We start from the raw sequence: 52,603 nt of genomic DNA, 5'->3' as shown, positions 1-52,603 counted from the left end.
AATTTTTCGCAGCTGAGCGAGGCACCGCCGGTCCTACTGCGGCTCCGGCACCAGCACTTCGCGCTTGCCCACATGGTTCGAGGAACTGACCACGCCCTCATCTTCCATCTGCTCGACCAGACGCGCGGCCTTGTTATAGCCAATCGCCAGTTTCCGCTGGATATAAGAGGTCGAGCATTTGCGATCCTTGATCACAATCGCCACCGCCTGATCATAGAGCAGGTCATCACCTTCGGCCCCGGTCCCCGACGACAGGCCCATCACCGAATCAAGACGTTCGGCGGTGTCCTCATCCGGCCCTTGCAGCACCGATCCCACATAGGTCGGCGGACCATAAGCCTTGAGGTGATTAACCACCTCCTCCACCTCTTCATCGCTCACAAAGGGGCCATGGCAGCGCGTGATCTTGCCGCCCCCCGCCATATAGAGCATGTCGCCCATGCCAAGAAGCTGCTCGGCCCCCATCTCGCCCAGAATGGTGCGGCTATCGATTTTCGATGTCACCTGAAACGAAATCCGCGTCGGGAAATTCGCCTTGATCGTGCCGGTGATCACATCAACCGACGGGCGCTGTGTCGCCATGATAAGGTGAATACCGCTTGCGCGCGCCATCTGCGCCAACCGCTGAATGCAGGCCTCGATCTCTTTGCCCGCCACCATCATCAGATCGGCCATCTCATCGACGATGACGACGATATAGGGCATCTTCTCGGGTGCGAATTCTTCGGTTTCAAACACCGGCTCGCCGGTGTCATCGTCAAACCCGGTCTGCACCGTGCGGCTGAACATCTCGCCCTTTTTCAGCGCCTCCTCGACCCGGCCATTATAGCCGTCGATATTGCGCACGCCCATCTTGGACATCTTGCGATAGCGGTCCTCCATTTCGGCCACCACCCATTTGAGCGCAACCACCGCCTTTTTCGGATCGGTCACAACAGGGGATAGCAGATGCGGAATGCCATCATAGACGCTCAGTTCCAGCATCTTGGGGTCAATCATGATCAACCGGCATTCTTCGGGCGTCAGCTTGTAGAGCAGGCTCAGGATCATCGTGTTGATCGCCACCGATTTGCCCGATCCCGTGGTCCCCGCAATCAGCAAATGCGGCATCTTGGCAAGGTTGGCCACAATGGGATCACCGCCAATATCCTTGCCCAACGCCAAAGGCAGCTTTTGATTGCCATCGCCATAGGCCCGGCTTGACAGGATTTCCCGAAATCCAACCATCTCGCGGTTGTCATTGGGCAATTCGATCCCGATCACTGACCGCCCCGGCACGGTGGATACCCGCGCTGACAGCGCCGACATCGACCGCGCGATATCATCCGCCAGACCAATCACCCGGCTCGCCTTTAGGCCCGGTGCCGGTTCCAGCTCATACATCGTAACCACGGGGCCGGGGCGCACGCTGACGATCTCGCCCTTCACGCCGTAATCATCCAGCACATTCTCCAGCATCCGTGCGTTTTCTTCCAGCGACTCGTCGCTCAGATGATGGCGCTGAATATGCTCGGGGTCCGCCAATAGGCTGAGCGGCGGCAATTCATAAACCGGCTGCGCGGGGGTCTCAAAACGCAGCGCTGGCTGCGCTTCGGCCATGGCCCGCGACGACGGCTGCAAGGGCTTGCGCGGTGCATGTTGCACAACCTTGCGCGGCTCAGGCATCGGAATGCGCGGCGCAGGTGCCGCCATCTCGGGCGCATCATCTTGCCCAAACGCCTCGATCATCGCGTCGAAATCGTCGTCCTCCGTCACCTCCAACATGGGCGCGGCCATGCTCACCGGTGCGGCGGCGGCGGCGCGCAGTAACGGCTCGGCTCTCAGCGGCGTTTGCACCACATGACGCGCCGTCAGCGGCGGCTCGGGCGGCAAAACACCACGCGGCGCGGTGTTCAGGATCAAAGGATCAGGCCCACGCCCCCGACCCTTGGTCAGGGGGGCCACAGATGCGATCTGCACCGCCGGGCTTTGACGCACCCGCGCCTTGATCACGTCGGAAATCTTGGCCCGGATCCGGTCATCGCCAGGCATCTCGGCCTCGCCCTCAAAGGTCGCGGCCTCTACCAATTCCGGCTCGGGCATGACCTCGGGCTTGCGCATCAGCATCGGCATCCGCGCCAACAGCCCACCGGGCTTGTCCACCGGCTGCGCAGGCTTGGGTGCGACCGGCGCGTGCCGCTGGGCTGTCAACGGAACGGGATCTGCGCGGCGCACCCGCGCGCCGTCCAGCGCAGGCTCTGCCCGCAGCGGCACCGCCGCGCGCGCAACAGCCGCCTCACCCCGGCGTGCGCGTCGTTCCGCCATCATGGCCTGCATCGCCTGCCCCGCTTGGGCTGCACCTCCCGCGCCACGACCCATCGCTTTCATCAGCGCGGCATAGCACAGGATCACCCCCACCAGCAGAAAGCGGCCCATGCGCTGCAACTCTACCCGTGTAAAGCCCAGCACAAACGCCCCCATCCCAAGCACGCCAACCCCCAGCACCAACGACAAAAGCTTGAGCCCCACACTCGCCCCGACCGGCAGAATACCCAGCAAGGCCCCCAAAACCGTGTCCCCAAAAAGCCCGCCCAAACCGAAACTATGGGTCTGCGCCCACTCCGCCCCCGGCGTCAACGACGCGGCATAGAGCGCCAATATCGCAAGCCAGATCGGCGCGAAGATAAGCCGCCCCATCGCCCGGTCCTCGCCCCGATGCAGCGCCATGCGCGCGCCCCAGACCCCCAGAACAATGGCAAATCCCCAGGATCCCCAACCGATGATCATGAACAGCGGCGCCGCCACCGACGCGCCCAAACGGCCCATCCAGTTCTGCACCGGCGCATCCGTGGCCGACATCCAGCTTGGATCGTCCGGAGTGTAAGAGACCACCATCGCCGCCGCCATCAGCGCCACCGCCATCAGCACAAGACCCAGCAATTCCTTGCCGCGTTTCTCGATTGCCTCAGCCATGTTGCTGTCCAGCAAGGGGTCGCGCCCGCGCGTCTGATATGCCATCTCGTCCCTCGTCCTCAATCATCCATAGAGACAGGCGCGCAGCCGTCTCAAACCATCTGCCATCTCATCCTTGGGGGCCACCATCGCGACCCGAATATACCCCTGACCGGGGTTCACGCCGCCTGCCTCTTGGCTCAGATAGGCCCCCGGCAACACCCGCACGCCGGTTTCCTGCCAAAGCCGCAGCGTCGCCGCCTCGCCATCCTCGACCGGCAACCACAGGAAAAATCCTGCCTCCGGGCTGCGATAGCCGGGCAGATTGCCCAGAATCTCATCGGCAATCTCATATTTCTCGCCATAAAGACGGCGATTTTCGATCACATGCGCCTCATCCGCCCAGAGCCGCGCGGCCGCATGCTGCAACGGCATCGGCAAGGGCGATCCGGCATAATTGCGCAACTGTTTCATCTGCGCGATATTCTTGGGGCCAGAGGCAACAAAGCCCGAGCGCAGCCCCGGCAGGTTCGACCGCTTCGACAGGCTGTGAAACGCCACGATACGCTCAGGATCAGCCCCCATCTCCTGCGCGACCTCCAGAATACCCACCGGCGGCGTATCGCGGTAAATCTCGGCATAGCATTCATCGGCGAAAATGCGGAAATCATAGCGCTCCGCCAGCCCGATCAACTCGGCCCAATAGGCGCGGCTCGCCACTGTGCCCTGCGGATTGGCGGGCGAACACAGATAGGCCACCGTGACGCGGTTCAACACCTCTTCGGACAGCGCCGCGAAATCCGGCAAATGCCCCGTTTCATGGGTGGCGTTCAGGAAAATCGGCTCCGCCCCCACGCTCAGCGCCGCCACCATATAGACCTGATAAAACGGGTTCGGTGCCAGCACGACCGGGCGCTTGCCGCCCTTCACTTCGGGGCTGAGCGCCATCATCGCATTATAAAGCCCCTCGCGTGTGCCGTTCAGCGCCATGATCCGGCTTGCCGGATCAAGCGTCACGCCATAGCGCCGCCCCACCCAATCGCCGGCCGCCTGCAACAACTCAGGCATGCCCTCATTGACGGGGTAAGAGTTAAAGCCATCGGCATTTTCTGCAATGACATCAACGATCCAGCGCGGAAACGCATGCTTGGGCTCGCCAATCGTCATATGCACGACCTCGCCGCCGGGCGCATGAGCGTCAAGCAGGGTCCGCAGACGCGGAAACGCATAGGCCGGTAGGTTCGCAAACCGCTCGGGAAACATCTGATACTGCCTCAAGGTTCGGGATCATTCGCGTCCCGTTTCCCTGAATCTACCCAAGCCCTGCCCTCAGGTCCAGCAAAACCAAGGGCCTAGCCCCCGAATTGTGGCATTTTTGGCAAGGCGCTCAGCTTTCATCGTTCTGAAAAACCGCATTGCGACCCGGCCCCACGCGCTCTGGCCACGGTATGAGCGTTTAGGCCGCAGTTAATTGCCCGCCCTGCCAGCCCGTCACACGCGCCCGCACAATCTGGCCTTCGGGGTGATCGCGGTCGAAAACCACCTCGGTGAATTGCTCGGTCCGACCCATGCGCGGGGCCTCCATCAGCACGGCATGCTCGCGCCCCTGCTGTGCGGCCAGATGGGCGGCAACCCGCCCCTCACCGGCGGCCCGCAACCGCGCGGCACGTGCCTTGATCGCCGGGCCTTTGACTTGCGGCATCCGGGCGGCTGGCGTGCCGGGGCGAGGCGAATAGGGAAACACATGCAGCCATGTCAAATGACACTCCTCGACCAGCCGCAGCGAGTTTTCAAACGCCGCTTCGGTCTCGGTCGGAAAGCCTGCGATAATATCCGCGCCAAAGGTCATCTCGGGCCGCAAGCGCCGCGCCTCTTCGGCAAAGCGGATGGCATCGTCACGCAAATGCCGCCGCTTCATCCGCTTGAGGATCAGATCATCGCCATGTTGCAGGCTCAGGTGCAGATGCGGCATCAGGCGCGGCTCTGTGGCAATCGCCTGCATCAGGTTTTCATCCACCTCGATGGAATCAATCGACGAAATCCGCAGGCGCGGCAAATCTGGCACCAGCCGCAAAATCCGCATCACCAGATCACCCAGTTTGGGTGCCGCGGGCAAATCCGCCCCCCAGCTTGTCAGGTCCACGCCGGTCAGCACAACCTCGTTATACCCCGCCCCCACCAAGCGCTTGATCTGCTCGACCACGACGCCCGCAGGCACAGAGCGCGAATTGCCCCGGCCATAGGGGATGATGCAAAAGGTGCAGCGATGATCGCAGCCGTTTTGCACCTGCACATAGGCGCGGCTGCGGCTGCCGAATCCGTCAATCAGATGCCCCGCCGTTTCGCGCACCGACATGATGTCATCAACCAGCACGCGCTCGGTCTCGCCGATAAAATCGCCCGCCAGCCGCGCCCATGTGTCCGCCGCCATCTTTTCGGTATTGCCGATGACCGCATCCACCTCGGGCATTGCCGCAAAGGTTTCCGGCTCGGTCTGCGCGGCGCATCCGGTCACGATCAACCGCGCCTCCGGGTTCTCGCGCCGCAAGCGCCGGATTTCTTGCCGCGCCTTGCGCACCGCCTCGGATGTCACAGCACAGGTGTTGACGATGACGGCATTGCCCAGCCCCGCTTGGCCCGCCAACTCCTTCATCGCCTCGGTCTCATAAGCGTTCAGGCGACAGCCCAGCGTGGTGAATTTCGGCGCTTGGCTCATCTCTGCGCCGCCAGAAACGCGGGCGTGAACACGCCGCTTGCCACATGTGCGGTCTCGCCGGTCATCCAGACGCCATCCTCGCGCCAATCCACATGGATCGTGCCACCATCCAGATCAACCCGCACCGCGCGCCCCGTTAGGCCCCGCCGCGCCGCCGCCACCGCCGTCGCACAGGACGACGAGCCAGAGGCCAGCGTCACCCCAACCCCCCGCTCCCAGACCCGCATGCGGATGTGATCGGGGCCAATCACCGTGGCCACCTGCACATTGGTCCGCTCCGGGTAAAGCGGGTGATGCTCATAGCGCGGCCCGAATTGCGCCAGCGGCACCGCCTCGGCATCGGCCACGAAAAACGTGCAATGCGGATTGCCCATGCCCGTGGCCACCGGCCCGCCCTCGATGGGCAATTCCAGCGTATCCATCGCCTCAGCCAGCGGGATTTCGGCCCAGTCAAGCTGCGGCTGCCCCATGTTCACCGATGTCAGCCCGCCACCGGCATCCACGGCCACCAGCGCGCCGCGCGCCGTGCTCAGCTCCAGCCGCGCCTTGCCGCTCTCGTCCATCAGGTGCCGCGCGATACAGCGCGTGGCATTGCCGCACGCCGCAGAGGTCGAACCGTCGGCGTTGTAAAAGGTCAAATGTGCATCGCCCATGCCTTGAGAGATCACCGCCAATTGATCGAATCCAATGCCCCGATGCCGGTCGGCGATGGCCATGATCAACGCAGGCGTCAGCCCCAGATCGCGGCCACGCCCATCCAGCACGACAAAATCGTTTCCCAGCCCATGCATTTTGAAAAAGGGCAGCCCGGTATGATCAACTTGGTCCATCCTCGCGCATATAAACCGCGCCTCGCGACGAATCCAGCAGATCGCCGAATAATCTTGCACTTTCGGGGTTGACCCCCCGCCCCGCTCTTTCTAGATAGCGCGTCTAGTGGGCCGTTAGCTCAGTTGGTAGAGCAACTGACTTTTAATCAGTGGGTCGCAGGTTCGAATCCTGCACGGCTCACCACTACTCAAAACATGGGCGTAAGAAACCCGATGCGATGTGCCGTTCAGCGTGCGTGCAATAGCGCTGAATGGCCAAGAGCGGCGACCGTTAAGTCGCCGCCCTCTCGTGGTTTTTGGGCCTATCGGCTCAATCTGGGGCGCAGATCTGCGCCACGCCCCATATCGCCGCGCTAAGCCAGATCAATCGTCCAGACGCTCGACCACGGTTGTTGCATAGGCATCGACCAGGGCCGCGTAAAAATCGTCTTGCGACGGCTCGATCGTGACCCAACCTTCGGGGGCCGGGGTATCGCCGCTGACAGCCGTCATTTGCAACGCATAGCTGCCGATCTGTTCATCGGGATTCTCCAGGCTATCGGCATTGGTGGCAACGGCATCGTTAAGCCCCTCAAAGGTCGAAACCGTCCCTTCCAGCTGGTTGAACTCGCCGGTATCCGGCAGGATCGTATCGCCATCAATCGCCACTTTGTTGATCTCAACTGCGATTCTTGGCGCGTCAGCGGTATCATTCAGCGTCACTTTCGACGCAATCGCCGTGGCAAGGTCCGCCTCAAGGGTCGGCCAATATTTCAGGACATTGTTGTCCGCGTAAGCGCTGAGATCCACCTTGACGTCAAGGCCCGAGAGGGTCTTGTCCATGGCCAGAACTGGGCCAACGCTGGCCAAAGTCATCCCGGTGAAAAGTGCTGTCGTAAGAAGCCGTTTCATTGCAAAGTCTCCTTCTATGGGTCGTATCAAACCCGCAATGCATCAGATGCGGCGGGCCGGTGACACGCACGCCTGTGTGGCGTGATGTGATCAAAGAACGCGCGCCCTCTGGTATGGTTCCCAAAAACCTGAATACTCCGCCAAAACCGATGCATGCCGGACCCACCCAACGCCGGAACCACAGGGCCACCACGGCGTTATTCTTCCAAACAACGACTACAGGCCAGAGCAGGAGCACAGCGCCAGACATGCCAAAGGATGCAGCACCGGATCATGAAACAGCGGCCGATCTGGTCGAGCAGGGATGGGATGCGCTGACCGGGGATTACACCTGCGTGGGGGATATCGTGGATACGCTCGGCCGCGCCAATTTCGCACCTCTGCTGATTCTGCCCGCCTTGGCGCTGGTCTCGCCCCTCAGCGGGGTGCCCGGCTTTACCACCCTGTGCGGGCTGATCATCGCGGCGGTCTCTTTGCAGCAGATGGTCCACCGCTCATCGCTCTGGCTACCACGCTGGAGCCGCGCTGCCCGCCTGCGCACAAGCCGCGTGCGAGAGGTCTATCGCTGGTTTCGCATCCCCGCGCGCTGGCTTGACCGGGTCACGCGTCGGCGGCTGCACATTCTGGTGACAGAGCCGCTGGTGATCCTGCCACAGCTGTTCTGCCTGATCTTGGGCGCGGTGATGCCATTCCTCGAACTGATCCCCTTCACCTCGTCGATCTTGGGCGTGGTGATTACCGCGCTCGCCGTTGGCATGTTTGTCGGCGACGGTCTCTTGGTCTTGGTCGGGATGCTCTTGGCTATAGGGGTCGCGACCGGCGTCGCAACCCTCGTGATGTCGTGACCGTGGCCCACCCCTGAATGCACCTGAGGCGCCCATCAACCCGATGCGCGCCTCATATGTCTTGCAGGGTCGGATCAAACGGTCAGCTCTGCACATCCTGCGATGCACCCGTCACCGCCTGTCCGGCATCCTCGATGTCGCGACCGGCACCCTCGACCGTCTCGCAGCCTGCCAGAACACCCATAAAGAGCAGCGAAATGAGGGAAAGTTTTGCACGTGTCATTGCGTTCTCCGTTTGATTTCTTGTGCAATGACAACGCAGCACGGCCTATTCGGTTCCCTCCGCTCCGCATATTTCCGGCAAACTCAGGCGTCGTCCTCGTCTTGGGTGGGCCATGTCATCGGAAAGACAACATGCAGCTCATACCGGTCCGGTTGCGGCGAAATCTCAAGCGTGCCGTTCAACTGGGCCACAAAGGATTCAATCAGCTTCGATCCCAGCCCCGACCCATCAATCGGCGTGACCTCAGCCCCCTCCGCAGCCTGCCCATCTGGCGCGCGCGAGTTCACAACGCTCAGGCAAAAACGATCCTCCGACACCGCTTTCAACGCGATGTTGATCCAGGCATCGGTGCCACTGGTCATGCCGCAATATTTCACGGCATTGATCGCGGCTTCTGTCGTCAAAAGAGACAGGGGCACCGATTGATCCGGGCTGATTTCCACAGGCTCCAGCGCGGTTGTCACCGCGATCTGCCGCCCCCTATCGTCCAAGGTTCCGACGATAACCAATTGCTGAATGATATCTTCAAGCAGCTTGTCGGCCCGTACCAGCGACAGCTTGCGCGCCAGATAAAGGTATCGGTGGATCGCCGACAGCGCCATCACCCGATCCTGCACCCGCCGCAAAAGATGCTTGGCCTCAAGACTGCCCGTCGCGCGGATCTGCATGTTGAGCATGCTTGAGATAAGCTGAAGATTGTTTTTGACCCGGTGATGCACCTCGCGCAACAGCACGGTTTTCTCGTTCAGGTCTTCTTCCAGCCGCCGTTCCTGCTCTGACAGCCGCCGCGTCATCGCCCGAAATGCCTCGGCCACCACCTCCAACTCTTCGGGCGCATTGTCCAGCCGGGCCTTGTCCAGATCGCCACGCCCCGCCGCGTATAGCCGCATCCAGGATCGCAGACGGCGCACATGCCGGATCACCAGATGATTGACCCCGATATAGGCCACGATGATCGTGATCACCCACATCGCCAGCGGCAGATAAAGCGCAAAGGTGCCCTCGTACCCCGGCAGCAATCCGCTCCTGTGTCGCGGCTCCCAACTGCCCAGCGCCAATACCCGGTCGCCCACAATCGGCACCACCGCAAAATCGCGGGTATTGCCATCCTGATTCACATCGCGAAACGTCTGCCGCCCGGTATCGGCCAGATCCTGCAACCCATGCGAGGCCGGCAAAACCGAGCGCCGAAAATCCGAAAACTCCGCCGTGGCGACAATCTCGCCCTCGGATTGAAACAGCACCAGATCAACATCGGGCACCACCGTCGACAGTTGGTCATTCAAGGCGCTGATCGGCACCGCGATCCAGACCGTTCCCCGAAATTGCCCCGCCGCGAACACCGGAACCGCCACGCTGACCGTGGCAATCCCCCCAATGAACTCCAGCGGATGCATCAAAATCTCGGTCCGCCGCCCCGTAAGCTCAGAGCGGATGGACGCAAGATTGCTCAGGTCCTGCCGCCCGCCGTTCGAGGCACAGACCAGCGACAGCGCGTCATCGACAAATCCCGCAAAACTATAGATCGGGCTCTCTTCCACAACCCGCGCCATCACCGCATCGCAGGTCGCCTCAGCGGTATCAAAGACCGATACCGTGATCGCCAGCGTCTCGGCTGTGCTCAGCGCGGATTGGATGATGTCGCGGCTCTCTGACACGGCCTGCTGGGTCTGCTCCAAAAGCGCGGTTTCCGACAGGGCCTGCCGTTCTTCCAGAACCTTATAGGTCTGATAGACCGACACAAAACCAAGCGGCAGAATGGCAAGGCTCAACCCAATGCCCAATTGCAGCGCCAGATTAGGCGTCCAGAGCCCGCTCAGCGCGGCCAGACGCAACCTCATGCAACAGAGGTTCCAGTTACGACGGCCATCGTCGCGGCATCGGTCATCGCCAACTCATCCTCATCGTCCAGATGCATCAACTCCGCCAGCCGTTTGCGCGCGCGGTTGGTGCGGCTCTTGATCGTGCCCACCGCACAGCCGCACATTTCGGCGGCCTCCTCATAGGAAAACCCTTCTGCGCCCACCAGAACCAGAACCTCGCGCTGCTCATCGGTCAATTGCGCAAAGGCTGCGTGAAAATCCGTCATCGCCAGATGCCCGTCATGCGCGGGCTTTTCCGACAATTGCCCAGCCATCTTGCCATCGGGGTCTTCAACCTCGCGGCGACGCTTGCGATACAGGGAATAATAGGTGTTGCGCAGAATGGTGAACAACCACGCGCGCAGATTGGTGCCGGGCTTGAACTTGTCAAAATTGCCCCACGCCTTGACCACTGCATCCTGCACCAGATCATCCGCCGTCGCGGAATTGCGCGTCAGGTTCAACGCAAAGGCGCGCATCGCAGGCAAATGCCCGATCAATTCGTCGCGCGGGTCCATTTGGGGCGCCTGAGAATCCATCACGAGTCGTCACCAGACGGCTTTTGCTTCTCGCCCGACTGCTCGCGCAACTGCTCCAGCAGCTTGATAAAGCGGTCCGGTACGGGCTCCTTGGCCGTGTCCGCATAGGCACGCCGGAGATTCTCGTCGATCGTTTGCGTCAATTTCTTGGTCCTGCGATTCTTTTCCATTTCGCCTATTCATCTGCCACTAAGAGAACGGCACTTTTCTGCACCCGGTCGGGAACATAACACGCAGCTCGGCGTTTGGTTCCCTCAAAGGATACATTTTTGAGGACAGACATGACGGACACACCGCGCCAGCCAGACCTGAGCACTCAGATCGCCGAACACCTCCCCTATCTGCGCCGCTATGCACGCGCCCTGACCGGCAATCAGCAGACGGGCGATCATTACGCGCTCGCCACGCTCGAGGCCCTGCTCGAGGATCGCACTGTCTTCAATGCCGGTCTTGCGCCGAAACCTGCGCTCTTCCATGCCTTTCATAAGATATGGGTGTCTTCCGGTGCCCCCATCGCCGAGGCTGACAGCGCCTCTTCCCCCGAGGCACGCGCGCAATGGCGGCTGTCCACCCTCACCCCGAACACCCGCGAGGCGCTGTTGCTGCACAGCATCGAGGGGTTTCGCGTCTCGGATATCGCCCAGATCATCGGCGGCACCGCAGACGAGGTCAGCACGCTCCTCAGCATCGCCCGCACCGAAATGACCAATGCGATCAGCGGGCGGATCATGATCATCGAGGATGAGGCGATCATCGCCATGGATATCCGCGCCATTGTCGAAGATATGGGCCATGACGTCACCGGCATTGCCCGCACCCGCGATGAGGCCGTGAAACTCGCCCGTCGCGACCCGCCTGATATGATCCTCGCCGATATCCAACTGGCCGATAAATCCTCTGGCATCGACGCGGTCAATCACATCCTCAACGAACTGGGAGAGCGGCCCATCGTCTTCATCACCGCCTTCCCCGAACGGCTCTTGACCGGCGAACGGCCAGAACCGGCCTTTCTGATCACCAAACCCTATAGCGAGGAACAGGTGCAATCCGCCGTGAGCCAAGCCATGTTCTTTGCCAGCACCGAAACCCTTCAGGGCTGATCTGGCCAGAAAAAGACCCCGCGCAATGGGCGCGGGGTCTTATGCCGTCTCACTCACGGCGCGCGGCCACGCAAGGCCCGTGCGATCATCGCCACGACAAACAACACAAGAAAGACCACGAACAGGATCTGCGCAATCCCCGCCGAAGCCGAGGCAACGCCACCAAACCCCAAAACACCGGCGATCAGCGCGACCACCAAAAAGACAAGCGCCCAATAAAGCATTGGAATCTCCTTTCAAAGCAACATGGTTTCGATTGCTAACCCAACGGTCACAGCCCTGTTTGGTTCCCGCCGCACCGTCTTTTCCCTCAGAAACCGCTTTTTTCCAGAATTCCCGGAACCTCGCGCGCCCCTCCGCGTTGACCCATCGTAACAACATGAAAGGACGCCCCAATGGCACAGGCAAAATCCGCCGACACATCGCCGCAAGACGAGATGGATCACCTCTCCCAGCAGATTTCGACCTTGAGAGAGGATATTTCGGCCATTTCCAAAACTCTCGCAGGCCTTGGCGGCACCACCCGCGATGCGGCGGTGGATGGCGCACGCCGCAAGGTGTCACAGCTGCGCGACGCCAGTTCCGAACAGCTGCACGCCGCACAGCACCGCGCCGAAGACATGGGCCAACAGGCAGCCGACGCCGTGCGCAACCAACCCGCAGCGGCGGTTGGCCTTGCGGTCGGGGTGGGCTTTTTGCTCGGGTTCCTCACTGGCCGGAAATAACCGATGAGCGGCCTTGTCTCTCACTTCCGCCGTCGGGCGCGCCATGCGGCGCGCGCGGCGGCCTTTACCGTCGCAGGCGTGATTTTTGGGATGGCGGGATTGGCCTTTCTGACCGTGGCGCTCTGGATTCTGATCGCCACCTATGAGAGCGCGCTTGTCGCCCATGCCGTGATCGGGGCTCTCTATCTGCTCCTTGGCATCTGCTTTCTGGCCTTTGGCGGTCAATCAACCGACGCAGAGACCGCCCCGCAGCCCGCCGCCCCCAAAGAACCGCTGCTCCAGGTCGCCGAGGCCTTTGCCGTGGGTTTGAACGCCGGTCGCGCCGCGCGCGCCCCACGCTCCTAGGCGCGTCACGCACCCTTGACCAAGGGCTGCAACACACCGCGCACCATGTCATCGGTAAACGGGCGCACAAGCATGGCCCAGCCTTGCTTGACAACCTTGATCTCGTCGTCTTCGCCCATGGTCAGCACGATCCGCGCGCCCCGCAGGGCGAGCGCGCGGTCCAGCTCCGCCTCCAGCACCTGATCATAGCGCATTTCCAGAAACGCCGCCGAAATCCGCGCCTCTCCGTCCAGCACGCGAATCAACTCATCCGGGTGCGGCACATTGAGAACACGACAGGGGCCCGCCGCCTGCAGCGACCCGCAAAGATCCTCTGCAATCAATATGTTGCTGTCCATGACGATATAAACCGGCGGCTCCGGCGGCGTCGTCTCATCATAGGGCATAAGGGGCTCTTTCATCGTATCAGGTCCAAACATCCCTCATTCTGGAACATATTCCGACCTTCTGCATTAAACTATGACATCTCGACGGAGTTTTCCCATGGTTACAGATTGTCAGAATTGCCCGCTGCGCAGCCGCGCCATCTTTGCGCCAATGACGGACGCAGAGGTGGCCTTCATGCAAAGCTTCAAAACCGGCGAGCTTGAGGTTGAAGGCGGCGCCACCCTGATGATGGAGGCCTCCAACAGCCCGCAACTCTACACCGCCCTGCGCGGCATGGGCCTGCGTTACAAGACCCTGCTCTCGGGCGAACGACAGGTCATCAACTTTGTGATGCCCGGCGATTTCATCGGGCTACAGGCGGGGGTGATGCAGGAAATGCAACATTCCGTCGAGGCGACAACAGATATGAAACTCTGCGTCTTTGACCGCAAACGCCTTTGGGCCTTGTTTCGCGACCATCCCGACCGCGCCTATGACCTGACCTGGATTGCTGCCGTCGAAGAACACCTTCTAGGCGAGAGCCTTGCGATCCTCGGTCATATGAGCGGGATCGAGCGCATCGCGCGCGCCTTTGTGCGCCTTTTTGATCGCGGCGCGGCGATTGGCCTGACCCGTGGCGCAGACATGCCCCTGCCCTACCGGCAACAGGATCTCGCCGACGCGCTTGGCCTCTCGGTGGTGCATGTCAACAAGATGCTCAAACGCCTGCGCGAACAGGGGGCCGCCACATGGCAGAACGGTCGACTGACGTTGCATGATCGTGACCGTCTTTGCGATATTGCCCAACTTGACCGCGACCGTACCCCGATGACCCGCCCGCTGATCTAAAACCGTCACAGGTTCATTTCCTGCACCACGGAACCAATCGCACGCTCATGCGTTCTCATCGTCATGCACAGATTATTCGTCAACGATGACCCGACTCTTCGCATGGCGGTGATCGTGATCGCCCTCATCCTCAGCTTTGCCGCCCTCAAAATCGGCGGGGATATCTTCGCACCGATGACCTTGGCCATCGTCACCGGGGTCATGCTCGCCCCCGTCACGGATGTCTTCGAGAGGATCGGATTTTCCACAGGTCTCGCCGCCTCAACCGTGCTGATCCTCGGGGTCTCGGCCATTGGCATCTTGGCCATACTGGCCGAACCCGTGATCTGGCAGATCGCCGAAGAATTGCCGCGCATCCAATACGAACTCCGCTCGATCATCGCGGAATTCAGCAACCTCATTCGCGGTCTGCAAGAAATCAACCGAGAGGTCGAAGCCGCACTTGGTGCCGCTCCAACCCCCGCAAAGGACGCCGGGGAAGGCGGCAGCCTCCCAAGCATCACAAGCGCGCTCTTCATGGCCCCTCTGGTTCTGGCGCAGGCGCTGGTCTTTTGCGGTACGCTTTTCTTCTTTTTGCTGACCCGCAAGGGCATGTATGCTTGGCTGTCGCTCTGGATCGGCACCCCGGACGATACCGCCGACATTCTACGCCGCTTTACCAATGCCGAACGGCTGGTGGCCCGCTATTTCCTTGCAATTTCCAGCATAAACGCCGGCCTTGGCGCGGCCTTGGGCGGGGCACTCTTGTTGATCAACCTGCCGGGGCCTTTCGTCTGGGCCATGGTCGCGGCCTTGCTTAATTTCGTGCTCTACGTCGGGCCGATGACCGTAACTGCGGGGCTGCTCGTGGCTGGCATCGTGGCCTTTGACGATCTGATGGTTCTGGCCCCCCCGGCGATCTTTCTCGCGCTCAACATGCTTGAGGCCCAGTTTGCAACGCCCGCCCTTGTCGGACGCCACATTTCTGTAAACCCGCTCCTGATCTTCGTGTCACTGGTGTTCTGGCTCTGGCTATGGGGGCCCATCGGCGGCATCATCGCCATTCCGGTTCTGGTTATCGCCCTGGCCCTGCTCGACATCTTCGCAGTCGACGGGGAACCAGACAAGAGCGGGCCTTAAACCACCTCTTCGGGCATGCCCGGCAGGGGCATGGCAATCGCCTTGGCAACATCGGAATCGTAATCCACCAGAAATCCCTTACGATGCCGGGGCGGCAACACGCTATTGCTGCCAACCATGCCCTGCCACGCGCCAAAGGCCGTTTCGAGATCCAGAAACGAGGCATCCGCCTCTTTTGGCAACCAACAGCCCATGACCTTTGCCCGAATCTCGGCCACCTGATCGCGCCGGGTCACATGCAGCCCCGCTTCGGTGTCCCATCTCATGCTGCGCCCATTGAGATTGGCCGAAGACACAATTGCCTCCGCCTCATCAAAGATCGAAACCTTGGAATGCACATAGATCAGGGGGGCGCCCTCCAGCGCATCCCGCGCGGCGCTGTCGCTGGCGCGCGGCTGCACCGGCGACGCGATCACCAAACGCTCCGGCCCGAACGCCGCCTTGAGATAGGCCAGCGCGCGCGCCTGCTGATGCTCGCCAAACCGCCCATCCAGCCCCGGATCACTCGAAAACGCCACCTCCTCGGGGGCCGCTGGCAGCACAAGGATCAGGCGCAGCTCCGGGCATTGCCGCGCCCGCCGCGCCAAGGCCCGCGCCAGCGGCACATACCGAAAATACTGCGTTTCCAGATAAATCAGCCGCTCCGCCTTGGCGATGGCCGCCAAATGCGCGCTCTCGATCTCGCGCAGCACCGTATGCGGTGACAACCGCATCGGCGCGCTCAACCGGCGACGCGACAGCGTGCGCAAAAATCCCGGAACAGAGGGCGGCGGCGCGGATTTACGCGCAACCGCCGCCAGAAACCCCTCCAGATGTGCCTGTGCTGCCTTGGCAACCGGGCCCGTCGCCAGAACCTGCACATCATGCCAGGTCTGATTCGGCTCTTGGCGATGTTGCTTGGTATCATACCGCCGCTCATTAAGATCGAGACCCCCGATATAAACCAGACGGCGGTCGAACACCGCCAGCTTCTGATGATGTGTCGCCGGATGCAGGTCCATCAACCGCGCCGGAAAACACAGTTGATCCCGGTCATCCACCCGGCAAAGGCTGCGCAAGCGCGGCGTCTCAACCCGGAACCGCTCGCGTTCCGGCTTGGTCATGTGGCACCAGCGGTCCACCATCTCGCGGATTTTCATCCGCACCAGCGGATAGAACAGCACGCGGGGGAATATCCCGCTCTTGGCCTCATGCAATGCCACGGTAAAGTCGAGCCGCGCCTCTGGCTGCGCCATTTCCCGCACCGCCGCGATCTGGCGCAGTGTTTGCGACGCCAACCGATGCAGATGCACCGCCGCGATCGGATCGAAATCGGATACGAGCAGACGGATCGACACCCCGCGATCAAGCGTGTGAACGACAAGATCAAACCACGTCGCGCCAATCGCGCGCGCCTCGTCCGAGCGCAGCCGCGTCCGCAAATCAAACACCCGAAAACAGGCCGAAATCTCTGTCTGCGCCTCCAAAAAAGCACGCTCCAAAGCCGGATACGCCTCTTCTGCGGTAATCAGAACCTTGAGGTCTGTAATCGCATCTGCCGCTGTATCACCCTGCGCGGGCCTGCTCTGGGTCATGGTCCTGCCGATCAGAGGTTGAATCCAAGGCCGGTTTCCCGGACGATCTGTCGTAAATGCCCCCGCCGGGACAGGCGGGGGCAAGCACCCTAGGGACACGGGCCGGGTGCGGCAGAGCTTGGCTTGCATCTGGGGGATGACAGTCAGGCTCCGGACAGTCAGCGCCTCACGCTGACCATGCTCTTCTAACGCGCCTCCCCCCGTTCGGTTCCCTGAAAAATTCGGCAACAGCAAAGACAAGCGGCCCTAAGCCTTGGCACAAAGACGGCGTCACACCCGCCCAGACCGCGGCCCGAACAACAACCACAGAATAAAGCCCAAGAGCGGCAGCAACAGGATCAACACAACCCAAAGCACCTTCTTGCCTGTCGTCGCCCCCGACCCAACAACCGAAATGATAGCCCAAATATCGAGGATCAACAGAATGATCCCGCCAATGCCGGTAATCTCAAGCATGTTCAAAACTCCAATCTTGCAGGGCGCGCCACATCTGGAACCCGTCAAGGCCAGCCCGCAACAGGCGGGGGCACGTCCCCGAGAAACGCACAAAAGCCCTCAAAGTTCCCTCAGGATCACAAGTATATTTTGACCGATTTTTGAAACCTTCTGCGCCTCTGACGGTTGGATTGACAGGGCGCCGCTTCTCTGCGGCCTCTCATCACAGCAGGACAAAGGAGTTCCTCCATGAAACGCATTCTCGCAACCACCGCAATCGTCGCACTCAGCGCAATGCCGGTTCTGGCGCAGTCGGACACCACCGATCAAACCGCCCCAAGCGCGACCGAATCCTCTGACATGACCACCGGCCAATCGGGGGCCAACTCGACCCCAGAGGCCAATGCTGGCGCCACGTCAGACACAACCACCAATGCCGACGCCGCAACCATGCCGGAACTGTCCGGCGAGGAACGCGCGGCCCTCACCGCCGAGGATCTGCAAGGCGTGGCGCTCTATGACAGCGCAGACGAGCATGTCGGCGAAATCTCGGACATTGTCGTGACCGATGATGGTCAGGTCGAGCATGTCATCGTCGATGTTGGCGGCTTTCTCGGGCTGGGCGAAAAGCCGGTCGCCGTAGACTTTGACGACATCACCCTGACCCACGACGCGGACAGCGTGACGTCTTCGATCCAGGCCACGACCAGCCTCACGGTCGAGGACTTCGAGACCATGCAAGAATGGCAAGGCTAACCCCCCTCGCCACATACTCTCTTGGTCGGGCCGGGCATCTTTGCCCGGCCCTTTTTCTTGACGCGGCGGTTTTCCTAAACCGTAACCCACATTGGCCTCAAAACGGCACCGCCGCCCGAAACTTGACGCCGGCACCGCCATCCGGATGGCGCAGACGCAATTCCTCGGAATGCAGCATCAGGCGCGGATGCTCCCGCGCCGCGCCGCTCGCATAAAGAGGGTCACCCAAAATCACATGGCCCAGCGCCAGCATATGCACCCGCAACTGATGGCTGCGCCCGGTCTTGGGGCTCAGTCGCACCCGGCTTTCTTCGTCGCTTGCGCGCAGCACCCGCCATTCCGTCAGGGCCGCGCGCCCGGTCTCATGGCACACCTTCTGCAACGGGCGGTTGGGCCAATCCACGATCAAGGGCAGATCAACCACGCCCACCTCCGGCTCCAGCCGCCCCCAGACCCGCGCCACATAGGTCTTGCGCGTCTGCCGCTTTTCGAACTGCAGGCCCAGATGCCGCTGCGCATGCGGCGTCAGCGCAAAAATCATCACGCCCGATGTATCGCGGTCCAACCGATGCACCAAGAGCGCGGTGGGAAACACATCCCGCACCCGCGCCATCAGGCAATCGGCCAGATGCTCACCCTTGCCCGGCACACTCAAGAGGCCCGCAGGCTTGTTCACCACGACGATCTCATGATCGTCATGCAGCACCTCGAGCGGATCGGTTGGCGGATCATAGTCACTCATGGCCGCGCCTTACACGACCCGCCCCGCCATGACCACTCCCACATTCATCTGGCCCGAAATACCTTGGGGGCGTCGCCATTGTCGCGCCATTGGTCCAAGCGACAATGGCGCCGGGGCAGCGCCCCCACCCTGTTCAGGCCTTCACGCGCTCGGATTTGGGATCATACATTGGTTTCAGTGACGCCTCCGCCTTTACCCGCACCCCGGCCACATCGACCTCATAGTTCGAGGCCAAAACCTGCTCCGCGCTCTCGCCCGCGCAGGGCACATAGCCAAGGCCCATCGCGCCCCCCAGATGATGGCCGTAAGCCCCCGAACTCAGATAGCCCACGATCTCGCCATCCCGCAGCAAGGGCTCATTGTGATAGAGCATCGGCTCAGGGTCCGTCAGGCGAAACTGAACCAAGCGCCGCTCCAACCCCGCCGCGCGCTTGGCCAGCACCGCCTCGCGCCCGATGAAATCGGCTTTTCCTGTCGCCACGGCAAAGCCAAGCCCCGCCTCCAGCACATGATCTTCGCAGGTGATATCATGGCCGAAATGCCGAAATGCCTTCTCGATCCGGCAACTGTCCATCGCGTGCATCCCGCACAGGCGCAGGCCATGATCCGCACCCGCCGCGTGCAGCACCTCGAACATATGGCCGCACATATCGGCACTTACATAGATCTCCCAACCCAACTCGCCCACATAAGAGACGCGGTGCGCCCGCGCGACACCCATGCCAATCTCGATCTGCCGCGCCTGCCCAAAGGGATGCGCGTCGTTCGAGAAATCATCAGGCGAGACCGCGCGCAAAAGATCGCGCGCCTTCGGACCCATCACCGCCAACACGCCCTCGCCCGCCGTTACATCGGTGATCACCACAGGGTGATCCCCGACATGCCGCCGCAGCCATGTTTCATCCGCCAGCCGCGTCGCCGCCGGTGTCACCACCAAATAGGCCGTCTCGCTCAGCCGCGTCACCGTCACATCCGCCTCGATGCCGCCCTTGGCATTCAGGAACTGCGTATAGACAATCCGCCCCGGGGCCACAGACATATCCGCCCCGCAGACATGGTTGAGAAAGGCCTCGGCACCGGCTCCCTCAACCCGCAGCTTGCCAAAACTCGACATATCGTACATGCCCACGGCCCCGCGAATGGCCCGCACCTCCGCCGCCGTGTTCTCAAACCAATTCTGCCGCTTCCAGCTATAGCGATACTCCCGCTCCTGCCCGGCCTCGGCATACCAATTGGCCCGCTCCCAGCCTGCCAATTCGCCCATGACAGCACCTTGGGCCAAGAGTTGCGCATGAAACGGCGTGCGCCGCACACCGCGCGCCGTGGCCTTTTGCCGGTAGGGGTAGTGATCGGCATAAAGCAGGCCCAGCGTCTCCTTGGAGCGCTCGAAAAGATACGTCTTATTGCCCTGAAAGGGCTGCATCCGTGCCACATCCACATCGCCCAGATCAAACGGTCGCTCCCCCGCATCCATCCAGAGCGACAGCGCATGCCCTGCCCCCCCGGCCGACTGAATACCGATCGAGTTGAACCCGGCCGCCACCCAGACATTGTCCATCTCGGGGCAAAGCCCCAGATGATAGGCATCATCGGGGGTAAAACTTTCCGGACCGTTAAAGAACGTGTGAATTCCCGCCTCGGCCAGCATCGGCATCCGGTTCACCGCCGCCTCCAAAATCGGCTCGAAATGGTCGAAATCCTCGGGCAGCTGGTCAAACTCAAAACTCTCCGGGATGCCCTTCATCCCCCAGGGTTTCGAGACGGGCTCGAACGCGCCCAGCATGATCTTGCCCGCATCTTCCTTGTAATAGGCGCATTCATCCGGCACCCGCAGCACCGGCAATTGGCGAAGGCCCGCAATCGGCTCGGACACGATATAGAAATGCTCGCAGGCATGCAGCGGCACATTGGTGCCCGCCATCCGGCCCACCTCATGCCCCCACATGCCCGCGCAATTGACGATCATCTCACAGGCGATATGGCCGGCACTGCCATCCTCGCCCTGCCAATCCACGCCTGTCACCCGGCGGCCCGCACGGGCAATCCGCGTGACCTTCACGCGCTCCTGCACCCGTGCGCCGCGGTTGCGCGCGCCTTTGGCCAGCGCCAGCGCGATATTGGCCGGGTCCGCCTGCCCATCGGTGGGCAGCCAGACACCGCCCGTGACCCCGTCAAGGTTGAGATGCGGATAGCGCACCTTGATCTCCGCCGGGCTCATTTCCTCGACCGGCACGCCAAAGGCCCGCGCCATCGCGGCATTGCGCTTGAGTTCCTCCAGCCGCTCGCCCGTCAGCGCGACCGACACCGATCCCACCTGCCGGAACCCGGTGGCAACGCCTGTCTCGGCCTCAAGCCCGGTGTAAAGCTCTGCCGAATAGCGCGCGAGCCGCGTCATATTGGCCGTCGCGCGCAACTGCCCGATCAGCCCCGCCGCATGCCAAGTGGTCCCCGACGTGAGCTGCTTACGCTCCAAAAGAACCACATCGCGCCAGCCCAGCTTGGTGAGATGATAGGCCACAGAACAGCCCACGACGCCGCCGCCGATGATGACCACACGGGCCTGAGTTGGAAGATCGGTCATTCATAACCCCATGAAACGATGATGAAAGGTACGAGGGTGGGGGCGCTGCCCCCACACCCCCGAGGTATTTTCGGCCAGATGAACGCCTCAGACGATGTCATGCCCAGCCGCCCGCAACCGCCGCGCCAGTTCCTCGATATGCGCAGGCCCCACTTCGCAACAGCCGCCCACGATACTGGCCCCTTGATCCACCCACCCCATGGCAAACTCGGCATAGGCAGCCGGGGTCAGATCATGCCGCTGCTCCAGCGCGTCGACCGTGGGTGCCGCCCCAAGAAAGCCCGCGCTGATACAGGTGAACCCATTGGCATAGGCCCCAAAGGGCAGGCCAAACCCCTTCACGATCTCCAACCCCGCCGCCACGGATTCAGGCCGCGTGCAGTTGATCAACACCGCCTCGGGGCCAAACTCGGCCACCAGCGCCACCAGATCCCCCAGCGCCTCGCCCGAGCGCAGCCGCGTGCCGTCATCATCCATAACCGTCACCCCCAGCCAGACCGGCAGGCCACTCAGCCCCGCTGCCATCAACCCGCCCCGCGCCTGATCGACCGAGGACATGGTTTCCAACAGGATCAGGTCCACCCGATTCTTGAGCAGCGCAACATTCTCGGCATAAAGCGCCGCCGCTTCGGACGCAGGCGGGCAAAGGTCCGGGCGATAGGATTGCACCAGCGGCCCGATGGCCCCCGCCACCCGGCCCGACCCATGCGCATCGCGTGCAGCCACGGCCGCCCCCACCGCAACATCCGTGAGCCGCGCCACCTCATCCTGCAATCCCACCCGCGCCAAACGATCCCGCAGAACCGCGTAGGTATTGGTCGAGGCCACCGTGGCCCCCACCGCGAAATAATCGTCATGCACCAGGCGCACGATCCCGGGATGGTCAATCATCACCTGTGTCGACCAGAGCGGCGTCGCCCGGTCGCCCGAGCGTTTCACCAATTCCTGCCCGATAGAGCCATCGAGCAGCGTGATTTCGGTCATTTTTTGTCCTCCGGGGGTAAAAGCACCAATTTCCCAGCATGGGTCTTGGCCTGAAAATCCGCCTGCGCACGGGCGATGTCGCGCAACGGGTAGGTGGCGGCGATCCGGGGGCGCACGCGCCCCGCGCGCGCCATCTCGATCAGCCGGGCAAAGACCTGCGGTGCCTGATAGGTGCAGCCATGCAGCGTGATATCACGCAGGTAAATCCGCCGCAGATCAACCGTGATCATTGGCCCGGCAATCGCCCCCGCCACGGCATAATGCCCGCCAGGACGGAGCGCATCAATCAGCGTGACACCCCCCGCCCCTCCCACTAGGTCAATCACCGCGTGAAAATGGTCCTGCGGCAACGGCGCGTCGCGCGCGATCACCGCCGCTGCACCATCCGCGCGCACTATCGCCGCCTTGGCAGGGGCGGCGATGCCGGTGACGCGCGCGCCCATCGCCGCTGCAAGCTGCACCGCCGCAAGGCCGACATTGCCCGAGGCCCCGGTGATCAGCACCTCTTGACCCGGCCCAACGCCCGCCCGCTCCAAGAGGCCCAGCGCCGTGCCAAACCCACAAGGAAGCGCCGCAATCTCGATATCCGAAAGCGGCACATCGCTCACGTCATAAAGATCAGCCGCCGCCATCCGGCAATATTCGGCAAAGGCCCCGTCAATCTCAGACCCGAGCGCGACAAAGCCCACCGGGTTTTCCTCGGTCGGGCGCGGGATGTTGATGGGGCAGGTCACACGCGCGCCCAGCGCCGGGGTCTCAACCCCCGGCCCCCGCGCCACCACAACGCCGCACAGGTCACCCCCTTGGATACGCGGAAACCCCAGCGCGCCCGCCCAGCCGCCACGCGCCACACCATCCGCCGTTTCGCCCGTGGCCCCTGTCACCTCTGCCGCATACCACCCCTCACGGGTGTTGATATCGGTGTTGTTGACGCCCGCCGCCCGTACCCGCACCAAAACCTCACCGGGGCCGGGCCGTGGCAGCGGGATATCCTCGCGCCATTCCAATGCCTCGGGTCCTCCATGACGGGTGAGGATCACACCGCGCATGGTCGCGGGCAGGGTCATGCCCGCAACCGTTCATTCTCAGGGTCCCAGAGCGGTGCATCCGCCTGCACCACAGCAGCGCAACGCTCGCCGTAGATTTCCACCTCGATCCGCGTTCCCGGCACCGCCAGATCGGCGCGCAACATGCCCAAGGCCACGCTGGCATTCACCCGGTAGCCCCAAGCACCGCTCGTGGTCTCGCCCACGATCTGCCCCTCATGCCAGAGCGTCGACATATAGGGCGCATCCGCCGCCTTGGCCTCGACGATCAGCGTGACAAAGCGCTTCTTCACGCCCGCCTGTTTCTCGGCCAAAAGTGCTGCTTTGCCGGTAAACTCCTGCGGCTTGTCGAATTTGACGAACCGCTCCAGCCCGCCTTCCAACATCGAATAATCGGTGCTCAGATCGCCTTTCCACGCGCGATAGCCCTTCTCGATGCGCAAGGAATTCAGCGCGAACATGCCAAAGGGTTTCACACCTGCGCCAATCAACGCGTCATAGATCGCAGGGATCGCCGCGTTTTCGGCATGGATTTCCCAGCCCAACTCGCCGGTAAAGCTGACCCGCGCCAGAAACGCCTTTTGCCCAGCAACACTCGCATGCTGATGGCTCAGCCACGGCAGGCTCAGATCGGCATCGGTCAGCCCCGTCAGGATCTCGCGGCTTTTCGGCCCCGCCAGGAGCAGCGCGTCGCGCTCCGCCGTTGTCTCGCGCAGGCTCAGCCCCTCGGGCAAGGCGCGGCGTACCAATTCGCCGTCATGCCATTGCGCGGTCGAGGCCGTGATCAGCACGAAACTATCCTCTTGCAGACGGATGCAAGAAAACTCCGTCACGATGCGACCGCGTTTATCGGCCACGTAAACAAGGTTCATCCGCCCGACCTTAGGCAGCCCGCCGGTCACAAAGCCGCGCAGCCAGTCATCGGCCCCCGCGCCCTCGATCCAGAGCCGGGTGAACCCCGGCAGATCCAGCACGCCGCAGGCATCGCGCACCGCCTCGCATTCCTCACGGATACGCGCCTCCCACGGCCCCGCGCGGTCCCAGGTCTGCGTCGCCGCCTCAGATGTATCATCGCCCGGTTGCGCAAACCAATTGGCCCGCTCCCAGCCGTTATAGACGCCCATCACGCCGCCCAAGGCCTTAACCTTGTCATGCACCGGCGACACCTTGCGATCCGGTGCCGCAGGCCAACGATGCCACGGGAAATGCATCGCATATTCATGCCCATACACCTCCATCCCCTTGGCCACACAATATTCCGGGTCGGTGTAATCAGTGTAGCGGCGCGGATCACAGGCCCACATATCCCATTCCGTCGCGCCTTCTGTCACCCATTCCGCCAGCACCTTGCCGGCCCCCCCGCCCTGCGCGATGCCAAAGGTAAAGACACAGGCCTCGAACGCATTCGGAACCCCCGGCATCGGGCCAATCAGCGGCAGACCATCGGGCGCATAGGGGATCGGCCCGTTGATGACCTTGGCAATCCCCGCCTGTCCCAGCAACGGCACCCGCGCCATCGCATCCTCGATATACCAATCCAGCCGCTCCAGATCGTCGGGGTAAAGCTGAAAGCTGAAATCCTCCGGCATCGGATCCTCGGGCTTCACCCAATGCGCCTTGCAATTGCGCTCATAGGGCCCAAGGTTCAGCCCGTGCTTTTCCTGCCGCAGGTAATAAGAACTGTCGACATCGCGCAAAAGCGGCAATTTATGCCCCTGCTCCCGGCTCCACGCCTCTAATTCCGGGATTTCATCGGTCAATAGATACTGATGGCTCATCACCATCATCGGCACGGTGCGCCCGCCATAGGGCTTGAACCATTCGCCAACCCGCTGCGCATAATATCCGGCGGCGTTGACCACATACTCACACCGGATCTCGCCCTTTTCAGTCGCAACAATCCACTCCCCGTTTTCGCGCCGCACCCCGGTCGCGGGCGTGAACCGCAGGATCGTCGCCCCCATGTCGCGCGCCCCCTTGGCCAGCGCCTGCGTCACCTGTGCGGGATCAATATCGCCGTCATTGGGATCATAGAGCGCGCCTTGCAGATCATGCGTTTCCAGAAACGGATAGCGCGCCGTGATCTCATCCACGCCCAGAATATCAAGGTTCATCCCCTGATACTTGCCCATCCCCCGCGCGCGCTGAAATTCCTGCATCCGCTCGCGGCTATGCGCCAGACGGATTGACCCCGTCTGGTGATAATTCATCGGATACTCCACCTCCGACCCCAAACGGGCGTATAGCTCGGTGGAATAGCGCTGCATGTTCATCACCGACCAGCTTGTCGAGAACGTCGGCACATTGCCCGCCGCATGCCATGTGCTGCCAGCGGTCAATTCGTTCTTTTCCAAGAGAACACAATCCGCCCACCCCGCCTTGGCCAGATGATAGAGGCAAGACGCGCCCACCACCCCCCCGCCGATGATCACAACCCGTGCCGTGCCCGGAAATTCCGCCATGTCCCTCTCCCTCAATCCGTTTGCGGCACGCCGTCCGCGATGTCGTAATAATCACCCTTGTCCTTGACAAAGATGTGCTTCTCCAACCGCAGCCCGGTCGGCGCCTCCAGCGCCCCTAGCGCGAAACTGATGGTGTCCTCCGCGTGCGCGGCCCAGAACAGGAACGAGCCGCATTTGGGGCAAAACCCGCGCTTGGCGATGTCACTCGCCGCATACCAGCTCACCGGTCCGGAAATGCTCAACTCCGCCCGTGCCACATAGGCCGAGGCCCAGACATGCCCCGATTGCTTGCGGCATTGCCCGCAATGGCAGGCACTCGCCCCTTCCGGGGGTGCGGTCACAACAAATGTCACATCTCCACACAGACACGATCCCTTGTGCATCATCCTCTCCCCGGTGTTGCGGCGCTGCCCAAGGCCAGGCCATAGATCACGAAACAGGCGGCCATCCCCCGCCGCAGCCAGACATTGAACACAGCGCCCAGCGCCGCCCGGCCAAGCCCCGCCCCAAGCGCGCAATAGCCCACATAACTCAGCGTCGTCAGGCTCAGCGCGGTGGGGAAAATCACCCACATCTGCGCGCCAATCGGCACATCAGGCTGCACGAATTGGCTAAATGCCGCGAGATACCCCGCCACGCTCTTGGGGTTGATCGTGGCAATCGCCAAGGCCCGCCAATAGACCGAGCCTTTCGGGGCCTCCCCCGCCTCAACAGGCCGCCGCGCCATGATCCAGCCGCGCACGCCAAGGTAAATCAGAAACCCCGCCCCGATCAGCTTGCCCACCTGAAACGCCACCGGCGAGGCCGCGATCAGCGCAGTGATCCCCGCCGCCGACAGGCTCAGAAACAGCGTCGCTTGCGTCAGGATTGCCAACACTCCCCACAGGCTGCGCCGAAACCCGAGCGTCATGCCGTTGGTGACGCAATTGACCGCATTCGGCCCCGGCGTGGTGACAAAAACCACCCAGAAGAGCGCAAAGACAGTCCAGGCTTGATAGCTCATGCCATCCCCCTCAATACACCGGCGGGGCGATCACCCAGATCGCCACGCAAGGGATGTCATAGGGATTGGCCCAGCCATAGGGCTCACCGCGAAACCGGAAACTGTCGCCGGGGCCAACGGTGAATTTCCGCGCGCCAATACTCAGGTCCAGCCGCCCCGACAGGATATAGCCCACCTCCTGCGTCGGGCGCTGCGCCGGGCGCTGCATCTTGGACCGGGGGCGGAATGTCGAATGGATCACTTCGAAATCATCCGTCAAGTCCGGTGAGAGCAGTTCCTCGATCAGCCCTTCCTCGCCCGATCCCATCGGTCGCCGCGCGCCCGCGCGCACCACATAACCCTGTTCCTCGGCGGGCGCGCTCGCATGGCCGAACAGCAACGACATCGGCACGCCCAGCACTTCAGCCACCTGCCGCAGATCGCTGATCGACGGTTCCGACAGATCGCGCTCGACCTGAGACAGCCACCCAACCGACCGCCCCAGCATTTCGGCCAGTGCCGCCAGCGTCAGCCCGCGCGCCTTGCGCAGGGCGCGCAGGTCCGCGCCAAGGCTGCGCATCGCGTTGATCTCGGTCTGCTGCATGGAGGGTCTCGTGAAAATTTCCGCTCAATTTTCACGCTGCGCCGATTCCGTGAAAAAATCAAATGAAATTTCACGGGCGCATCGGCTTTCCTTCAGCCGCGCGGTCGCCGACCCGCGGGGTGGCGATCCGACGCGTGTGAGGGGCAGTTTATCTCGGCAAAGCCTGCCCTAAGTCCGTGGGTGCCAAAACCTCAGCCAATCGCCGCCCCGGGGGGCGGGTCGGCGATCGCGCGGCGGCCTTCGGCCTTGTTCCGCGCGAAGAAAAACGCCGACCTTACAAAATCCCCTTACAAACCTTACGAATCGTAAGGTCTAGGCCTTCGCCGCCACCTTGGGCCGCAGCACATGCGGCATGACCGGATCATAGAGCGCGCTATCCTTGAAATCCGTGATCTCGCCCAGAACTTTTCCTACCATAATCAAGGCAGTACGGGTGATTTTCTCGGCGCGAACCTTGGCGTGGATATCCGCAAGCGTACCCCGGATAAACATCTGATCCGGCCACCCCACGCGATAGGCCACCACAACGGGGCAGTCATCACCATAGTAAGGTGCCAAAATTCTGTGTATTTCCCGTAGGTTACGGATACCAAGGTGGATCGCCAGCGTCGCCCCGGTGCGCGCGAAATTCTCCAGCGTCTCACCCTCTGGCATCGACGTGGACTTCATGGAAACCCGCGTCAAAACAATGCTTTGCGCGATTTCCGGCACGGTCAATTCCTGCCCCAGTGCCGCCGCCGCCGCCGCATAGGCCGGAACCCCCGGAATGATCTGATAATCAATCCCATCCGCCCGAAGTTTACGAATTTGTTCCGCAATCGCACCATAGAGTGACGGATCGCCTGAATGCACCCGCGCCACGTCCAAGCCCTTGGTATGGCTGTCTAAAATGACCGCATGGGTATCCTCCAGCGTCATCGGCGCGGTGTCCATCACCAGCGCGCCCTCGGGCGCACCGGCCACAACCTCAGCTGGCACAAGGCTCCCGGCGTAAAGGCACACGGGGCATTGCCCGATGATGCGCTCTGCCTTCTTGGTCAAAAGCTCCGGATCACCCGGCCCTGCGCCGATGAAATAGACAGTCATTTCAATGCCTTCCCTGTTCTGACCTCAGCCAGATCACCATCAATCTTGCGCGCATAGCCGCGCGGCGTGAACATGCGCGGCCCTTCGCCCAACTGCGCCAAACGGCTGTTGGACGACCCCACCAGCACCACCGTTAACATATCCACCTCATCCACCTGCAAATCGGCCAAACGCCTGTAACGCAAGGATTCTTCCGGTCGCCCCAGCGAGCTTGCCAACAGCACAGGTGTATCCGCCGGGCGGTGTTTGAGCAAAATATCCCGCGCCTCCGACAATAAAGTGCGCCGCGTTTTGGATACCGGATTATAGAAAGCGATCACAAAATCGCCCTCTGCCGCAGAATTCAACCGCCGAATGATATCTTCGCGCGGCGTTAATAGGTCACTTAACGAAATCGTACAGAAATCATGCCCAAGTGGGGCCCCCGCCCGCGCCGCCGCCGCCTGAAGCGCCGACACACCGGGCGAGCACACAACCTCCACCCGCCGCGCCGCGTCACTCACGCCTTGCGCCTCCGGCCCTCGGTCAAGCAGCTCGAAAACCAGCGCCCCCATCGCGTAAATACCTGCATCTCCTGAACAAATTAGCGCAACACTCTTTCCCTGCCCCGCCTGTTCCAACGCATATCGGCACCGCGCCTCCTCGCCTCCCAGCGGAAAATCACTGCGACTCTTACCCGCCGCCAAGGGTCCTAGCAGGTCGATATAAAGGCCATAGCCCACCAACTCATCCGCCTCAGCCACAAGCCGCGACACCTCCGGTGTCCGCCAGCTTGCCTGACCGGGGCCTATACCCAGCACGCTCAACCGTCCCCGCGCCCGCCCCGGCATCTCTGTAATGACCGCCTCAGAGCGGCTCAGCGCACAGGTTGCATTGGCAGTTTTCCGTTTTTCTACAACCAGTTGCCCACCACAAGCCAGCGCCGCCCCCTCGGACACGCCATGGCATCCGACCTCGGCAAAGACCACCTCGGATGGGTTTGCCAACTGCCCGGCATAGGCTTCCAACTCTGCCGCCGAGAACAGGCGAAACGGCACACCCAAGCGCCGCGCCACCGCATTCATCGCCGCCTCATCGGCCTTGAGATCAATCGAGGCCACACAGGCCACAGCCCCCGGCGCAATCCCGGCCTCCTCCAACGTCCTGCACACCAGATCCCATAGTTCCTCTGTCTCACAGCCCCGCGCACAGCCCAGCCCAAGTGCGTATCGCTGCGGATGATAGACCAAGCGTCTATCGCTTCCCGCAACCGGTGCCTCGCTCACTACCAACTCAACAGCACCGCCCATATCCTTGATATCAAAGATATTCTCTCCAGTGACCCGGACACCTTCCCCCGCCAACATCGCCGCCATCGCCGCCTTGGCGTCGCCGGGATTGGCCAGCCGGTAACCCAGAGGGGGCGCATCGAGCGCCACGCCCATCGCCACATCGCCCGCCGTCGTCACCGCCGCCACGGCCCCCAACCCTTCGGCGATCATCGCTGCCAACCGATTGGCCCCCCGGTGCCCGCCCAAGAGCGGCACCACAACCGCCCCGTCGTCACTGACCGACACCACCGGCGGCTCGCCGCGTTTGTCGCTCAAGAGCGGCGCCACCGCCCGGATCAAGATGCCACTAGCACAAACCCCCACCACCGGCACCCCGGCGGCAAATAGATCGCGCGCGTGATCCAGCGCATTGGGAAACCACGCCGCGGCGTGGTCTACTCGCCCGTCGCGCCCATGCACATCGCCGTCAATCAACGCGGCTACACGGTGCGCGACGGCTTCACCCGACCGGCTCAGCGCCAGAACAACAGGTCTCACAGCCATGGATCGGCCCCTTTCGTGAGCAGAATCATTGAAAAATACGGAGCCTTTTCAGGTGCTTGCGCCAAGGGGCAGACAATTTCCTCGGCAAGGCTCGCGCGTTCGACATAGACAGCCTCGGCAGTCAGGCCCAAACCTTCGATCACCCCCCGGATCTTGGCCAGATGCCGCCCCACCTTCATGATGGCGACACTCTCGGCCCCTTCGATCCGCGCCCGCAACTCGGCCTCGGGCAAGGGGCCGGGCAACACCGTCAAGCGCTCGTTGCGCGCCACCAATGGTCGCCCCGCCCGCGCCGCACAAGCGGCGATCGAGGTGACACCGGGAACGACTTCGACCTCGTAGCGCCCGCTCAGCCGAGCAAAGAGATACATGAATGAGCCATAAAAGAAGGGGTCGCCTTCACAGAGGCACACCACATTGTCGCCCCCGTCAAGCGCGTCAGCTATTTCCGCGGCTCCCCGATCATATGCCGCCTGCGCCGGGGCGCGCTCGACACTCATCGGCACATCCATCACGATCTCGCGTGCGCCCGGCGCAATTGCGCCCGCGGCAATCGCCCGCGCGAAACTCTCGCCGCCCGCCAATGCCGGATAGGCCACCACTGTCGCGCCAGCGATCAGCCGATGCGCCCGTAGCGTCATCAACTCGGGGTCCCCCGGCCCAAGGCCCACGCCATAAAGCTTACCGGCCATGCGAGACCCTACCTTTCATCGTTCCAGAACTACTCAAATCCGACGCCCGCCGTTCATCGCTTCACCAGGCTCCATTGCGTGACCGGCATAAGGGGGCGCCAGCCGGTCAAGCCCCCCACCGGTTCGGCCCGGCTGATCTGCAACTTGACCAATTCGCCGCCGTGTCGCTTGTAGAGCGCCACCAGCACCGCCTCGCTCTCGAGCGTCACGGCATTGCACACCAGCCGCCCCAAGGGGCGCAACGCGGCCCAAGCGGCGTCAAACACCGCCTCGGTCAGCCCGCCACCGATGAAAACTGCATCAGGTGCCTCGAGACCGTCCAATGCCTCGGGCACGCGGCCTTCGATCAGTTCCAACCGTGGCACACCGAGTGCCAAGGCATTCGCCGCCGCCATCGCGCGCCGATCCGCGCGCGGCTCAATCCCGATCGCGCGGGCATAGCGCGCGCCGCGCATCCATTCCACCGCAACCGAACCACAGCCGGTGCCGATGTCCCACAGTAGCGCGCCGCGCATCGGCATCAGCTTGGCCAGCGTGGCGGCCCGCACCTCACGCTTGGTCATCGTGCCATCATGCTGAAAGAGGTCATCCGCCAGCCCCGGCACCCGTGGCATCAGCGCGGCATCGGGGGCTGCCACACAGTCGACGGCCAGCGTGTTAAAGGGCGGCACCACATGCGCCCAACTTTCGGCCAGCCCGTCAAACCGCGCCTCTTCAGCCCCGCCCATATTGGCCAGCACTGTCATCCGAGATTGTCCAAACCCCCGCTCAGTCAGAAACTGCGCAATCTGCGCGGGCGTTTCAGCCCCCGTGGTCAGGATCAAAAGCCGGGCATCAGGTTGAATAAACGCGATCATCTGCTCGACGGGGCGCCCATGGACCGTCAATGTCTCAAGGTCCGCCATGCTCCAGCCCATGCGCGCGGCCGCCAGTTGAAAGGCCGAAAGCTGCGGGTGATACACGATCTCGGAGGGTGGCAAAGACCGCCCGATGCGCGCGCCCACCGAGAACCAGAGCGGGTCGCCCGTGGCCAGCACCACGACGCGCCGCCCCCGCAATCCCGCCAATAGGCCTGTCAGCGCGTTAAAAGGCGAGGGCCAAGCGATCCGCTCTGCCGTCACAGCCTCGGACAAAAGGTGATGCCGCTCACCGCCGACGATCACCTCTGCGGCCTCTAGAATGGCGCGGGTTGCAGGCAAAAGTCCGGCCATCCCATCCTCGCCAATGCCCACAATATGCAGCCAAGGATCCGCAGTGGTCGTCATGCGCCCACCTCCGGCAAACCGGCAGACAGCGCATTGACCGCTGCACTTGCCATCGCCGATCCGCCGCGCCGCCCGCGCAAAGCGACAAATTCGCAGCCGCGCGGATTGTCTGCCAGTTCGGCCTTGCTCTCGGCTGCCCCAACAAATCCCACAGGAAAGCCAAGGATCAGCGCCGGACGCGGTGCCCCGTTATCGAGCAGTTCCAAAAGGTGGAAAAGCGCCGTGGGCGCATTGCCAATCGCGACCACGGCCCCCTCTAGCCGCTCTGCCCACAACTCAACTGCCGCTGCTGAACGTGTATTGCCGATCTCCGCCGCGATTCCGGGCACCCGCGGATCGTTCAGCGTGACAATCACCTCATTGTTGCAGGGCAGATAGCGGCGGATGATCCCGGCGCCAACCATCTCGCAATCACACAACACGGGCGCACCGGCCTGCAAGGCGGCATGGCCCGCGGCATAGGCCCCGCTGGAAAACGCCAGCCGATCCGCCACCTCGACCATTCCACAGGCATGAATGAGCCTTATCGCAAGGCTCTCCATCCCTGGGCCAAACCGATCCAGCCGCGCCTCTTGGCGTACCGTGGCAAAGCTCATCTCATAGATGGCCGAGGGGTTCTTTTCGTAGGGGCGCAAAATCAACCCTTTGCGATTGCGGCCGGTGTCGGAGCCTCCGGCGGGAGTATTGTCACCAAGAAGAAAGGCAGTCAGGCCTTGGTCCGCCGCGCGCTTTCGGGCCCATGCGGATGGCGGGCATGGGGATAGGGCGCGTGGTGATGGTCGTGACCATGGTCATGGTGGTCATGGGGATGACCGTGATCATGGTGGTGGTGATGCCCGTGATCATGGTCATGGTGGTGATGCTTCGCCTGCGCCTCCAACCGACACAGACCGGTGCAGAAGGTGTCGCACAGCGTGCAATCCGCCACGTTCGAGCCAGGCGCAGAGGCCCCCTGCCCTTCGACATGGTGGTGATGGCTTTCTTGCACAGCGCCAACCTCGGCCTCAAAGCCCAGAATTTGCGTGCGATATTTACACATGACGCATGTGGGCGGCGGCACATCGCCAAAGGCCGGATGCCCGGTGCCCCGTGCCTCGGCCAAGGCGGCGCGCTGTTCGGGCGTGATCCGCTGCACCGCGCCGCCCTCGATGGCGAGGATCTGCGTGCGATACTGACAGGTGCCACAATTGGGGGGCGGCACGGCGCTCAATTGCTCTGTCACACGCTCGGCAAAGGTTTCCAGCACCTTGGGATGGTCGCCCAAATACCCTGCTTTGACAAATTGCATGCCCGGATGTTCATCTGCGACGCGGTCGGTAAAGCCATAAATGCGGTCTATCAAGATGCCGGAAAAGAGGAAGTAGGGGAACACCACAACACGCTTGTAGCCCAGTTTGACCACATGTTGCAGGCATGGCTCGACCAGTGGGAAGGTGACACCGGAATAGCCCACTTCGCACCAGCCAAAGCCGATACCCTCATGCAAAAGGCGCGCAATCTTGGCGACATTGGCATTGGCATCGGGGTCAGACGCGCCGCGCCCAATCACCACAAGGCACGTGTCATGCACCCCGACCTCGCCGTATTTCACATTGGCGCGGTCAATCGCTTCGCGTATCCGTGCCCCTGCGGCGGCGATCATCTTGGGGTCCACCCCCAATTCGCGACCATAGCGCACCTCGATACCATGCGTTGCGGCATAGGTATTAAGCACGGTGGGAATATCGTTTTTGGAATGCATCGCCGCAAAGAGCATCCCCGGCACAGCTAGAATTCGCTCGCAGCCAGCCGCGCGCAACCGGTCAAGACCGTCACGGATCACCGGATTGGCAAATTCGAGATAGCCATATTCCATCAGCCAGTCATCCGGCAGATAGCCCGGCAGTTTATCCGCCAATACGCTGAATTCATCCACCGCCGATTGACTGCGCGACCCGTGTCCGCAGATCATCACACCCGTCTTGACCATGCTCATGCCTCCTGCGGCGCCTCGTCGGCGGCCTCTTCTTCGTTCTCTTGCGTCTCTGCCCGCTCTTTGCGCGCGCGCAGACCGGACCAGAGGCCAATGGCAATCGCGGCCCCAAGTGCGGCTGCCCCCAACCAGTGGCCATGCCCCGCAACCTCTGCCAGATGGCCCGGATGGGCATAGGCGGCAGTTCCGCTCAAGAGCGCGGTCAGAATGGTGGCAAGTCGCATGGCAGTCCCCTTATCCTCGGTCGCGCAACAGGGGGAAAAGGGGCGATCGGGCCAAACGGCCCCGACGACGCGCGATCTGCCCCCGACATGGGTCAGCCGATCCGTGCACACCTTTCCGGCCCGGTTGCGGGCTTCGTCATAGGCCGTGTATAGGCGCAGCGCCCCAAGGCTGCAAACGAAGAAACGAAGCCCCCGGCCCCGTTCGCGACATGTGCAGCCCTGCACGGGCGCTGCGCGGTGCTGCGGATTACTGGGGCCAGCCCATGCCCCTAGATTGATGCCAAAGAGGAGTAATCACATGGGTCAACTGGTCAACGGTAAATGGCAAGACACTTGGTATGACACCGAATCAACGGGCGGAAAATTCGTGCGCTCGACCGCGAAATTCCGCAACTGGATCACCGCCGACGGCACGGCTGGCCCCTCGGGCGACGGCGGCTTCAAGGCGGAGAGCGGGCGTTATCACCTCTATGTCTCGCTGGCCTGCCCCTGGGCGCATCGCACGTTGATCTTTCGCGCGCTCAAAGGGTTGGAAGATCACATCGACGTCTCAATCGTGCATCCCGATATGCTGTCAGAGGGTTGGGAATTTCGCACCGATTTCCCCGGTGCAACCGGCGACCGTCTTTATGGTCTGCCTTACGCACGTGACATCTACCTCAAGGCCGACCCCGACATTTCCGGTCGTGTCACCGTACCCATCCTGTGGGACACAGAGCGTGAAACTATCGTCTCGAACGAGAGCGCCGAAATCATCCGGATGTTCAATTCTGCCTTTGACGACATCACCGGCAACACACTCGATTTCTGGCCAAAAGATCTGCGCGCCGCCATCGAGCCTGTGAACGCGCGTATCTACGACACCGTGAATAACGGCGTTTACAAGGCCGGTTTTGCCACCAGCCAAGAGGCCTATGAAAGCGCCGTACACCCGCTTTTCGACAGTCTCGACTGGCTCGAAGGCCGTCTTGGCCAACACCGCTACGTGATGGGCGACAACGCGACCGAGGTCGACTGGCGGCTCTTTACCACGCTCATCCGGTTTGATCCGGTCTATCATTTGCATTTCAAATGCAACCGGGCGCGTATCGTCGACTATCCGAACCTATGGGGCTATCTGCGCGACCTTTACCAAAGGCCGGGCGTGGCGGGGACGGTCAATTTCGAGCATATCGCACGCCACTATCACTATAGCCATGACACCATTAATCCCAAACGGATCATCCCGATCAATCCGGTGCTGGATTTTGATGCGCCACATGGTCGGGGCTGAGCATCGCCCCGACCAAGGCAAAAAGGCTCAGGATGACTGCGGCCAGACAAAATCAGGGCGCAGCGCGGCATAGACCGGGCGGCCATCGCTAGGTTTGGGCGTGCCTGTGGCCGGATCATAGAACGCATGATAGCTTGCGGCACCGATCTGGTCACCATAGCCCATCAGGTTGGGCACGATCACCCGGATGCGATGCTGCTTGTCATCCAGCATGATGGGCGCGCCACACGTCCCGCAAGTACAAAGCTCGAGCGGACCATCGGGATTGTTAGCATTGAACGGCTGGCGGTTCATCCCCGCCTCATTGTCCGCAACAACATCACCATGGTTGTAAAACACCACATGCGTGGTGTCTTGACCTGTCACGTTCTTGCAGACGGAACAGTGGCAGGTGTGATTGTCGATCGGCGCGTGTTTGGTATGGGTGTGAATGTGGTCGCAACCACCAGAACATTGGTCAGACATCGGCCTTCCTCCTCAAAGCGATGCGGATGGGTGATCCAAGGCGAAAGCCCTCGGCTCAACCCCGGCTCTGAACCTATCACGCCCCACGTCCGAGCCCGGCGCTGATTCTGGTCGGACGCGACTAAAGGATGACAGCGGCGCAAAATGCAAAACGCCCCGATCCTTTTGGACCGGGGCGCTTTTGTGCGATGGGCTGGGATACTCCAGCCGGAGCGGATTTAGCCGCGCTCTTCGATGATCTTAACTAGATGCGGCAGCTTGTTGACCATGCCACGCACCGAGGGGGTATCCTCGAGCTCGCGGGTCTTGTGCATCTTGTTGAGGCCCAGACCGATGAGGGTCTGACGCTGATCTTGAGGGCGGCGGATCGGGCTGCCGATCTGCTTGACGACGATGGTTTTTGCCATTTGTCCGGTTCCTTACGCTTCTGCCGCTTCAGCAACTGGCGCTTCGTCACCCTTTTTCAGGATGTCAGCCACCTTCTTGCCACGGCGCTGCGCCACCATACGCGGGCTGGTCTCTTTGCGGAGACCATCGAGCGTGGCGCGGATCATGTTATAGGGGTTTTGCGACCCGGTCGATTTCGCGACCACGTCCTGAACGCCCAACATCTCGAACACGGCGCGCATCGGACCACCGGCGATGATGCCGGTACCATGCGGAGCTGTGCGCATCACGACTTTGCCGGCGCCATGGCGACCTTCCATGTCGTGGTGCAGGGTGCGGCCCTCGCGCAGCGGCACGCGGATCATTGCGCGCTTGGCAGCTTCGGTGGCCTTGCGGATCGCCTCGGGAACTTCCTTGGCTTTACCTTTGCCAAAGCCGACGCGGCCCTTTTGATCGCCCACGACCACCAGCGCCGCGAAGCCAAAGCGCTTACCGCCCTTGACTGTCTTGGACACACGGTTGATCGCGACGAGACGATCGGCGAACTCCGGGGCTTCCTCGCGTTCGCGACGGTCGCGGCGGTTGTCTTCTCTTGCCATTCTCTCGTCTCCTTAAATCTTCAGGCCAGCTTCACGCGCGGCGTCGGCAACTGCCTTGACACGCCCGTGAAACAGAAAGCCGCCCCGATCGAAATAGGCCTCGGTGATGCCGGCCTTTTGGGCCCGCTCGGCAATCGCGGTGCCAATCTTGGTGGCCGCCTCGACATTGCACTTGCCCACCAGGCCCAGATCCTTTTCGAGGGTCGAGGCCGCCGCGAGCGTCACACCGTTGACGTCGTCGATCAGCTGCACGCTGATGTTCTTGTTGGAGCGGAAAACGCTCAGGCGCACGCGCCCTGCATTGACCTTGCGGAGTTTGTTCCGAACGCGCAGGCGGCGTTTGAGGAACAGTTTTCTTTTGCTGTTTGCCATCTGTCGCGTCCTTACTTCTTCTTGCCTTCCTTCTGGAAGATGTACTCGCCTTTGTAGCGGATGCCCTTACCCTTGTAGGGTTCGGGACGCCGCCAGTCGCGGATATTTGCCGCGACCTGACCAACGAGCTGCTTGTCCGTGCCTTCAACCACAAGCTCAGTCTGCTTGGGTGCGGTCACGGTTACACCGTCCGGAATGGGGAAATCGACATCATGGCTGAGGCCGAGGTTCAGCTTGAGCACGTTGCCCGCCATCTGGGCACGATAGCCCACACCACGGATTTCCAGCTCTTTCTTGAAGACATCCCGAGCGCCGTGCACCATGTTGGCGATGACCGTACGGGTCATCCCCCACTGCTGGCGCGCACGCTTGGATTTGCCGCGCGGCATTACCGAGATCGCATTTTCCTCGATGGTGATGGTGACATCATCCGTCGCGGTAAAGGTCTTGGTTGCCTTGGGGCCTTTGACTTCGATCTTCTGTCCCGACAGCGTCACAGTGACGTCGGAGGGCAGGGGAACGGGTTTCTTGCCGATACGTGACATGTCTGGTCTCCTTAGAAGACAGTGCAGAGCACTTCGCCGCCAACATTGGCTGCGCGCGCGGCTGCATCCGACATCACACCCTTGGAGGTGGAGACAATCGACACACCCAGACCCTGACGGACCTGCGGAATGTCATCGACGCCCAGATAGACGCGACGACCGGGCTTGGAAACCCGCTTCATTTCGCGAATGACAGGCGTGCCTTCATAGTATTTCAGGCTGATTTCGATGGCAGGATGGCCATTGGCATCCTGTGTCATCTCATAGCCACGAATGTAGCCCTCGGAGGCCAACACATCGAGAACGCGCACGCGCATTTTCGAGGCGGGGGTCAACACCGTGGACTTGCCACGCATCTGCGAGTTGCGGATACGGGTGAGCATATCGCCGATAGGATCGTTCATATCTCTGACCTCCTCACCAGCTCGATTTCACGACGCCGGGCAGCTGCCCGCTCGAGCCGAGCTCGCGCAGCATGATCCGGGACACTTTAAGTTTGCGGTAATACGCATGCGGACGGCCCGTAAGCTGGCACCGGTTGTGCAGCCGTGTGGCCGAGCTGTTGCGCGGCAGTTCCGCAAGCTTGAGAGAGGCGCGGAAACGCTCTTCCATCGGCTTGCTCTGGTCATTGATGATCACTTTCAGAGCGGCGCGCTTCTTGGCGAAACGGTCAACCAGCACCTGGCGCTTCTTCTCGCGCTCGATCATTGATTTCTTAGCCATAGATCTATCCTCCCCCGGCTCAGCTGTTGAAGGGCATGTTGAAATGCTTCAACAGCGCCTTGGCTTCAGCGTCGGTCTTCGCCGTGGTTGCGATGACAATGTCCATCCCCCAAACTTCGTCGACCTTGTCGAAGTTGATCTCGGGGAAGATGATATGTTCCTTGATGCCCATGGCATAGTTGCCACGACCATCGAACGACTTGCCCGAAACCCCGCGGAAGTCGCGGATACGCGGCATCGCAATGGTGATCAGACGGTCAAGGAAATCATACATACGGTCGCCACGCAGCGTGACCTTGGCCCCAAGCGGCATGTCTTCGCGAACGCGGAAACCGGCGATGGAGTTGCGGGCCTTGGTGACGACAGCGCGCTGACCAGCGATCGTGGTCAGGTCTTCCTGAGCCGACTTCGCCTTTTTCGAGTCGCGCACAGCCTCGGCACCGCAGCCGATGTTAAGCACGATCTTTTCCAGACGCGGGATCTGCATGTCGTTCTTGTAGCCAAACTCTTCTTTCAGAGCAGGCTTGATGGCCTCACGGAAGTGGGCTTTTAGGCGCGGGGTATAGGTTGCGGTATCAAGCATCGATCACGTCCCCCGTGGTCTTGGCGTAACGGACTTTCTTGTCGCCTTCGATCTTGAAGCCAACGCGGGTCGGTTTGCCGTTCTTGTCAACAATCGCCAGATTGCTCAGGTCGATGGGCATCGCCTTGGGGATGCGGCCACCTTGGCTGGTCTGGCTCTGACGGGTGTGGCGGATCGCCATGTTCACGCCTTCAACCACGGCCTTGCCGGATTTCGGGTCAACATTGGTGATCGTGCCTTTTTGGCCCTTGTCCTTGCCGGACAGAACGACCACGGTGTCACCTTTTTTCAGTTTAGCAGCCATCTTACAGCACCTCCGGGGCGAGCGAGATGATTTTCATGAAGTTCTTGGCGCGCAGCTCGCGAACGACCGGCCCGAAAATACGGGTACCAACCGGCTCACCTGCGTTGTTCAGGATCACGGCGGCGTTGCGGTCAAAGCGAATGGCGGTGCCATCTTCACGACGGACTTCCTTGGCGGTGCGCACGACGACGGCCTTACGGACGTCGCCCTTCTTCACGCGACCGCGCGGGATGGCTTCCTTGACCGAGACGACAATGATGTCGCCCACGGATGCGTATCGACGCTTGGAACCACCCAGAACCTTGATGCACTGAACTCGGCGAGCGCCGGAGTTGTCAGCAACATCCAGGTTGGTCTGCATCTGGATCATTTGGTTTCTCCCGACCTATGGGGGGCGATGCACTGCCTTGTCCCCAGGGTTTCGATTAATGCCAAAAGGCGCTAAAGGCTTATGCCTCCAGCACCTCCCAGCGTTTCGTCTTGGACTTGGGCGCGCATTCGATAATCCGAACGGCATCGCCCACTTTGAACGTGTTGTTCTCATCGTGAGCCCGGTATTTCTTGGACTTACGAATTGTTTTCTGAAGCACGGGGTGCTTGAAACGACGCTCGACCGATACGGTTACGGTCTGGGCGTTTGCGTCAGAGGTCACAACCCCTTGAAGAATACGTTTGGGCATATCTCGGGCTCCTTACTCTGCTGCCGCGTTGGCTTTTTCGTTCAGAATGGTCAGCACGCGCGCGGCGTCGCGGCGGGCAATACGCATCTGAGCGGGATTTTCCAACTGGCCGGTAGCCGCCCGAAAACGCAGATTGAACTGCTGCTTCTTCAGGTTGGTGAGTTCTTCCCGGAGCTGATCCGGGGTCTTGTCACGCAGTTCCTTGGCGTTCATCGCCTTTTCCTTTCTCAAAACACCGGCCAGCCCCTGACGGTTTGCTCAGGGTAACTCGAAACCCGGTGGATGAATTGCAAATACCCGAATCCCCGGACTGGCCGGGCAAGCGGATTGGAGCTCTATACGGGAGGCGGTAGCAGAGGGCAAGGGGAGTTTGGACATCCTTGGTTATAAAGAACCAGACCTTCCCTTTGTCACCGTTATTATGCCCACACTCTCGCTTCATTTACCATCCATTCGCCCGTCTCGTCGCCCTCATATTTGACAAATTGGCTTGCGCCTTCGCCGGATCTACAAGAAATGCGAAGGCCAATATCAGAGATAAAAGGACCAAGCCCGCGACAGCAAACAATGTAAACTGTGGCGCACTCCCCAACCGCGATCCCTCAAAGGCGGCGAAACCTTTTAGGATCAGAACCATAAGGAGGCCCCATGAAAAACCATTCAAACCTAGGAGCAGCACATAGCAATCCAGTTTCAAAACAACGGCCTGCCGTCCGCGAGCAAGACCGCGAAACACCTCACGGATCATAACCCAAGCCACCATCAACGCTGCAAGCGTCATCTGGAGGACAAGGCCAATCAGCATTTCAACGGTAGCATTTGCCCTATTCAGTTTTTCTTGAAGCTGCCCGGTATGGTCTAATGCGATCTCCTGCGCAAAATCAGACGGATAAATATCAAACAGGCTCAGCAATGAGATTGGGAAAAGATGGATCACGAAATTGATCACACATGCCCATATGATGATCCAAAGAATGCGCTTCGGCCCCGGATCAAGCTCGTAAGTGGTGGAACGCTTCACCGTTCTTCCTTTGAACACTAACTTTTACAACTTCAGCACCTCACAACCCTTGATGAGTCGCGTCAAGTCTCACGTGCTATTTGGCGATACAGCCTCTTGAATTATCCCACACCAAATAGAAACGGCCCCGGGTTTCCCCGAGGCCGTTCCCATCAGATCAGATCGCTTATGCGAGCTGGAGGTTCGACGCGCTCTCACGGCCGTCACGGCCGGATTCGATGTCGAAGGTCACTTTCTGATTGTCGGCGAGGCCGGTCAGGCCTGCGCGCTCAACAGCGCTGATGTGGACGAAAACGTCCTTGCCGCCATTGTCGGGCGCGATAAAGCCGAAGCCTTTGGTGGAATTGAACCATTTCACGGTGCCGTTGGCCATCGTGATGTCTCCTCTGGTAGTGCTGCCCGCGGGAATGCGGCAGTCGCGGCGTGGTCGGTCTGGATCGAGATACTGACAGCCGGTTTAGAGGAGCAGATGATCGAAATAGAATAACGTTAGCACCCTGCACATGGGGGAGTTTGCCGCGTTTTACAAGGGGAAATCCCAAAAGACCTTAGATTCGGCGGAAAACGGGTGTTTTTGCACCCTCAATTCCAAGAATAATTGAAGCTGACGCTGATCCGGTCGTCTTCCGACATGTTCATCGGAACCTCATGACGCAGCCATGATTCCCACAACAGCACATCCCCTACCACCGGCTTGGCGTAGATAAAGGTGCGCAATTCCTGTCTCGCGTCCTTGCGGCGGACAGGGGCCGCCATCATCCGGGCAGACCTTGGGTCTTCCAGCTTGAGCGCGCTGGCGCCGTCAGGCATCGCCACATAGGTTGTGCCGGAAATCACTGAATGCGGATGGATATGGCTTGCGTGCATCCCGCCTTCGGGCAGGATGTTGATCCATATGTCCTCTAGCTTCAATTCCTTGCCGTCGAGATCGAACTCCAGATCCTGGGCGAAGGCCGCCACATGGGCATCCAGCACCTTGACCAGATCGGCAAAGATCGGGAACCGCCACGGCAGGTCGCTGAGCGAGGCATAAGAGGTATAGCCGGGATAGCCATTCTCGTCGCACCACTCCTGCCCCGCCTCGTCATCCTCGGCGATGGAATAGCAGGACGCCTCCAATTCCTTGGCATCAATGGCAGGTCCGTGCTCGCTCAGGGCGGCACGATAGAGGCGGGTCACGAAGAGGGAATCGATATTGGGCATGGCTCGCTCTTAGCGTGGTGCCAAGCAAGTGGCAAAGAAAAACCCCCGCGCGATCTCTCGCACGGGGGCAATCCGTAGGGCGGGTGTGAACCCGCTGATCTTACCAGTCTTCGCGGACCACGACGCGGGTTTTGATCGGCAATTTCATCGCCGCCAGACGCAGCGCTTCAAATGCGATCTCTTCGCTCACACCGTCGATCTCGAACATGACCCGGCCCGGCTTGACCTTGCAGGCCCAGTAATCGACCGAACCCTTACCTTTACCCATCCGAACCTCGGTGGGCTTGGACGAGACCGGTACATCCGGGAAAATCCGGATCCAGACACGGCCCTGACGTTTCATGTGGCGCGTCATGGCACGACGAGCTGCCTCGATCTGACGGGCGGTGATACGCTCGGGCTGGGTGGCCTTGAGACCGAAAGTGCCAAAGTTCAGATCAGAGCCGCCTTTGGCTTCGCCTTTGATCCGGCCCTTGAACTGCTTGCGGAATTTAGTGCGCTTTGGTTGAAGCATCTTTCATTCCTCCTTAACGGCGGCCGCCGGCGCCACGGGGCGCGGGACCATCCTGGAGTTCCTGGGCCTTGCGGTCACGGGCACCGGGATCGTGCTCCATGATTTCACCCTTGAAGATCCAGACCTTGATACCAATGATCCCATAGGCCGTGGTGGCCTCGACGGGAGCATAGTCGATGTCCGCACGCAGCGTGTGCAGCGGCACGCGGCCCTCGCGATACCATTCGGTCCGCGCAATCTCGGCACCGCCAAGACGACCCGAAACGTTGACCCGGATACCAAGAGCACCCATGCGCATTGCGTTCTGCACGGCGCGCTTCATGGCGCGACGGAAGGACACACGACGCTCAAGCTGCTGTGCGATACTCTCGCCCACAAGGGCCGCATCCAGCTCGGGCTTGCGCACTTCGACGATATTGAGGTGCAATTCGCTCGCGGTCATTGCCGCCAGCTTCTTGCGCAGACCCTCGATATCGGCGCCTTTCTTGCCGATGATCACGCCCGGACGTGCGGTGTGGATCGTGACGCGGCACTTCTTGTGCGGACGTTCGATGATCACACGGCTGATCCCGGCCTGTTTGCACTCTTCGCCGATGAACTTGCGCATCGCAAGATCTTCGAGCAGCAGATTGCCATAGTCCTTGGTGTCGGCATACCAGCGGCTATCCCAGGTACGGTTCACCTGAAGGCGCATGCCAATCGGATTGACTTTGTTACCCATTAGGCTTGCTCCTCAATTTCACGAACCTTGATCGTCAGCTCCGAAAACGGCTTTTTCAGCGCGCCAAAGCGACCACGGGCACGCGGACGGCCGCGCTTCATCACAAGGTTCTTGCCGACATAGGCCTCTGCCACGATCAGACCATCCACATCGAGATTGTGGTTGTTCTCAGCATTGGCAATTGCGGACTGAAGACACTTCTTGACGTCCTGCGCGATGCGCTTGTTCGAGAAAGTGAGATCGGTCAGCGCCTTGTCGACCTTTTTGCCACGGATCATCGCGGCAACGAGGTTCAGCTTCTGCGGGCTGGTACGAAGCATGCGCAACTTGGCCATTGCTTCGTTGTCTGCCACGCGGCGGGGGTTCTTTTCCTTGCCCATGACTTACTTCCGCTTCGCTTTTTTGTCTGCGGCATGACCGTAATAGGTCCGGGTCGGTGAATATTCACCGAACTTCTGACCGATCATGTCTTCGCTGACGTTGACAGGGATATGCTTGTGGCCGTTGTAGACGCCAAACGTGAGACCCACGAATTGCGGCAGGATCGTCGAACGACGCGACCAGATCTTGATAACTTCATTACGCCCCGACTCGCGCGCTGCCTCGGCCTTTTTCAAGACATAGGCATCGACAAAGGGGCCTTTCCATACAGAACGTGCCATGTGTTAGCGGCCCTTCTTCTTGGCGTGACGCGAGCGCACGATGAGATCCTGCGACGCCTTGTTCTTGTTGCGGGTGCGCGCGCCTTTGGTGGGCTTGCCCCAAGGCGTAACCGGGTGACGACCACCCGAGGTCCGGCCCTCACCACCACCATGGGGGTGGTCGATCGGGTTCATAACCACACCACGCACAGACGGGCGGATGCCCTTGTGGCGCATACGGCCCGCTTTGCCGTAATTCTGGTTCGAGTTATCGGGGTTGCTGACGGCCCCAACAGTGGCCATGCATTCCTGGCGCACCAGACGCAGCTCGCCCGAGCTCAGACGGATCTGAGCATAGCCACCGTCGCGGCCCACGAATTGCGCATAGGTGCCAGCGGCGCGTGCAATCTGCCCGCCCTTGCCGGCCTTAAGCTCGATGTTGTGAATGATCGTGCCGATGGGCATGCCCGAGAACGGCATCGCATTGCCCGGCTTGATGTCGGCCTTGGCCGACGCGATGACCTTGTCACCAATCGCCAGACGCTGCGGCGCCAAGATATAGGCTTGCTCGCCATCTTCATATTTGATCAGCGCGATAAATGCGGTCCGGTTCGGGTCATATTCGATCCGTTCCACGGTTGCCGAGATATCAAATTTCGTCCGCTTGAAATCGACGATACGATAGAGGCGTTTCGCCCCGCCGCCTTTGCGACGCATCGTGATCCGTCCGGTATTGTTCCGGCCGCCATTCTTGGTCAAACCCTCAGTGAGAGATTTGACCGGACGTCCTTTCCACAGCTCCGAACGGTCGATCAGCACCAGCCCACGCTGGCCCGGCGTCGTCGGCTTATACGACTTGAGTGCCATGCTTTCTGTCTTCCGTTTGCTTACGGCAGGTAAACCCGCCTATGTTATAGCCCCCCGAGGGTGGCCAAGGTATGAGGCCCCGTAGGTCCCCGGTTAGAGTTGCCCTTGCGGACAACAGCGAAGCCCCGGACGAATCCGGGGCCTTGCGGATGGGGTCTGATAAGGGAGGCCACATGCGCGGTCAAGGGGTTTGCCCAAGATTTACAGGCGGAAACCACCAGTGTTCAAAGGCCCAGACCGATCATCACCTCGTCCAGTGCCTCTGGCATTTTACGCATCAGCCTTGTGCAGCATGACACGGCGTGTTTTCGGGGGCGAGTCGAGATCTGTCAGTGTGCCGAACGTCTCCAGCTTTTCGGCCTGCACCTTCGCCGTGCTCCGGCGCAGATCGAATATCGCAGCCCCACCGGGACGCAAAACCTTGTCGAGAAATGGCAGATACATATCCACAGGATAGTGGAACCCGCAGGAGAGAAAGCTGACAACCAGATCGACGGACTGGGCCGTCTCAGCGGGCTTTGTCATTGGATTGAGCGTTTCAATTCTGTCAGCCTTGATCCCGTTCGCCTTGAGCAACCCTTTGGCGCGGCTCAGCGAGGAATAGGCGGCACCTTCGGTGTTGAACCCGAAATGACGATGCGTGTTCTCCTCTAAGTCGATCAAGAGCACCTTGCACCCCAGATCCTGCGCCGCAAAGAGATCGAAAAACCCATAGCCACAGCCAATATCCGCGATCCGCTTGGGATTGAGATCCTTTAGGAGGCTCTTGATTAACTTGTATTCGGCGTGAATAACGCCTGCCGCACGACGCGCTATCGTGTCGCCCATCTCATCCACCACGGCTTGGATCGGGGCATCGTCGCCCTCCTGCCAGGCTTTGATGATCCGCCCCGATTTGGGCCGATCAAACATCACCTCAGAACGCTGCAAGATCAGGTTTACATAATCGCCGCGATCAAAGCAGGTAAGGTCAAGTGACGCGATCCGGTCCTCCATTGCCTCGGCGGCAATGTCTATTTCAAGCTGCATGTCGATCCTACTCTCTGCAACGCCGCCAACTTGCAGATAAATGCCAGCATTCCAGAGGAAAGTCGCCCCTTTTCGACAAGCGAAAAGCGATCACAAGGGTCATACAAGACCGTGAAAAGCGAAACCCCGGCCACCTCTCAGCAGCCGGGGTTCACATATTAATGCGTAGCGTGGGTGTTACCCCACCACGATCAGAGACCCGTGGTCACGTCGATCGTGTTGCCTTCGGCAAGCGTCACATAGGCTTTCTTGACGTCATTCCGACGGCCAAGCTGACCCCGGAAGCGCTTTTGCTTGCCCTTGGTGATCGTGGTGTTCACAGCCGTCACCTTTACCCCAAAGAGTGCCTCAACGGCCTCCTTGATGGCAGGCTTGTTGGCATCCATATGGACTTCGAACACCACAGCCCCATTTTCCGAGACCATAGTGGCCTTTTCGGTGATGATCGGCTTGCGGATCACATCGTAATGTTCAGGTTTCGCGCTCATTTCAGACGAGCCTCCAGTGCTTCGACACCCGCTTTGGTGATCACGAGCGTGTCACGCTTGAGGATGTCATAGACGTTTGCGCCCATCGACGGCAGCACATCGAGACCCTCGATATTGGCTGCGGCACGGGCGAATTCTGCATTCACCTGTGCGCCGTCGATCACCAGCACGCGCTTCCAGCCAAGGTTCTTGACCTGCTTGGCCAATTCCCCCGTCTTGCCGTTCGAAGATGCCTCGTCAAGGATGACAAGCGCGCCTGCCTTGGCCTTGGCCGAGAGAGCGTGCTTGAGACCAAGCGCGCGAACCTTCTTGGGCAGGTCATGGGCGTGGCTACGCGGGGTCGGACCCTTGTAGATACCACCATGGCGGAAGATCGGCGCGTTCTTGTCACCGTGGCGTGCGCCGCCGGTGCCCTTTTGGCGATAGATCTTCTTGGTGGAATAGCTGGTTTCCGAACGGGTCTTGACCTTGTGCGTGCCGGCCTGCGCCTTGTTGCGCTGCCAACGAACGACGCGGTGCAGGATGTCTGCGCGCGGCTCCAGGCCGAAGATGTCTTCGCCCAGATCGACCGAGCCGGCCGTCCCGCCGTCCAGTTTGATCACGTCGAGTTTCATTCTTCGCCTTCCTTCTTCTCAGCCTGAATGCTGGCCTCAGCCTCTTTCAGTGCAGCCTCCTCAGCGGCGGCGGCCTCTTCGGCCAGACGCTTGGCTTCAGCTTCTGCTTCAGCCGCAGCAGCAGCGGCCGCAGCCTCAGCAGCTTTGGCAGCCTCTTCAGCAGCAGAGCGCAGAGCAGCGGGCAGAATGGCGTTCTCGGGGAACGGCTTTTTCACCGCATCCTTGATCGTCACCCAACCACCTTTGGACCCCGGAACAGCGCCCTTGATCATGATAAGGCCACGGTCGGCGTCGGTCTTGACGACCTGAAGGTTCTGCGTGGTGACACGCACAGCCCCCATATGCCCGGCCATTTTCTTGCCCTTGAACACCTTGCCCGGGTCCTGACACTGACCCGTCGAGCCGTGCGAACGGTGGCTGATCGACACACCGTGGCTAGCCCGCAGACCGCCAAAGTTGTGACGCTTCATCGCACCGGCAAAGCCTTTACCGATCGAGGTGCCCGAGACATCCACGAACTGACCTTCAAAGTAATGGTCAGCAGTGATTTCCTCGCCCACATTGATCAGGGCCTCAGGCGCTACGCGAAATTCCGCGATCTTGCGCTTGGGTTCAACTTTGGCTGCGGCGAAGTGGCCACGCATGGCCTGCGTCGTCCGCTTGGCCTTGGCGGTTCCAGCACCGAGTTGCACGGCCGTGTAGCCGTCTTTCTCAGGGGTGCGCTGTGCCACCACCTGAAGTTTGTCCAATTGAAGAACGGTCACAGGAACCTGTTTGCCGTCTTCGAGGAAAAGCCGGGTCATGCCGACTTTTTTCGCGATCACACCAGAGCGCAACATCTCTTGCTCTCCTTAAACCGAAATCTGCACGTCCACGCCAGCGGCGAGGTCGAGCTTCATCAGCGCGTCCACCGTCTGCGGCGTGGGATCGACGATGTCCAAGAGACGCTTATGCGTCCGGATCTCGAACTGGTCGCGGGATTTCTTGTTCACGTGCGGACTACGCAGAACCGTGAATTTCTCGATCTTGTTCGGCAGCGGGATCGGCCCACGCACCTGGGCACCGGTCCGTTTGGCGGTATTGACGATTTCCTGCGTGCTGGCATCCAGCACACGGTAATCAAACGCCTTGAGCCGAATGCGAATATTTTGGCTTTGCATTTGTCTTAGCCTTTCGCGGCATTGGAGTTGATAGGAGGAAGGCCGGACCATCCGGCCTCCCTCGTCGAACCCTTAAAGGTTGTTACTCGATGATCTTCGACACGACGCCGGCGCCGACGGTGCGGCCGCCTTCGCGGATGGCGAAGCGCAGGCCGTCTTCCATGGCGATGGGCGCGATCAGCTCAACCGTGAACTTCAGGTTGTCGCCCGGCATCACCATTTCGGTGCCCTCGGGCAGCATCACCGTGCCGGTCACGTCCGTGGTGCGGAAGTAGAACTGCGGGCGGTAGTTGGCAAAGAACGGCGTATGACGGCCACCCTCTTCCTTGGTCAGGATATAGGCCTCGGCCTCGAACTTGGTGTGCGGCTTGACCGAACCGGGCTTGCACAGCACCTGGCCGCGCTCGACACCCTCACGGTCCACACCGCGCAAGAGTGCGCCGATGTTGTCGCCCGCTTCCCCACGATCCAAGAGCTTGCGGAACATCTCGACGCCCGTGCAAGTGGTGGTCTTGGTGTCGCGGATGCCCACGATCTCGATGCTGTCGCCAACGTTGATCACGCCACGCTCGATCCGACCGGTCACAACCGTGCCACGGCCCGAGATCGAGAACACGTCTTCGATCGGCATCAGGAACGGCTGATCCACGGCGCGTGCGGGCGTCGGGATATAGCTGTCGACCGCTTCCATCAGCGCGCGGATCGAGTCCTCGCCGATCTCCGGCTGGGTGCCGTTCATCGCATGCAGCGCCGAGCCGCGCACGATCGGAATATCGTCGCCGGGATAGTCGTAGGAGGTCAGCAGCTCGCGGATCTCCATCTCGACCAGCTCGAGCAGCTCTTCGTCATCCACCTGATCGACCTTGTTCATGTAGACGACCATGAAGGGGATGCCCACCTGACGACCAAGCAGGATGTGCTCGCGCGTCTGCGGCATCGGGCCGTCAGCCGCGTTCACAACCAGGATCGCGCCATCCATCTGGGCGGCACCGGTGATCATGTTCTTCACATAGTCGGCGTGGCCGGGGCAGTCGACATGCGCATAGTGACGCGCCTCGGTCTCATACTCCACATGCGCGGTCGAGATCGTGATCCCGCGCGCCTTCTCTTCAGGCGCCCCGTCAATCTGGTCATAGGCCCGGAACTCGCCGAAATACTTGGTGATCGCCGCCGTCAACGTCGTCTTGCCGTGGTCAACGTGACCAATCGTGCCGATGTTCACATGCGGCTTGTTACGTGCAAACTTTTCCTTTGCCATTGTTCTGGCTCCTTCTTGGTTCGAATGCGGTGCGCGATGGCGCACCCTACAGGGGTGGTAGGGTGGGCAAATTGCCCACCGCCGTTATGCGTATTTCTTCTGGATCTCTTCAGAGATGTTGTGCGGAACCGGCTCATAATGCGAGAATTGCATGGTGAACTGGGCGCGTCCCGAAGACATCGAGCGCAGCGTGTTGATATAGCCGAACATATTGGCCAGCGGCACGTTTGCATTGATCGCAATCGCGTTGCCGCGCTGCTCCTGACCCGAAACCTGCCCACGCCGCGACGTAAGATCGCCGATGACGTTGCCGGTATATTCCTCGGGCGTCACGACTTCGACCTTCATAACCGGCTCGAGCAGCTTGGCACCGGCCTTCTTGAGACCTTCGCGCATGCCCATCCGGCCAGCAATCTCGAACGCCATGACCGAAGAGTCCACGTCGTGATACTTGCCGTCGATCAGCGCGACCTTGAAGTCGATCACCGGAAAGCCAGCGAGCGGGCCGCTGTCCATCACCGAACGGATACCCTTTTCGACACCCGGGATATATTCCTTGGGCACGGCACCGCCAACGATCTTGCTTTCAAAGCTGAAGCCTTCGCCCGGTTCTGTCGGCGTGATGACCAGCTTGACCTCGGCGAACTGACCCGAACCACCCGACTGTTTCTTGTGGGTGTAGGTATGCTCGACCATATGGCTGATGGTCTCACGGTAAGCCACTTGCGGCGCACCGATATTGGCCTCAACCTTGAACTCGCGACGCAGACGGTCAACCAGAATGTCGAGATGCAGTTCGCCCATACCCTTCATGATCGTCTGACCGGATTCAATATCGGTCTCGACGCGGAAGGAGGGGTCTTCTGCCGCCAGACGGGCCAGACCCGCCGACATTTTCTCTTGGTCGCCTTTGGTCTTGGGTTCAACCGCGATCTCGATAACCGGATCGGGGAAGGTCATGGTTTCCAGAACAACCGGCTTGGTCGGATCGCAGAGCGTGTCACCCGTGGTGGTCTCTTTCAGACCGGCCAGAGCGATAATATCGCCTGCAAACGCCTCTTCGATCTCTTCGCGGTTGATGGCATGCATCATCATCATCCGGCCAACGCGCTCTTTCTTGCCCTTGGTCGAATTGAGCATCGCGTCACCTTTTTTCATTTGACCCGAGTAAATCCGGGTAAAGGTCAGCGATCCCACGAACGGGTCGTTCATGATCTTGAACGCGAGTGCCGAGAACGGCTCTGCATCATCGGCATGGCGCGCGATGTTACGGGTCTCGGTCTCGTCATCCGGGCTAAAGCCCATATACGGAGGAACGTCGAGCGGCGACGGCAAGAAGTCGATCACGGCATTCAGAAGCGGCTGCACGCCCTTGTTCTTGAAGGCAGAGCCAACCAGAACGGGAACAAAGCTGAGAGACAGCGTGCCCTTGCGGATCAGCGAACGCAGCGTTGCCTCATCGGGCTCTTTGCCTTCGAGATACCCTTCCATCGCGTCGTCGTCCATTTCGACGGCGACTTCGATCAGGTTGGCGCGCCATTCGTCGGCCATATCCTTGAGGTCGTCACGGATCGGCTGGCGAACCCAGGACGCGCCCAGATCTTCGCCCTTCCAGACCCATTCTTCCATCTTGATCAGGTCGATGATGCCTTCGAGTTGATCTTCGGCACCGATCGGCAGAGCCACAGGCGCGGGGATAGCCCCGGTGCGGTCCTTGATCATCTTGACGCAGTTGAAGAAGTCAGCGCCGATCTTGTCCATCTTGTTGACGAACACGAGACGCGGCACCTTGTAGCGGTCAGCCTGACGCCACACGGTTTCGGTCTGCGGCTCGACACCGGCGTTCCCGTCCAAAAGACAGATCGCGCCATCGAGAACCGCCAGCGAACGCTCGACTTCAATGGTAAAGTCGACGTGGCCGGGGGTGTCGATGATGTTGAAGCGGTACTTGGTATCCGACGCACCCTCTGCGCCCGGGTCTTCCTGACGCTGCCAGAAGGTCGTGGTCGCAGCCGAAGTAATGGTGATACCGCGTTCCTGCTCCTGCTCCATCCAGTCCATCGTTGCGGCGCCGTCGTGGACTTCGCCGATTTTGTGGGACTTGCCGGTGTAGAACAGAATGCGCTCGGTGGTCGTGGTCTTGCCCGCATCGATGTGGGCCATGATCCCGAAATTCCGGTAACGCTGGAGGGGATAGTCGCGTGCCATGATTCAAATGCCTCTGAGGTTTACCAGCGGTAGTGGCTGAACGCTTTGTTTGCGTCTGCCATCTTGTGGGTGTCTTCGCGCTTTTTCACGGCCGAACCGCGGCTCTGGACTGCATCAAGCAGTTCGCCTGCCAGACGCTCTTCCATCGTGTTCTCGTTGCGCGAGCGCGACGCGTTGATCAGCCAGCGGATCGCCAGTGCTTCACGACGCTCGGGGCGCACTTCGACGGGCACCTGATAGGTGGCACCACCGACGCGGCGCGAGCGCACTTCGACCGACGGCTTGATGTTGTCGAGCGCTTCGTGGAACACTTCCACGGGGGCGCGCTTGATCTTGCCTTCGACGCGCTCGAGCGCGTTGTAGACGATCGTTTCGGCGACGGATTTCT

General features: G+C 61.0%; 64 protein-coding genes and 1 tRNA gene (1 of these 65 only partly in view). 9 read left to right on the top strand and 56 right to left on the bottom strand.

Going from position 1 to position 52,603, the window contains the following annotated elements:
- Nucleotides 1-33: 33 nt before the first annotated feature.
- The 4 genes from ROSMUCSMR3_RS15205 to dapF form a co-directional block, all read right to left on the bottom strand.
- Nucleotides 34-2,997, bottom strand: a complete 2,964-nt coding sequence (locus tag ROSMUCSMR3_RS15205; RefSeq protein ID WP_081507852.1) for a DNA translocase FtsK — start codon at nt 2,995-2,997, stop codon at nt 34-36.
- Between the two features lie 18 nt (nt 2,998-3,015).
- The gene (locus tag ROSMUCSMR3_RS15200) at nt 3,016-4,194 is read right to left on the bottom strand and encodes an aminotransferase class I/II-fold pyridoxal phosphate-dependent enzyme (protein WP_008283230.1); all 1,179 of its coding nucleotides are present in this window, start codon (nt 4,192-4,194) and stop codon (nt 3,016-3,018) included.
- A gap of 193 nt (nt 4,195-4,387) precedes the next feature.
- Nucleotides 4,388-5,647 carry a tRNA (N(6)-L-threonylcarbamoyladenosine(37)-C(2))-methylthiotransferase MtaB gene (gene mtaB / locus ROSMUCSMR3_RS15195; protein WP_008283229.1) on the bottom strand — a complete coding sequence of 420 codons (1,260 nt, stop codon included), beginning with the start codon at nt 5,645-5,647 and terminating at the stop codon, nt 4,388-4,390.
- Entirely contained in the window at nt 5,644-6,477 is an 834-nt protein-coding gene (dapF, locus tag ROSMUCSMR3_RS15190; RefSeq protein ID WP_081507851.1) for a diaminopimelate epimerase, read from the bottom strand. The genes mtaB and dapF overlap by 4 nt, the downstream gene beginning before the upstream one ends.
- Nucleotides 6,478-6,585: 108 nt before the next feature.
- Here dapF and ROSMUCSMR3_RS15185 point away from each other — a divergent pair.
- A tRNA-Lys gene (locus ROSMUCSMR3_RS15185) sits at nt 6,586-6,661 on the top strand.
- Nucleotides 6,662-6,840: 179 nt separating this feature from the next.
- On the opposite strand, the gene ROSMUCSMR3_RS15180 is transcribed toward ROSMUCSMR3_RS15185, so the two are convergent.
- Complete coding sequence (locus ROSMUCSMR3_RS15180) at nt 6,841-7,368, bottom strand: hypothetical protein (RefSeq protein ID WP_008283227.1); 528 nt, start codon at nt 7,366-7,368, stop codon at nt 6,841-6,843.
- Between the two features lie 248 nt (nt 7,369-7,616).
- Here ROSMUCSMR3_RS15180 and ROSMUCSMR3_RS15175 point away from each other — a divergent pair, with 248 nt between their 5' ends.
- Nucleotides 7,617-8,213, top strand: a complete 597-nt coding sequence (locus tag ROSMUCSMR3_RS15175; RefSeq protein ID WP_081507850.1) for an exopolysaccharide biosynthesis protein — start codon at nt 7,617-7,619, stop codon at nt 8,211-8,213.
- An 82-nt stretch (nt 8,214-8,295) separates the two neighbouring features.
- Here the strand turns inward: ROSMUCSMR3_RS15175 and ROSMUCSMR3_RS15170 are convergent, their stop codons facing one another.
- The 4 genes from ROSMUCSMR3_RS15170 to ROSMUCSMR3_RS15155 form a co-directional block, all read right to left on the bottom strand.
- Nucleotides 8,296-8,436 carry an entericidin A/B family lipoprotein gene (locus tag ROSMUCSMR3_RS15170; RefSeq protein ID WP_008283225.1) on the bottom strand — a complete coding sequence of 47 codons (141 nt, stop codon included), beginning with the start codon at nt 8,434-8,436 and terminating at the stop codon, nt 8,296-8,298.
- 83 nt (nt 8,437-8,519) lie between these two features.
- Entirely contained in the window at nt 8,520-10,277 is a 1,758-nt protein-coding gene (locus ROSMUCSMR3_RS15165) for a sensor histidine kinase (RefSeq protein WP_081507849.1), read from the bottom strand.
- A complete protein-coding gene (locus ROSMUCSMR3_RS15160) occupies nt 10,274-10,816 on the bottom strand; it encodes an RNA polymerase sigma factor (RefSeq protein ID WP_037299000.1) in 543 nt (180 codons plus the stop codon). Before ROSMUCSMR3_RS15160 ends, ROSMUCSMR3_RS15165 begins: the two co-directional genes overlap by 4 nt.
- Nucleotides 10,817-10,836: 20 nt before the next feature.
- The gene (locus tag ROSMUCSMR3_RS15155) at nt 10,837-10,980 is read right to left on the bottom strand and encodes a NepR family anti-sigma factor (protein ID WP_308341300.1); all 144 of its coding nucleotides are present in this window, start codon (nt 10,978-10,980) and stop codon (nt 10,837-10,839) included.
- A 138-nt stretch (nt 10,981-11,118) separates the two neighbouring features.
- Between ROSMUCSMR3_RS15155 and ROSMUCSMR3_RS15150 the strand changes: the two genes are divergently transcribed.
- The gene (locus ROSMUCSMR3_RS15150; protein ID WP_081507848.1) at nt 11,119-11,937 is read left to right on the top strand and encodes a response regulator; all 819 of its coding nucleotides are present in this window, start codon (nt 11,119-11,121) and stop codon (nt 11,935-11,937) included.
- Nucleotides 11,938-11,990: 53 nt separating this feature from the next.
- Here ROSMUCSMR3_RS15150 and ROSMUCSMR3_RS15145 read toward each other — a convergent pair whose 3' ends face one another.
- A complete protein-coding gene (locus ROSMUCSMR3_RS15145; RefSeq protein WP_008283220.1) occupies nt 11,991-12,161 on the bottom strand; it encodes a DUF1328 domain-containing protein in 171 nt (56 codons plus the stop codon).
- Nucleotides 12,162-12,332: 171 nt separating this feature from the next.
- Between ROSMUCSMR3_RS15145 and ROSMUCSMR3_RS15140 the strand changes: the two genes are divergently transcribed.
- Nucleotides 12,333-12,662 carry a DUF883 family protein gene (locus tag ROSMUCSMR3_RS15140; protein ID WP_037273548.1) on the top strand — a complete coding sequence of 110 codons (330 nt, stop codon included), beginning with the start codon at nt 12,333-12,335 and terminating at the stop codon, nt 12,660-12,662.
- Nucleotides 12,663-12,665: 3 nt separating this feature from the next.
- Nucleotides 12,666-13,007, top strand: coding sequence for a phage holin family protein (locus ROSMUCSMR3_RS15135; RefSeq protein WP_081507847.1), 342 nt, complete (start codon nt 12,666-12,668; stop codon nt 13,005-13,007).
- 5 nt (nt 13,008-13,012) lie between these two features.
- Here the strand turns inward: ROSMUCSMR3_RS15135 and ROSMUCSMR3_RS15130 are convergent, their stop codons facing one another.
- Nucleotides 13,013-13,408, bottom strand: coding sequence for a hypothetical protein (locus tag ROSMUCSMR3_RS15130; RefSeq protein WP_232279273.1), 396 nt, complete (start codon nt 13,406-13,408; stop codon nt 13,013-13,015).
- 82 nt (nt 13,409-13,490) lie between these two features.
- Between ROSMUCSMR3_RS15130 and ROSMUCSMR3_RS15125 the strand changes: the two genes are divergently transcribed.
- Together ROSMUCSMR3_RS15125 and ROSMUCSMR3_RS15120 are read left to right on the top strand one after the other, a co-directional pair.
- Nucleotides 13,491-14,222, top strand: a complete 732-nt coding sequence (locus ROSMUCSMR3_RS15125; protein ID WP_008283216.1) for a Crp/Fnr family transcriptional regulator — start codon at nt 13,491-13,493, stop codon at nt 14,220-14,222.
- A 63-nt stretch (nt 14,223-14,285) separates the two neighbouring features.
- Nucleotides 14,286-15,341: an AI-2E family transporter gene (locus ROSMUCSMR3_RS15120; RefSeq protein WP_037298994.1), complete on the top strand. Its 1,056-nt coding sequence runs from the start codon at nt 14,286-14,288 to the stop codon at nt 15,339-15,341.
- Here ROSMUCSMR3_RS15120 and ROSMUCSMR3_RS15115 read toward each other — a convergent pair.
- Nucleotides 15,338-16,915 carry a phospholipase D family protein gene (locus ROSMUCSMR3_RS15115; RefSeq protein ID WP_081507846.1) on the bottom strand — a complete coding sequence of 526 codons (1,578 nt, stop codon included), beginning with the start codon at nt 16,913-16,915 and terminating at the stop codon, nt 15,338-15,340. The genes ROSMUCSMR3_RS15120 and ROSMUCSMR3_RS15115 overlap by 4 nt on opposite strands.
- Nucleotides 16,916-17,185: 270 nt before the next feature.
- The gene (locus ROSMUCSMR3_RS15110; RefSeq protein WP_008283213.1) at nt 17,186-17,371 is read right to left on the bottom strand and encodes a PLDc N-terminal domain-containing protein; all 186 of its coding nucleotides are present in this window, start codon (nt 17,369-17,371) and stop codon (nt 17,186-17,188) included.
- Between the two features lie 228 nt (nt 17,372-17,599).
- Between ROSMUCSMR3_RS15110 and ROSMUCSMR3_RS15105 the strand changes: the two genes are divergently transcribed.
- Entirely contained in the window at nt 17,600-18,106 is a 507-nt protein-coding gene (locus ROSMUCSMR3_RS15105) for a PRC-barrel domain-containing protein (RefSeq protein WP_081507845.1), read from the top strand.
- Between the two features lie 97 nt (nt 18,107-18,203).
- Here ROSMUCSMR3_RS15105 and ROSMUCSMR3_RS15100 read toward each other — a convergent pair whose 3' ends face one another.
- The 15 genes from ROSMUCSMR3_RS15100 to ROSMUCSMR3_RS15030 all read right to left on the bottom strand — a co-directional run bounded on the left by ROSMUCSMR3_RS15100 (nt 18,204) and on the right by ROSMUCSMR3_RS15030 (nt 34,560).
- Nucleotides 18,204-18,848, bottom strand: a complete 645-nt coding sequence (locus ROSMUCSMR3_RS15100) for a pseudouridine synthase (RefSeq protein WP_008283211.1) — start codon at nt 18,846-18,848, stop codon at nt 18,204-18,206.
- 133 nt (nt 18,849-18,981) lie between these two features.
- On the bottom strand, nt 18,982-21,429 hold the full coding sequence (locus tag ROSMUCSMR3_RS15095; RefSeq protein ID WP_081507844.1) for a GcvT family protein: 2,448 nt from the start codon (nt 21,427-21,429) through the stop codon (nt 18,982-18,984).
- 87 nt (nt 21,430-21,516) lie between these two features.
- Complete coding sequence (locus ROSMUCSMR3_RS15090; protein ID WP_081507843.1) at nt 21,517-22,413, bottom strand: homocysteine S-methyltransferase family protein; 897 nt, start codon at nt 22,411-22,413, stop codon at nt 21,517-21,519.
- Nucleotides 22,410-23,480 carry an alcohol dehydrogenase catalytic domain-containing protein gene (locus ROSMUCSMR3_RS15085; protein ID WP_081507842.1) on the bottom strand — a complete coding sequence of 357 codons (1,071 nt, stop codon included), beginning with the start codon at nt 23,478-23,480 and terminating at the stop codon, nt 22,410-22,412. Before ROSMUCSMR3_RS15085 ends, ROSMUCSMR3_RS15090 begins: the two co-directional genes overlap by 4 nt.
- Complete coding sequence (locus tag ROSMUCSMR3_RS15080; protein WP_081507841.1) at nt 23,477-25,921, bottom strand: GcvT family protein; 2,445 nt, start codon at nt 25,919-25,921, stop codon at nt 23,477-23,479. The genes ROSMUCSMR3_RS15085 and ROSMUCSMR3_RS15080 overlap by 4 nt, the downstream gene beginning before the upstream one ends.
- An 11-nt stretch (nt 25,922-25,932) precedes the next feature.
- The gene (locus tag ROSMUCSMR3_RS15075) at nt 25,933-26,304 is read right to left on the bottom strand and encodes a GFA family protein (protein ID WP_198385537.1); all 372 of its coding nucleotides are present in this window, start codon (nt 26,302-26,304) and stop codon (nt 25,933-25,935) included.
- Nucleotides 26,304-26,924, bottom strand: a complete 621-nt coding sequence (locus ROSMUCSMR3_RS15070) for a LysE family translocator (RefSeq protein WP_081507839.1) — start codon at nt 26,922-26,924, stop codon at nt 26,304-26,306. The genes ROSMUCSMR3_RS15075 and ROSMUCSMR3_RS15070 overlap by 1 nt, the downstream gene beginning before the upstream one ends.
- A 10-nt stretch (nt 26,925-26,934) precedes the next feature.
- The gene (locus ROSMUCSMR3_RS15065) at nt 26,935-27,507 is read right to left on the bottom strand and encodes a helix-turn-helix domain-containing protein (RefSeq protein WP_081507838.1); all 573 of its coding nucleotides are present in this window, start codon (nt 27,505-27,507) and stop codon (nt 26,935-26,937) included.
- A gap of 312 nt (nt 27,508-27,819) precedes the next feature.
- A complete protein-coding gene (gene cobM / locus ROSMUCSMR3_RS15060) occupies nt 27,820-28,593 on the bottom strand; it encodes a precorrin-4 C(11)-methyltransferase (RefSeq protein WP_081507837.1) in 774 nt (257 codons plus the stop codon).
- A complete protein-coding gene (cobJ, locus tag ROSMUCSMR3_RS15055; protein WP_081507836.1) occupies nt 28,590-30,407 on the bottom strand; it encodes a precorrin-3B C(17)-methyltransferase in 1,818 nt (605 codons plus the stop codon). The genes cobM and cobJ overlap by 4 nt, the downstream gene beginning before the upstream one ends.
- Nucleotides 30,398-31,099 (bottom strand): precorrin-2 C(20)-methyltransferase, encoded by a 702-nt coding sequence (gene cobI / locus ROSMUCSMR3_RS15050; RefSeq protein WP_081507835.1) that lies wholly within the window; start codon nt 31,097-31,099, stop codon nt 30,398-30,400. The genes cobJ and cobI overlap by 10 nt, the downstream gene beginning before the upstream one ends.
- A 53-nt stretch (nt 31,100-31,152) precedes the next feature.
- The gene (gene cbiE, locus ROSMUCSMR3_RS15045) at nt 31,153-32,364 is read right to left on the bottom strand and encodes a precorrin-6y C5,15-methyltransferase (decarboxylating) subunit CbiE (protein WP_081507834.1); all 1,212 of its coding nucleotides are present in this window, start codon (nt 32,362-32,364) and stop codon (nt 31,153-31,155) included.
- The gene (locus ROSMUCSMR3_RS15040) at nt 32,361-33,005 is read right to left on the bottom strand and encodes a precorrin-8X methylmutase (protein WP_081507833.1); all 645 of its coding nucleotides are present in this window, start codon (nt 33,003-33,005) and stop codon (nt 32,361-32,363) included. Before ROSMUCSMR3_RS15040 ends, cbiE begins: the two co-directional genes overlap by 4 nt.
- A gap of 65 nt (nt 33,006-33,070) precedes the next feature.
- A complete protein-coding gene (locus ROSMUCSMR3_RS15035; RefSeq protein ID WP_081507832.1) occupies nt 33,071-34,339 on the bottom strand; it encodes a sirohydrochlorin chelatase in 1,269 nt (422 codons plus the stop codon).
- On the bottom strand, nt 34,336-34,560 hold the full coding sequence (locus tag ROSMUCSMR3_RS15030; RefSeq protein ID WP_081507831.1) for a DUF6732 family protein: 225 nt from the start codon (nt 34,558-34,560) through the stop codon (nt 34,336-34,338). Before ROSMUCSMR3_RS15030 ends, ROSMUCSMR3_RS15035 begins: the two co-directional genes overlap by 4 nt.
- A 298-nt stretch (nt 34,561-34,858) precedes the next feature.
- Between ROSMUCSMR3_RS15030 and ROSMUCSMR3_RS15025 the strand changes: the two genes are divergently transcribed.
- The gene (locus ROSMUCSMR3_RS15025) at nt 34,859-35,833 is read left to right on the top strand and encodes a glutathione S-transferase family protein (RefSeq protein ID WP_081507830.1); all 975 of its coding nucleotides are present in this window, start codon (nt 34,859-34,861) and stop codon (nt 35,831-35,833) included.
- Nucleotides 35,834-35,860: 27 nt separating this feature from the next.
- On the opposite strand, the gene ROSMUCSMR3_RS15020 is transcribed toward ROSMUCSMR3_RS15025, so the two are convergent.
- From ROSMUCSMR3_RS15020 to rpsG, 28 genes are all read right to left on the bottom strand, one after another.
- Nucleotides 35,861-36,298, bottom strand: coding sequence for a GFA family protein (locus ROSMUCSMR3_RS15020; RefSeq protein ID WP_081507829.1), 438 nt, complete (start codon nt 36,296-36,298; stop codon nt 35,861-35,863).
- 218 nt (nt 36,299-36,516) lie between these two features.
- Nucleotides 36,517-36,705 carry a 50S ribosomal protein L30 gene (gene rpmD, locus ROSMUCSMR3_RS15015; RefSeq protein WP_008281890.1) on the bottom strand — a complete coding sequence of 63 codons (189 nt, stop codon included), beginning with the start codon at nt 36,703-36,705 and terminating at the stop codon, nt 36,517-36,519.
- A gap of 12 nt (nt 36,706-36,717) precedes the next feature.
- Nucleotides 36,718-37,284, bottom strand: a complete 567-nt coding sequence (gene rpsE / locus ROSMUCSMR3_RS15010) for a 30S ribosomal protein S5 (RefSeq protein ID WP_008281889.1) — start codon at nt 37,282-37,284, stop codon at nt 36,718-36,720.
- A gap of 12 nt (nt 37,285-37,296) precedes the next feature.
- Nucleotides 37,297-37,656 (bottom strand): 50S ribosomal protein L18, encoded by a 360-nt coding sequence (gene rplR / locus ROSMUCSMR3_RS15005; RefSeq protein ID WP_008281888.1) that lies wholly within the window; start codon nt 37,654-37,656, stop codon nt 37,297-37,299.
- 11 nt (nt 37,657-37,667) lie between these two features.
- Nucleotides 37,668-38,201 (bottom strand): 50S ribosomal protein L6, encoded by a 534-nt coding sequence (rplF, locus tag ROSMUCSMR3_RS15000; protein ID WP_008281887.1) that lies wholly within the window; start codon nt 38,199-38,201, stop codon nt 37,668-37,670.
- Nucleotides 38,202-38,212: 11 nt separating this feature from the next.
- Entirely contained in the window at nt 38,213-38,605 is a 393-nt protein-coding gene (rpsH, locus tag ROSMUCSMR3_RS14995) for a 30S ribosomal protein S8 (protein ID WP_008281886.1), read from the bottom strand.
- Nucleotides 38,606-38,618: 13 nt separating this feature from the next.
- Nucleotides 38,619-38,924 carry a 30S ribosomal protein S14 gene (gene rpsN, locus ROSMUCSMR3_RS14990; RefSeq protein ID WP_008281885.1) on the bottom strand — a complete coding sequence of 102 codons (306 nt, stop codon included), beginning with the start codon at nt 38,922-38,924 and terminating at the stop codon, nt 38,619-38,621.
- A gap of 19 nt (nt 38,925-38,943) precedes the next feature.
- Entirely contained in the window at nt 38,944-39,507 is a 564-nt protein-coding gene (rplE, locus tag ROSMUCSMR3_RS14985) for a 50S ribosomal protein L5 (protein WP_081507828.1), read from the bottom strand.
- On the bottom strand, nt 39,500-39,811 hold the full coding sequence (gene rplX, locus ROSMUCSMR3_RS14980) for a 50S ribosomal protein L24 (RefSeq protein WP_008281883.1): 312 nt from the start codon (nt 39,809-39,811) through the stop codon (nt 39,500-39,502). The genes rplE and rplX overlap by 8 nt, the downstream gene beginning before the upstream one ends.
- 1 nt (nt 39,812) lies before the next feature.
- A complete protein-coding gene (gene rplN, locus ROSMUCSMR3_RS14975; RefSeq protein WP_008281882.1) occupies nt 39,813-40,181 on the bottom strand; it encodes a 50S ribosomal protein L14 in 369 nt (122 codons plus the stop codon).
- 79 nt (nt 40,182-40,260) lie between these two features.
- A complete protein-coding gene (gene rpsQ / locus ROSMUCSMR3_RS14970) occupies nt 40,261-40,491 on the bottom strand; it encodes a 30S ribosomal protein S17 (protein ID WP_008281880.1) in 231 nt (76 codons plus the stop codon).
- 12 nt (nt 40,492-40,503) lie between these two features.
- Entirely contained in the window at nt 40,504-40,704 is a 201-nt protein-coding gene (rpmC, locus tag ROSMUCSMR3_RS14965; protein WP_008281879.1) for a 50S ribosomal protein L29, read from the bottom strand.
- 229 nt (nt 40,705-40,933) lie between these two features.
- A complete protein-coding gene (locus ROSMUCSMR3_RS14960) occupies nt 40,934-41,512 on the bottom strand; it encodes a hypothetical protein (protein ID WP_081507827.1) in 579 nt (192 codons plus the stop codon).
- A gap of 166 nt (nt 41,513-41,678) precedes the next feature.
- A complete protein-coding gene (locus ROSMUCSMR3_RS14955) occupies nt 41,679-41,885 on the bottom strand; it encodes a cold-shock protein (protein WP_008281878.1) in 207 nt (68 codons plus the stop codon).
- Between the two features lie 209 nt (nt 41,886-42,094).
- The gene (locus ROSMUCSMR3_RS14950) at nt 42,095-42,715 is read right to left on the bottom strand and encodes a 2OG-Fe(II) oxygenase family protein (RefSeq protein ID WP_081507826.1); all 621 of its coding nucleotides are present in this window, start codon (nt 42,713-42,715) and stop codon (nt 42,095-42,097) included.
- Nucleotides 42,716-42,815: 100 nt separating this feature from the next.
- The gene (rplP, locus tag ROSMUCSMR3_RS14945) at nt 42,816-43,229 is read right to left on the bottom strand and encodes a 50S ribosomal protein L16 (protein ID WP_008281876.1); all 414 of its coding nucleotides are present in this window, start codon (nt 43,227-43,229) and stop codon (nt 42,816-42,818) included.
- Nucleotides 43,230-43,242: 13 nt separating this feature from the next.
- Nucleotides 43,243-43,950, bottom strand: a complete 708-nt coding sequence (gene rpsC / locus ROSMUCSMR3_RS14940) for a 30S ribosomal protein S3 (RefSeq protein ID WP_008281875.1) — start codon at nt 43,948-43,950, stop codon at nt 43,243-43,245.
- Nucleotides 43,950-44,330, bottom strand: a complete 381-nt coding sequence (gene rplV, locus ROSMUCSMR3_RS14935) for a 50S ribosomal protein L22 (RefSeq protein ID WP_008281874.1) — start codon at nt 44,328-44,330, stop codon at nt 43,950-43,952. Before rplV ends, rpsC begins: the two co-directional genes overlap by 1 nt.
- 3 nt (nt 44,331-44,333) lie before the next feature.
- Entirely contained in the window at nt 44,334-44,612 is a 279-nt protein-coding gene (gene rpsS / locus ROSMUCSMR3_RS14930; protein WP_008281873.1) for a 30S ribosomal protein S19, read from the bottom strand.
- Nucleotides 44,613-44,615: 3 nt separating this feature from the next.
- On the bottom strand, nt 44,616-45,458 hold the full coding sequence (rplB, locus tag ROSMUCSMR3_RS14925) for a 50S ribosomal protein L2 (protein WP_008281872.1): 843 nt from the start codon (nt 45,456-45,458) through the stop codon (nt 44,616-44,618).
- 270 nt (nt 45,459-45,728) lie between these two features.
- Entirely contained in the window at nt 45,729-46,487 is a 759-nt protein-coding gene (locus ROSMUCSMR3_RS14920) for a class I SAM-dependent methyltransferase (protein ID WP_081507825.1), read from the bottom strand.
- Nucleotides 46,488-46,678: 191 nt separating this feature from the next.
- Entirely contained in the window at nt 46,679-46,975 is a 297-nt protein-coding gene (locus tag ROSMUCSMR3_RS14915; protein ID WP_008281870.1) for a 50S ribosomal protein L23, read from the bottom strand.
- Nucleotides 46,972-47,589: a 50S ribosomal protein L4 gene (gene rplD / locus ROSMUCSMR3_RS14910; RefSeq protein ID WP_008281869.1), complete on the bottom strand. Its 618-nt coding sequence runs from the start codon at nt 47,587-47,589 to the stop codon at nt 46,972-46,974. Before rplD ends, ROSMUCSMR3_RS14915 begins: the two co-directional genes overlap by 4 nt.
- Nucleotides 47,586-48,428, bottom strand: coding sequence for a 50S ribosomal protein L3 (rplC, locus tag ROSMUCSMR3_RS14905; RefSeq protein WP_008281868.1), 843 nt, complete (start codon nt 48,426-48,428; stop codon nt 47,586-47,588). Before rplC ends, rplD begins: the two co-directional genes overlap by 4 nt.
- A 12-nt stretch (nt 48,429-48,440) precedes the next feature.
- Complete coding sequence (gene rpsJ / locus ROSMUCSMR3_RS14900) at nt 48,441-48,749, bottom strand: 30S ribosomal protein S10 (protein WP_008281867.1); 309 nt, start codon at nt 48,747-48,749, stop codon at nt 48,441-48,443.
- 82 nt (nt 48,750-48,831) lie between these two features.
- Nucleotides 48,832-50,007 carry an elongation factor Tu gene (tuf, locus tag ROSMUCSMR3_RS14895; RefSeq protein WP_081507824.1) on the bottom strand — a complete coding sequence of 392 codons (1,176 nt, stop codon included), beginning with the start codon at nt 50,005-50,007 and terminating at the stop codon, nt 48,832-48,834.
- 84 nt (nt 50,008-50,091) lie between these two features.
- Complete coding sequence (gene fusA, locus ROSMUCSMR3_RS14890) at nt 50,092-52,215, bottom strand: elongation factor G (RefSeq protein WP_008281865.1); 2,124 nt, start codon at nt 52,213-52,215, stop codon at nt 50,092-50,094.
- Nucleotides 52,216-52,235: 20 nt separating this feature from the next.
- A protein-coding gene (gene rpsG, locus ROSMUCSMR3_RS14885) for a 30S ribosomal protein S7 (protein ID WP_008281864.1) crosses the window boundary here: on the bottom strand, nt 52,236-52,603 show its 3' portion. 103 nt of this gene lie beyond the right edge of the window; 368 of the gene's 471 nt are visible here — the last part of the coding sequence; its start codon lies beyond the right edge, outside the window — the gene reads right to left on this strand; its stop codon occupies nt 52,236-52,238.

This window comes from Roseovarius mucosus, from assembly GCF_002080415.1.
Taxonomy (GTDB): Bacteria; Pseudomonadota; Alphaproteobacteria; order Rhodobacterales; family Rhodobacteraceae; genus Roseovarius; species Roseovarius mucosus_A.
Note: the sequence above shows the minus strand (reverse complement) of the source record. Positions and strands in the feature narration are given on the sequence as shown.

Excerpts from the sequence above, each read along its gene's own strand:
- ROSMUCSMR3_RS15205 (WP_081507852.1), bottom strand. The coding sequence starts at position 2,997 with ATGGCATATCAGACGCGCGGGCGCGACCCCTTGCTGGACAGCAACATG.
- ROSMUCSMR3_RS15200 (WP_008283230.1), bottom strand. The coding sequence starts at position 4,194 with ATGTTTCCCGAGCGGTTTGCGAACCTACCGGCCTATGCGTTTCCGCGT.
- mtaB (WP_008283229.1), bottom strand. The coding sequence starts at position 5,647 with ATGAGCCAAGCGCCGAAATTCACCACGCTGGGCTGTCGCCTGAACGCT.
- dapF (WP_081507851.1), bottom strand. The coding sequence starts at position 6,477 with ATGGACCAAGTTGATCATACCGGGCTGCCCTTTTTCAAAATGCATGGG.
- ROSMUCSMR3_RS15180 (WP_008283227.1), bottom strand. The coding sequence starts at position 7,368 with ATGAAACGGCTTCTTACGACAGCACTTTTCACCGGGATGACTTTGGCC.
- ROSMUCSMR3_RS15175 (WP_081507850.1), top strand. The coding sequence starts at position 7,617 with ATGCCAAAGGATGCAGCACCGGATCATGAAACAGCGGCCGATCTGGTC.
- ROSMUCSMR3_RS15170 (WP_008283225.1), bottom strand. The coding sequence starts at position 8,436 with ATGACACGTGCAAAACTTTCCCTCATTTCGCTGCTCTTTATGGGTGTT.
- ROSMUCSMR3_RS15165 (WP_081507849.1), bottom strand. The coding sequence starts at position 10,277 with ATGAGGTTGCGTCTGGCCGCGCTGAGCGGGCTCTGGACGCCTAATCTG.
- ROSMUCSMR3_RS15160 (WP_037299000.1), bottom strand. The coding sequence starts at position 10,816 with ATGGACCCGCGCGACGAATTGATCGGGCATTTGCCTGCGATGCGCGCC.
- ROSMUCSMR3_RS15150 (WP_081507848.1), top strand. The coding sequence starts at position 11,119 with ATGACGGACACACCGCGCCAGCCAGACCTGAGCACTCAGATCGCCGAA.
- ROSMUCSMR3_RS15145 (WP_008283220.1), bottom strand. The coding sequence starts at position 12,161 with ATGCTTTATTGGGCGCTTGTCTTTTTGGTGGTCGCGCTGATCGCCGGT.
- ROSMUCSMR3_RS15140 (WP_037273548.1), top strand. The coding sequence starts at position 12,333 with ATGGCACAGGCAAAATCCGCCGACACATCGCCGCAAGACGAGATGGAT.
- ROSMUCSMR3_RS15135 (WP_081507847.1), top strand. The coding sequence starts at position 12,666 with ATGAGCGGCCTTGTCTCTCACTTCCGCCGTCGGGCGCGCCATGCGGCG.
- ROSMUCSMR3_RS15130 (WP_232279273.1), bottom strand. The coding sequence starts at position 13,408 with ATGAAAGAGCCCCTTATGCCCTATGATGAGACGACGCCGCCGGAGCCG.
- ROSMUCSMR3_RS15125 (WP_008283216.1), top strand. The coding sequence starts at position 13,491 with ATGGTTACAGATTGTCAGAATTGCCCGCTGCGCAGCCGCGCCATCTTT.
- ROSMUCSMR3_RS15120 (WP_037298994.1), top strand. The coding sequence starts at position 14,286 with ATGCACAGATTATTCGTCAACGATGACCCGACTCTTCGCATGGCGGTG.
- ROSMUCSMR3_RS15115 (WP_081507846.1), bottom strand. The coding sequence starts at position 16,915 with ATGACCCAGAGCAGGCCCGCGCAGGGTGATACAGCGGCAGATGCGATT.
- ROSMUCSMR3_RS15110 (WP_008283213.1), bottom strand. The coding sequence starts at position 17,371 with ATGCTTGAGATTACCGGCATTGGCGGGATCATTCTGTTGATCCTCGAT.
- ROSMUCSMR3_RS15105 (WP_081507845.1), top strand. The coding sequence starts at position 17,600 with ATGAAACGCATTCTCGCAACCACCGCAATCGTCGCACTCAGCGCAATG.
- ROSMUCSMR3_RS15100 (WP_008283211.1), bottom strand. The coding sequence starts at position 18,848 with ATGAGTGACTATGATCCGCCAACCGATCCGCTCGAGGTGCTGCATGAC.
- ROSMUCSMR3_RS15095 (WP_081507844.1), bottom strand. The coding sequence starts at position 21,429 with ATGACCGATCTTCCAACTCAGGCCCGTGTGGTCATCATCGGCGGCGGC.
- ROSMUCSMR3_RS15090 (WP_081507843.1), bottom strand. The coding sequence starts at position 22,413 with ATGACCGAAATCACGCTGCTCGATGGCTCTATCGGGCAGGAATTGGTG.
- ROSMUCSMR3_RS15085 (WP_081507842.1), bottom strand. The coding sequence starts at position 23,480 with ATGACCCTGCCCGCGACCATGCGCGGTGTGATCCTCACCCGTCATGGA.
- ROSMUCSMR3_RS15080 (WP_081507841.1), bottom strand. The coding sequence starts at position 25,921 with ATGGCGGAATTTCCGGGCACGGCACGGGTTGTGATCATCGGCGGGGGG.
- ROSMUCSMR3_RS15075 (WP_198385537.1), bottom strand. The coding sequence starts at position 26,304 with ATGCACAAGGGATCGTGTCTGTGTGGAGATGTGACATTTGTTGTGACC.
- ROSMUCSMR3_RS15070 (WP_081507839.1), bottom strand. The coding sequence starts at position 26,924 with ATGAGCTATCAAGCCTGGACTGTCTTTGCGCTCTTCTGGGTGGTTTTT.
- ROSMUCSMR3_RS15065 (WP_081507838.1), bottom strand. The coding sequence starts at position 27,507 with ATGCAGCAGACCGAGATCAACGCGATGCGCAGCCTTGGCGCGGACCTG.
- cobM (WP_081507837.1), bottom strand. The coding sequence starts at position 28,593 with ATGACTGTCTATTTCATCGGCGCAGGGCCGGGTGATCCGGAGCTTTTG.
- cobJ (WP_081507836.1), bottom strand. The coding sequence starts at position 30,407 with ATGGCTGTGAGACCTGTTGTTCTGGCGCTGAGCCGGTCGGGTGAAGCC.
- cobI (WP_081507835.1), bottom strand. The coding sequence starts at position 31,099 with ATGGCCGGTAAGCTTTATGGCGTGGGCCTTGGGCCGGGGGACCCCGAG.
- cbiE (WP_081507834.1), bottom strand. The coding sequence starts at position 32,364 with ATGACGACCACTGCGGATCCTTGGCTGCATATTGTGGGCATTGGCGAG.
- ROSMUCSMR3_RS15035 (WP_081507832.1), bottom strand. The coding sequence starts at position 34,339 with ATGAGCATGGTCAAGACGGGTGTGATGATCTGCGGACACGGGTCGCGC.
- ROSMUCSMR3_RS15030 (WP_081507831.1), bottom strand. The coding sequence starts at position 34,560 with ATGCGACTTGCCACCATTCTGACCGCGCTCTTGAGCGGAACTGCCGCC.
- ROSMUCSMR3_RS15025 (WP_081507830.1), top strand. The coding sequence starts at position 34,859 with ATGGGTCAACTGGTCAACGGTAAATGGCAAGACACTTGGTATGACACC.
- ROSMUCSMR3_RS15020 (WP_081507829.1), bottom strand. The coding sequence starts at position 36,298 with ATGTCTGACCAATGTTCTGGTGGTTGCGACCACATTCACACCCATACC.
- rpmD (WP_008281890.1), bottom strand. The coding sequence starts at position 36,705 with ATGGCAAAAACCATCGTCGTCAAGCAGATCGGCAGCCCGATCCGCCGC.
- rpsE (WP_008281889.1), bottom strand. The coding sequence starts at position 37,284 with ATGGCAAGAGAAGACAACCGCCGCGACCGTCGCGAACGCGAGGAAGCC.
- rplR (WP_008281888.1), bottom strand. The coding sequence starts at position 37,656 with ATGGCAAACAGCAAAAGAAAACTGTTCCTCAAACGCCGCCTGCGCGTT.
- rplF (WP_008281887.1), bottom strand. The coding sequence starts at position 38,201 with ATGTCACGTATCGGCAAGAAACCCGTTCCCCTGCCCTCCGACGTCACT.
- rpsH (WP_008281886.1), bottom strand. The coding sequence starts at position 38,605 with ATGAACGATCCTATCGGCGATATGCTCACCCGTATCCGCAACTCGCAG.
- rpsN (WP_008281885.1), bottom strand. The coding sequence starts at position 38,924 with ATGGCTAAGAAATCAATGATCGAGCGCGAGAAGAAGCGCCAGGTGCTG.
- rplE (WP_081507828.1), bottom strand. The coding sequence starts at position 39,507 with ATGCTTGATACCGCAACCTATACCCCGCGCCTAAAAGCCCACTTCCGT.
- rplX (WP_008281883.1), bottom strand. The coding sequence starts at position 39,811 with ATGGCTGCTAAACTGAAAAAAGGTGACACCGTGGTCGTTCTGTCCGGC.
- rplN (WP_008281882.1), bottom strand. The coding sequence starts at position 40,181 with ATGATCCAGATGCAGACCAACCTGGATGTTGCTGACAACTCCGGCGCT.
- rpsQ (WP_008281880.1), bottom strand. The coding sequence starts at position 40,491 with ATGCCCAAACGTATTCTTCAAGGGGTTGTGACCTCTGACGCAAACGCC.
- rpmC (WP_008281879.1), bottom strand. The coding sequence starts at position 40,704 with ATGAACGCCAAGGAACTGCGTGACAAGACCCCGGATCAGCTCCGGGAA.
- ROSMUCSMR3_RS14955 (WP_008281878.1), bottom strand. The coding sequence starts at position 41,885 with ATGGCCAACGGCACCGTGAAATGGTTCAATTCCACCAAAGGCTTCGGC.
- ROSMUCSMR3_RS14950 (WP_081507826.1), bottom strand. The coding sequence starts at position 42,715 with ATGCCCAATATCGATTCCCTCTTCGTGACCCGCCTCTATCGTGCCGCC.
- rplP (WP_008281876.1), bottom strand. The coding sequence starts at position 43,229 with ATGCTTCAACCAAAGCGCACTAAATTCCGCAAGCAGTTCAAGGGCCGG.
- rpsC (WP_008281875.1), bottom strand. The coding sequence starts at position 43,950 with ATGGGTAACAAAGTCAATCCGATTGGCATGCGCCTTCAGGTGAACCGT.
- rplV (WP_008281874.1), bottom strand. The coding sequence starts at position 44,330 with ATGGGCAAGGAAAAGAACCCCCGCCGCGTGGCAGACAACGAAGCAATG.
- rpsS (WP_008281873.1), bottom strand. The coding sequence starts at position 44,612 with ATGGCACGTTCTGTATGGAAAGGCCCCTTTGTCGATGCCTATGTCTTG.
- rplB (WP_008281872.1), bottom strand. The coding sequence starts at position 45,458 with ATGGCACTCAAGTCGTATAAGCCGACGACGCCGGGCCAGCGTGGGCTG.
- ROSMUCSMR3_RS14920 (WP_081507825.1), bottom strand. The coding sequence starts at position 46,487 with ATGCAGCTTGAAATAGACATTGCCGCCGAGGCAATGGAGGACCGGATC.
- ROSMUCSMR3_RS14915 (WP_008281870.1), bottom strand. The coding sequence starts at position 46,975 with ATGAGCGCGAAACCTGAACATTACGATGTGATCCGCAAGCCGATCATC.
- rplD (WP_008281869.1), bottom strand. The coding sequence starts at position 47,589 with ATGAAACTCGACGTGATCAAACTGGACGGCGGGACGGCCGGCTCGGTC.
- rplC (WP_008281868.1), bottom strand. The coding sequence starts at position 48,428 with ATGTTGCGCTCTGGTGTGATCGCGAAAAAAGTCGGCATGACCCGGCTT.
- rpsJ (WP_008281867.1), bottom strand. The coding sequence starts at position 48,749 with ATGCAAAGCCAAAATATTCGCATTCGGCTCAAGGCGTTTGATTACCGT.
- tuf (WP_081507824.1), bottom strand. The coding sequence starts at position 50,007 with ATGGCAAAGGAAAAGTTTGCACGTAACAAGCCGCATGTGAACATCGGC.
- fusA (WP_008281865.1), bottom strand. The coding sequence starts at position 52,215 with ATGGCACGCGACTATCCCCTCCAGCGTTACCGGAATTTCGGGATCATG.